Origin of the sequence: Escherichia sp. E14V7 (assembly GCF_004212225.1) — a bacterium.
Classification (GTDB): domain Bacteria; phylum Pseudomonadota; class Gammaproteobacteria; order Enterobacterales; family Enterobacteriaceae; genus Escherichia.
This window is the reverse complement of sequence record NZ_RHJJ01000004.1, coordinates 115,344-173,014: the sequence shown is the minus strand read 5'-3', so window position 1 is coordinate 173,014 and position 57,671 is coordinate 115,344. Positions and strand designations below refer to the sequence as shown.

General features: G+C 49.1%; 59 protein-coding genes (2 of these 59 cut by a window edge). 27 read left to right on the top strand and 32 right to left on the bottom strand.

Features of this window, described 5'->3' with window-relative positions:
- The 4 genes from D9741_RS05210 to D9741_RS05195 all read right to left on the bottom strand — a co-directional run.
- Nucleotides 1-368 carry the beginning of a molecular chaperone HscC gene (locus D9741_RS05210; RefSeq protein ID WP_130218831.1) on the bottom strand. Its footprint begins 1,333 nt before the window's first position, so only the first 368 of its 1,701 coding nucleotides appear in the window; its start codon is at nt 366-368; the stop codon falls past the left edge of the window.
- A gap of 241 nt (nt 369-609) precedes the next feature.
- A complete protein-coding gene (topB, locus tag D9741_RS05205) occupies nt 610-2,556 on the bottom strand; it encodes a DNA topoisomerase III (protein ID WP_130218829.1) in 1,947 nt (648 codons plus the stop codon).
- Nucleotides 2,557-2,560: 4 nt separating this feature from the next.
- Nucleotides 2,561-3,604, bottom strand: a complete 1,044-nt coding sequence (selD, locus tag D9741_RS05200; protein ID WP_130218827.1) for a selenide, water dikinase SelD — start codon at nt 3,602-3,604, stop codon at nt 2,561-2,563.
- A gap of 116 nt (nt 3,605-3,720) precedes the next feature.
- Complete coding sequence (locus tag D9741_RS05195) at nt 3,721-4,272, bottom strand: NAD(P)H nitroreductase (RefSeq protein ID WP_130218825.1); 552 nt, start codon at nt 4,270-4,272, stop codon at nt 3,721-3,723.
- Nucleotides 4,273-4,433: 161 nt separating this feature from the next.
- Between D9741_RS05195 and sppA the strand changes: the two genes are divergently transcribed.
- From sppA to pncA, 4 genes are all read left to right on the top strand, one after another.
- A complete protein-coding gene (gene sppA, locus D9741_RS05190) occupies nt 4,434-6,290 on the top strand; it encodes a signal peptide peptidase SppA (protein ID WP_130218823.1) in 1,857 nt (618 codons plus the stop codon).
- Nucleotides 6,291-6,405: 115 nt separating this feature from the next.
- Nucleotides 6,406-7,116 (top strand): SIMPL domain-containing protein, encoded by a 711-nt coding sequence (locus D9741_RS05185; protein WP_130218821.1) that lies wholly within the window; start codon nt 6,406-6,408, stop codon nt 7,114-7,116.
- Nucleotides 7,117-7,247: 131 nt separating this feature from the next.
- Nucleotides 7,248-8,264 (top strand): asparaginase, encoded by a 1,017-nt coding sequence (ansA, locus tag D9741_RS05180; RefSeq protein WP_130218819.1) that lies wholly within the window; start codon nt 7,248-7,250, stop codon nt 8,262-8,264.
- Nucleotides 8,265-8,274: 10 nt separating this feature from the next.
- On the top strand, nt 8,275-8,916 hold the full coding sequence (gene pncA / locus D9741_RS05175; RefSeq protein ID WP_130218817.1) for a bifunctional nicotinamidase/pyrazinamidase: 642 nt from the start codon (nt 8,275-8,277) through the stop codon (nt 8,914-8,916).
- 101 nt (nt 8,917-9,017) lie between these two features.
- On the opposite strand, the gene D9741_RS05170 is transcribed toward pncA, so the two are convergent.
- The 10 genes from D9741_RS05170 to msrB all read right to left on the bottom strand — a co-directional run bounded on the left by D9741_RS05170 (nt 9,018) and on the right by msrB (nt 18,818).
- On the bottom strand, nt 9,018-10,376 hold the full coding sequence (locus tag D9741_RS05170) for an MFS transporter (RefSeq protein ID WP_130218815.1): 1,359 nt from the start codon (nt 10,374-10,376) through the stop codon (nt 9,018-9,020).
- 119 nt (nt 10,377-10,495) lie between these two features.
- Entirely contained in the window at nt 10,496-11,254 is a 759-nt protein-coding gene (locus tag D9741_RS05165; RefSeq protein ID WP_130218813.1) for a DeoR/GlpR family DNA-binding transcription regulator, read from the bottom strand.
- Between the two features lie 135 nt (nt 11,255-11,389).
- The gene (gene ydjG, locus D9741_RS05160; RefSeq protein ID WP_130218811.1) at nt 11,390-12,370 is read right to left on the bottom strand and encodes an NADH-dependent methylglyoxal reductase; all 981 of its coding nucleotides are present in this window, start codon (nt 12,368-12,370) and stop codon (nt 11,390-11,392) included.
- 9 nt (nt 12,371-12,379) lie between these two features.
- Nucleotides 12,380-13,327, bottom strand: a complete 948-nt coding sequence (locus D9741_RS05155; protein WP_130218809.1) for a sugar kinase — start codon at nt 13,325-13,327, stop codon at nt 12,380-12,382.
- 4 nt (nt 13,328-13,331) lie between these two features.
- A complete protein-coding gene (locus tag D9741_RS05150) occupies nt 13,332-14,168 on the bottom strand; it encodes a ketose-bisphosphate aldolase (RefSeq protein WP_130218807.1) in 837 nt (278 codons plus the stop codon).
- Nucleotides 14,169-14,188: 20 nt separating this feature from the next.
- Nucleotides 14,189-15,232, bottom strand: coding sequence for an NAD(P)-dependent alcohol dehydrogenase (locus tag D9741_RS05145; protein ID WP_130218805.1), 1,044 nt, complete (start codon nt 15,230-15,232; stop codon nt 14,189-14,191).
- Nucleotides 15,233-15,247: 15 nt separating this feature from the next.
- Entirely contained in the window at nt 15,248-16,627 is a 1,380-nt protein-coding gene (locus D9741_RS05140) for an MFS transporter (protein ID WP_130218803.1), read from the bottom strand.
- A gap of 26 nt (nt 16,628-16,653) precedes the next feature.
- Entirely contained in the window at nt 16,654-17,730 is a 1,077-nt protein-coding gene (locus D9741_RS05135) for a zinc-binding dehydrogenase (protein ID WP_130218801.1), read from the bottom strand.
- Between the two features lie 360 nt (nt 17,731-18,090).
- Complete coding sequence (locus tag D9741_RS05130; protein WP_130208380.1) at nt 18,091-18,363, bottom strand: YeaC family protein; 273 nt, start codon at nt 18,361-18,363, stop codon at nt 18,091-18,093.
- 41 nt (nt 18,364-18,404) lie between these two features.
- A complete protein-coding gene (msrB, locus tag D9741_RS05125) occupies nt 18,405-18,818 on the bottom strand; it encodes a peptide-methionine (R)-S-oxide reductase MsrB (RefSeq protein WP_130218799.1) in 414 nt (137 codons plus the stop codon).
- A gap of 341 nt (nt 18,819-19,159) precedes the next feature.
- Between msrB and gapA the strand changes: the two genes are divergently transcribed.
- Both gapA and D9741_RS05115 read left to right on the top strand, forming a co-directional pair.
- Nucleotides 19,160-20,155, top strand: a complete 996-nt coding sequence (gapA, locus tag D9741_RS05120) for a glyceraldehyde-3-phosphate dehydrogenase (protein WP_000153502.1) — start codon at nt 19,160-19,162, stop codon at nt 20,153-20,155.
- 83 nt (nt 20,156-20,238) lie between these two features.
- The gene (locus D9741_RS05115) at nt 20,239-21,123 is read left to right on the top strand and encodes a D-hexose-6-phosphate mutarotase (RefSeq protein WP_130218797.1); all 885 of its coding nucleotides are present in this window, start codon (nt 20,239-20,241) and stop codon (nt 21,121-21,123) included.
- A 48-nt stretch (nt 21,124-21,171) separates the two neighbouring features.
- Here the strand turns inward: D9741_RS05115 and D9741_RS05110 are convergent, their stop codons facing one another.
- Both D9741_RS05110 and mipA read right to left on the bottom strand, forming a co-directional pair.
- Nucleotides 21,172-22,026: an aldo/keto reductase gene (locus tag D9741_RS05110; RefSeq protein ID WP_130218795.1), complete on the bottom strand. Its 855-nt coding sequence runs from the start codon at nt 22,024-22,026 to the stop codon at nt 21,172-21,174.
- An 89-nt stretch (nt 22,027-22,115) separates the two neighbouring features.
- Nucleotides 22,116-22,862, bottom strand: coding sequence for a scaffolding protein MipA (gene mipA / locus D9741_RS05105; protein ID WP_130208388.1), 747 nt, complete (start codon nt 22,860-22,862; stop codon nt 22,116-22,118).
- A 435-nt stretch (nt 22,863-23,297) separates the two neighbouring features.
- Between mipA and yeaG the strand changes: the two genes are divergently transcribed.
- The 5 genes from yeaG to yeaK all read left to right on the top strand — a co-directional run bounded on the left by yeaG (nt 23,298) and on the right by yeaK (nt 30,465).
- Nucleotides 23,298-25,232, top strand: coding sequence for a protein kinase YeaG (gene yeaG, locus D9741_RS05100; RefSeq protein WP_064529211.1), 1,935 nt, complete (start codon nt 23,298-23,300; stop codon nt 25,230-25,232).
- A gap of 111 nt (nt 25,233-25,343) precedes the next feature.
- The gene (locus D9741_RS05095) at nt 25,344-26,627 is read left to right on the top strand and encodes a YeaH/YhbH family protein (protein ID WP_064529212.1); all 1,284 of its coding nucleotides are present in this window, start codon (nt 25,344-25,346) and stop codon (nt 26,625-26,627) included.
- Nucleotides 26,628-26,904: 277 nt separating this feature from the next.
- A complete protein-coding gene (locus D9741_RS05090; protein ID WP_130218793.1) occupies nt 26,905-28,248 on the top strand; it encodes a GGDEF domain-containing protein in 1,344 nt (447 codons plus the stop codon).
- A gap of 180 nt (nt 28,249-28,428) precedes the next feature.
- A complete protein-coding gene (dgcJ, locus tag D9741_RS05085) occupies nt 28,429-29,919 on the top strand; it encodes a diguanylate cyclase DgcJ (protein WP_130219014.1) in 1,491 nt (496 codons plus the stop codon).
- A gap of 42 nt (nt 29,920-29,961) precedes the next feature.
- Entirely contained in the window at nt 29,962-30,465 is a 504-nt protein-coding gene (gene yeaK, locus D9741_RS05080) for a mischarged aminoacyl-tRNA deacylase (protein WP_130218791.1), read from the top strand.
- On the opposite strand, the gene yoaI is transcribed toward yeaK, so the two are convergent.
- Nucleotides 30,466-30,570 carry a small membrane protein YoaI gene (yoaI, locus tag D9741_RS05075; protein ID WP_130218789.1) on the bottom strand — a complete coding sequence of 35 codons (105 nt, stop codon included), beginning with the start codon at nt 30,568-30,570 and terminating at the stop codon, nt 30,466-30,468.
- A 169-nt stretch (nt 30,571-30,739) separates the two neighbouring features.
- On the opposite strand from yoaI, the gene D9741_RS05070 reads away from it, so the two are divergent.
- Nucleotides 30,740-31,186 carry a DUF441 domain-containing protein gene (locus tag D9741_RS05070; protein ID WP_130208396.1) on the top strand — a complete coding sequence of 149 codons (447 nt, stop codon included), beginning with the start codon at nt 30,740-30,742 and terminating at the stop codon, nt 31,184-31,186.
- A gap of 81 nt (nt 31,187-31,267) precedes the next feature.
- Nucleotides 31,268-31,615: a DUF488 domain-containing protein gene (locus tag D9741_RS05065; RefSeq protein WP_130218787.1), complete on the top strand. Its 348-nt coding sequence runs from the start codon at nt 31,268-31,270 to the stop codon at nt 31,613-31,615.
- Between the two features lie 21 nt (nt 31,616-31,636).
- On the opposite strand, the gene D9741_RS05060 is transcribed toward D9741_RS05065, so the two are convergent.
- On the bottom strand, nt 31,637-31,891 hold the full coding sequence (locus D9741_RS05060) for a DUF333 domain-containing protein (protein WP_130218784.1): 255 nt from the start codon (nt 31,889-31,891) through the stop codon (nt 31,637-31,639).
- A gap of 183 nt (nt 31,892-32,074) precedes the next feature.
- Between D9741_RS05060 and D9741_RS05055 the strand changes: the two genes are divergently transcribed.
- The 3 genes from D9741_RS05055 to yoaJ are packed head-to-tail and all read left to right on the top strand — an operon-like array spanning nt 32,075 to nt 33,308.
- Nucleotides 32,075-33,100 carry a sensor domain-containing diguanylate cyclase gene (locus tag D9741_RS05055; RefSeq protein WP_130208400.1) on the top strand — a complete coding sequence of 342 codons (1,026 nt, stop codon included), beginning with the start codon at nt 32,075-32,077 and terminating at the stop codon, nt 33,098-33,100.
- A gap of 32 nt (nt 33,101-33,132) precedes the next feature.
- The gene (locus tag D9741_RS05050) at nt 33,133-33,231 is read left to right on the top strand and encodes a YoaK family small membrane protein (RefSeq protein WP_001219350.1); all 99 of its coding nucleotides are present in this window, start codon (nt 33,133-33,135) and stop codon (nt 33,229-33,231) included.
- Nucleotides 33,232-33,233: 2 nt separating this feature from the next.
- Nucleotides 33,234-33,308: a protein YoaJ gene (yoaJ, locus tag D9741_RS05045; RefSeq protein ID WP_001386836.1), complete on the top strand. Its 75-nt coding sequence runs from the start codon at nt 33,234-33,236 to the stop codon at nt 33,306-33,308.
- A 59-nt stretch (nt 33,309-33,367) separates the two neighbouring features.
- Here yoaJ and D9741_RS05040 read toward each other — a convergent pair whose 3' ends face one another.
- From D9741_RS05040 to dmlR, 5 genes are all read right to left on the bottom strand, one after another.
- Nucleotides 33,368-33,616, bottom strand: a complete 249-nt coding sequence (locus D9741_RS05040) for a GlsB/YeaQ/YmgE family stress response membrane protein (protein WP_064529219.1) — start codon at nt 33,614-33,616, stop codon at nt 33,368-33,370.
- Between the two features lie 148 nt (nt 33,617-33,764).
- Nucleotides 33,765-33,947, bottom strand: a complete 183-nt coding sequence (locus tag D9741_RS05035; RefSeq protein ID WP_064529220.1) for a DUF1869 domain-containing protein — start codon at nt 33,945-33,947, stop codon at nt 33,765-33,767.
- A 3-nt stretch (nt 33,948-33,950) separates the two neighbouring features.
- Nucleotides 33,951-34,301, bottom strand: a complete 351-nt coding sequence (gene yeaR / locus D9741_RS05030) for a DUF1971 domain-containing protein YeaR (RefSeq protein WP_240725503.1) — start codon at nt 34,299-34,301, stop codon at nt 33,951-33,953.
- A gap of 181 nt (nt 34,302-34,482) precedes the next feature.
- Complete coding sequence (gene leuE, locus D9741_RS05025) at nt 34,483-35,121, bottom strand: leucine efflux protein LeuE (RefSeq protein WP_130208404.1); 639 nt, start codon at nt 35,119-35,121, stop codon at nt 34,483-34,485.
- Between the two features lie 126 nt (nt 35,122-35,247).
- Nucleotides 35,248-36,171: a DNA-binding transcriptional regulator DmlR gene (gene dmlR / locus D9741_RS05020; protein WP_130218782.1), complete on the bottom strand. Its 924-nt coding sequence runs from the start codon at nt 36,169-36,171 to the stop codon at nt 35,248-35,250.
- Nucleotides 36,172-36,273: 102 nt separating this feature from the next.
- Here dmlR and dmlA point away from each other — a divergent pair, with 102 nt between their 5' ends.
- From dmlA to yeaX, 4 genes are all read left to right on the top strand, one after another.
- Nucleotides 36,274-37,359 (top strand): multifunctional D-malate/3-isopropylmalate/tartarate dehydrogenase, encoded by a 1,086-nt coding sequence (gene dmlA / locus D9741_RS05015; protein ID WP_130218780.1) that lies wholly within the window; start codon nt 36,274-36,276, stop codon nt 37,357-37,359.
- Between the two features lie 250 nt (nt 37,360-37,609).
- Nucleotides 37,610-39,220 carry a BCCT family transporter YeaV gene (gene yeaV / locus D9741_RS05010; RefSeq protein ID WP_130218778.1) on the top strand — a complete coding sequence of 537 codons (1,611 nt, stop codon included), beginning with the start codon at nt 37,610-37,612 and terminating at the stop codon, nt 39,218-39,220.
- Nucleotides 39,221-39,251: 31 nt separating this feature from the next.
- The gene (gene yeaW, locus D9741_RS05005; protein ID WP_000067822.1) at nt 39,252-40,376 is read left to right on the top strand and encodes a carnitine monooxygenase, oxygenase subunit YeaW; all 1,125 of its coding nucleotides are present in this window, start codon (nt 39,252-39,254) and stop codon (nt 40,374-40,376) included.
- A 55-nt stretch (nt 40,377-40,431) separates the two neighbouring features.
- The gene (gene yeaX / locus D9741_RS05000; protein WP_130218775.1) at nt 40,432-41,397 is read left to right on the top strand and encodes a carnitine monooxygenase reductase subunit YeaX; all 966 of its coding nucleotides are present in this window, start codon (nt 40,432-40,434) and stop codon (nt 41,395-41,397) included.
- Between the two features lie 41 nt (nt 41,398-41,438).
- Here the strand turns inward: yeaX and rnd are convergent, their stop codons facing one another.
- From rnd to D9741_RS04975, 5 genes are all read right to left on the bottom strand, one after another.
- Nucleotides 41,439-42,554 (bottom strand): ribonuclease D, encoded by a 1,116-nt coding sequence (gene rnd / locus D9741_RS04995; protein ID WP_130218773.1) that lies wholly within the window; start codon nt 42,552-42,554, stop codon nt 41,439-41,441.
- 81 nt (nt 42,555-42,635) lie between these two features.
- Nucleotides 42,636-44,321 (bottom strand): long-chain-fatty-acid--CoA ligase FadD, encoded by a 1,686-nt coding sequence (gene fadD, locus D9741_RS04990; protein WP_130218771.1) that lies wholly within the window; start codon nt 44,319-44,321, stop codon nt 42,636-42,638.
- 204 nt (nt 44,322-44,525) lie between these two features.
- Nucleotides 44,526-45,107: a Slp family lipoprotein YeaY gene (gene yeaY, locus D9741_RS04985; protein ID WP_130218769.1), complete on the bottom strand. Its 582-nt coding sequence runs from the start codon at nt 45,105-45,107 to the stop codon at nt 44,526-44,528.
- Between the two features lie 38 nt (nt 45,108-45,145).
- The gene (tsaB, locus tag D9741_RS04980; RefSeq protein WP_130218767.1) at nt 45,146-45,841 is read right to left on the bottom strand and encodes a tRNA (adenosine(37)-N6)-threonylcarbamoyltransferase complex dimerization subunit type 1 TsaB; all 696 of its coding nucleotides are present in this window, start codon (nt 45,839-45,841) and stop codon (nt 45,146-45,148) included.
- Nucleotides 45,842-45,898: 57 nt separating this feature from the next.
- On the bottom strand, nt 45,899-47,809 hold the full coding sequence (locus D9741_RS04975; protein WP_130218765.1) for an ATP-dependent DNA helicase: 1,911 nt from the start codon (nt 47,807-47,809) through the stop codon (nt 45,899-45,901).
- 131 nt (nt 47,810-47,940) lie between these two features.
- Between D9741_RS04975 and D9741_RS04970 the strand changes: the two genes are divergently transcribed.
- Together D9741_RS04970 and D9741_RS04965 are read left to right on the top strand one after the other, a co-directional pair.
- Nucleotides 47,941-48,285: a RidA family protein gene (locus tag D9741_RS04970; protein ID WP_130219012.1), complete on the top strand. Its 345-nt coding sequence runs from the start codon at nt 47,941-47,943 to the stop codon at nt 48,283-48,285.
- Nucleotides 48,286-48,718: 433 nt separating this feature from the next.
- Nucleotides 48,719-49,018 carry a DUF1889 family protein gene (locus tag D9741_RS04965; RefSeq protein WP_130208426.1) on the top strand — a complete coding sequence of 100 codons (300 nt, stop codon included), beginning with the start codon at nt 48,719-48,721 and terminating at the stop codon, nt 49,016-49,018.
- A gap of 124 nt (nt 49,019-49,142) precedes the next feature.
- Here the strand turns inward: D9741_RS04965 and D9741_RS04960 are convergent, their stop codons facing one another.
- Both D9741_RS04960 and D9741_RS04955 read right to left on the bottom strand, forming a co-directional pair.
- Nucleotides 49,143-49,295: a hypothetical protein gene (locus D9741_RS04960; protein ID WP_240725491.1), complete on the bottom strand. Its 153-nt coding sequence runs from the start codon at nt 49,293-49,295 to the stop codon at nt 49,143-49,145.
- 6 nt (nt 49,296-49,301) lie between these two features.
- Nucleotides 49,302-49,481 carry a YoaH family protein gene (locus D9741_RS04955; protein ID WP_130218763.1) on the bottom strand — a complete coding sequence of 60 codons (180 nt, stop codon included), beginning with the start codon at nt 49,479-49,481 and terminating at the stop codon, nt 49,302-49,304.
- Between the two features lie 73 nt (nt 49,482-49,554).
- Here D9741_RS04955 and pabB point away from each other — a divergent pair, with 73 nt between their 5' ends.
- The 4 genes from pabB to D9741_RS04935 all read left to right on the top strand — a co-directional run bounded on the left by pabB (nt 49,555) and on the right by D9741_RS04935 (nt 54,775).
- Nucleotides 49,555-50,916 carry an aminodeoxychorismate synthase component 1 gene (pabB, locus tag D9741_RS04950; protein WP_130218761.1) on the top strand — a complete coding sequence of 454 codons (1,362 nt, stop codon included), beginning with the start codon at nt 49,555-49,557 and terminating at the stop codon, nt 50,914-50,916.
- A 3-nt stretch (nt 50,917-50,919) separates the two neighbouring features.
- Nucleotides 50,920-51,498 (top strand): CoA pyrophosphatase, encoded by a 579-nt coding sequence (locus D9741_RS04945; protein ID WP_130218759.1) that lies wholly within the window; start codon nt 50,920-50,922, stop codon nt 51,496-51,498.
- A gap of 183 nt (nt 51,499-51,681) precedes the next feature.
- A complete protein-coding gene (gene sdaA, locus D9741_RS04940) occupies nt 51,682-53,046 on the top strand; it encodes an L-serine ammonia-lyase (protein ID WP_130208430.1) in 1,365 nt (454 codons plus the stop codon).
- A 130-nt stretch (nt 53,047-53,176) separates the two neighbouring features.
- Entirely contained in the window at nt 53,177-54,775 is a 1,599-nt protein-coding gene (locus D9741_RS04935; protein ID WP_130218757.1) for a cyclic diguanylate phosphodiesterase, read from the top strand.
- Between the two features lie 2 nt (nt 54,776-54,777).
- On the opposite strand, the gene yoaE is transcribed toward D9741_RS04935, so the two are convergent.
- Nucleotides 54,778-56,334 (bottom strand): CNNM family cation transport protein YoaE, encoded by a 1,557-nt coding sequence (gene yoaE / locus D9741_RS04930; RefSeq protein WP_130218755.1) that lies wholly within the window; start codon nt 56,332-56,334, stop codon nt 54,778-54,780.
- Complete coding sequence (locus D9741_RS23755; RefSeq protein WP_276319693.1) at nt 56,322-56,480, bottom strand: hypothetical protein; 159 nt, start codon at nt 56,478-56,480, stop codon at nt 56,322-56,324. Before D9741_RS23755 ends, yoaE begins: the two co-directional genes overlap by 13 nt.
- Before the next feature lie 315 nt (nt 56,481-56,795).
- Between D9741_RS23755 and manX the strand changes: the two genes are divergently transcribed.
- A protein-coding gene (gene manX / locus D9741_RS04925; RefSeq protein WP_130218753.1) for a PTS mannose transporter subunit IIAB crosses the window boundary here: on the top strand, nt 56,796-57,671 show its 5' portion. 96 nt of this gene lie beyond the right edge of the window; the window shows 876 of its 972 coding nt (coding positions 1-876); its start codon is at nt 56,796-56,798; its stop codon lies off the right edge, out of view.

Below are 57,671 nucleotides of genomic sequence, written 5' to 3'. Positions count from 1 at the left end.
ACATCACCAAAATAAGCAGGTACGCTAATTACTGCTTCTGTTATCTCTTCACCTAAATAGCTTTCAGCATCTTCTTTTAGCTGACGTAATATCAGCGATGAGAGTTCTTCTGCCCGAAATTCACGTCCGCCCAATTTAAACGTCTTTGATGTGCCCATCATGCGTTTAAAATTGGCTGCGCAGTTTTGTGGTTTGATGAGTTGCAGGTCACGAGCGGCCTCCCCTGTCAAAACTATACCATCTTCATCAACACAAACTACGCTGGGCGTTAAAAACTTGCCTAACGCATTGGGGATCAGTTCACTTTGTCCATTTCGCCAGACTGCTGCCAGACTGTTAGTCGTCCCGAGATCGATACCGATAATCATAATTATCCTCTTCAAATAAATGAACTGTTTCTTTTATAGAGCAGTTATATATATTCGTTTTGTGAATAATGTTCACAACCCCTGCGTTTTAAAATAATTTATAATGATGCAGCCAATAACATTAATCACGTGAATATAAAGACATTCCGTTAATAATTTTAGCTGTGGATATTTATATCATAATAAATAAAGCCAATGGCAGAATATCTACCACTGGCTTTGTTTAAGAGTGGAAACCGAATTAATTAGCAGAATCCGTATTATCTTTTTTAGGCTTTGCCGCTTTTTTCACACGTTTATTGGGTGCTTTTTTAACTGACTCCCCACCTGGTGCCACAATTCCCCTGAACTGCCTGACCGGAGTGCTGCGAGCCTGATCAATCAGTTGGTAAAGCGTCCCCACCAGCGGTTGCATAAAGTCCTGGTAGCGACACTGCTTTTCGCTGATTTGCGTCAGCACCGATTCCCAGTGCGCGGTCATGTCCGGTCGCGTCGCCATCTCTGGCAGCGAATGGAATAACGCTTTTCCAGCGTCGGTGGAGTGGATGTAGCGCCCTTTTTTGGTCAGGAAACCACGCTTGAACAACAGTTCAATAATCCCGGCTCGGGTCGCTTCTGTTCCCAGACCATCGGTCGCACGGAGGATCTTTTTCAGATCTTTATCCTGAACAAAGCGCGCGATCCCGGTCATCGCCGAAAGCAGTGTTGCATCGGTAAAATGGCGTGGCGGCTGGGTTTGCCGCTCTACCACTTCGCCCTTCTCGCACAGCAACTCATCACCTTTCGCCACCACAGGCAGTGGCGTACCGTCGTTTTCTTCATCACGCTCTTTGCTGCCTAACAGCGTGCGCCAGCCTGCTTCAGCAAGAAAACGGGCTTTAGCGACAAATTTGCCTTTGGCAATGTCCAGTTCGATAACACACTTGCGGAACACCGCATCCGGGCAGAACTGCATCAGGTATTGACGAGCAATCAGGTTATAGACCTTCGATTCGTTCTCCGTCAGGTTGATGGCAGAACTACGCGCGGTCGGGATAATGGCGTGGTGAGCATCGACCTTTTTGTCATCCCAGCAGCGGTTGCGTAAATTCGGGTCAACCACCGGCTGCGGCAATAGTCCCGGCGCATGAACGCTGATGGCATTCATCACCGCGTGGCGTCCGGCAAAATGTTCTTCTGGCAAATAACGACAATCGGAACGCGGATAAGTGATTAGCTTGTGTGTTTCGTACAGCTTCTGGCAGATATCAAGCACGTTCTGCGCGCTCAGACCAAAGCGTTTTGCCGCTTCAATCTGCAACGCCGAAAGCGAAAACGGCAGCGGCGCGGATTCTGATTCCCGTTTATCGTTATAGCTGGTGACGATCGCCGGTTGACCACTGATGCGGTTAACCACATGCTCCGCCAGCGGGCGATGCAATAAGCGCCCTTCTTCATCCTGGTACGGTTCACACGCTTCGCTCGGTTGCCAGATAGCGGTAAACCGCTCATCGGCAGGTGTCACGATGTGCGCTTTGACTTCAAAGAAGTCTTTCGCCACGAAGTTTTCTATTTCTTCATCGCGCCGCACCACCAGCCCAAGAACGGGAGTCTGTACGCGCCCAACGGAAAGCACACCCTGATAGCCAGCATTGCGACCGAGAATGGTATACGCGCGGGTCATATTGATACCGTACAGCCAGTCGGCACGCGCTCGCGCCAGTGCAGAAACGCATAACGGTACAAACTCGCTATTGGAGCGAAGACGATCGATCGCCCGCTCAACCGCTTGCGGGTTCAGGTCGTTGATCAAGCAACGCTGAACTTGCTGGCGCTTTTCCGGTGCCAGTTGCAGGTAGTCCAGCACTTCATCCACCAGCAATTGCCCTTCACGATCCGGGTCACCGGCATGAACAATTTCGCTGGCTTCATGCAGAAAGCGTTTAATGACGTTAAGTTGTTTGGTTACGGAGGGGCGCGGTTGCAGTTGCCACTTTTCCGGGACAATCGGCAAATCCGCCAGATTCCAGCGCGCATAGCGGCTGTCGTAGACGTCTGGCTGCGCCTGCTCAAGCAGGTGACCGATACACCAGGTCACCACCTGACCATTGCCGCACTCGATAAAGCCATCGCCTTTACGGTGCGGTTTGGGCAGGACATCAGCAATAGCGCGTGCCAGACTCGGTTTTTCGGCTATAAACAACCGCATTGAATTAACGGATCTCAACCATGGCACGACCGCCGCGCGCTGGCACCAGTTCGCCAATCGCCGTCAGTTCAATGCCAAACTCGGCGGCTGTAGCTCTGACCTCATTTTCTGCTTCCGGCATGACCGCCAGCAGCAGACCGCCAGAAGTTTGCGGATCGCACAGCAGATCGCGCACTTCACGCGGCATTTCACCCATCAGATGACCGTAGCTGGCAAAGTTACGTTCGGTGCCGCCAGGTACTGCGCCCAACTTAATGTACTCTTCAACACCGGGGAGTTTCGGGATCGCTTCATAGTCGACGCGTGCCTGCACACCAGCCCCCTGACACATTTCGCTCAAGTGGCCCAGCAGACCAAAGCCCGTAACGTCGGTCATCGCTTTTACGCCTTCGATGTTGGCAAAGGACGCGCCTGCGATATTCATCCGGCACATCACTTCTGTCGCCAGTCCCTGATGTTCTGGTTTCAGCAGTGATTTTTTCTCAGCCGTGGTAAGAACGCCAATTCCCAGCGGTTTCGTCAGGAACAGTTTGCATCCGGCTTGTGCGGTACTGTTTTTCTTCACCCGCTCGGTCGGTACGATCCCCGTCACCGCCAGACCAAAAATCGGCTCCGGCGCATCGATGGAGTGACCGCCAGCCAGCGCAATACCCGCCTGACGACATGCATAACGACCACCTTCGGTCACTTCGCGGGCAATTTCCGGGGAAAGTTTGTTAATCGGCCAGCCAAGGATCGCAATGGCCATAATCGGTTTGCCGCCCATCGCGAAGATATCGCTGATAGCATTAGTCGCCGCAATGCGGCCAAAATCGAAAGGATTATCAACGATCGGCATAAAGAAATCGGTGGTGCTGATGACACTGGTGCCATTACCAAGATCGTATACTGCCGCATCGTCGCGGGTTTCGTTTCCCACGAGCAAATTCGGATCAACAAACTTCGCCTGCTCGCTGTGCAGAATGGTTTCCAACACTTTTGGGGAAATTTTACAGCCGCAACCTGCTCCGTGGCTGTATTGGGTCAAACGAATCGAGTTCTCGCTCATGGACATCTCCTGTCAATGCAATCCGGGTATGGTAACCTTCATTCCGTGAAGTGATAAGTGAGAGTGTCTGAATTCCTGCGCCTTTGCTCATAATCCAGACAGTTTTGCGAAAATTATCAAAAATAAGTCACAAACGGCGTCGGATCCGGAACGTTAATCGACGTTGACGCTTTCAATTGCGGCGTGCCGAGATAGAGAAAGCCGACAATTTTATCCTGCTCCCGACAGCCGAACGCCTCGCGCACCACCGGACTTTCGGTTAACCCACCACTACGCCAGATGCCGCCAAAGCCCTGGGCAACCGCCGCCATTTGCATCGCCATAACCGCGCAACCCGCAGACATCTCCTGCTCCCAACGCGGGACTTTATGATTTTCTTCACATTTCGCCACCACGGTGATGATGAGCGGCGCACGGAACGGGGCATTACGGGCTTTGTCGATAGCTTTATCATCACTACCCGCAGCAATTGCACCCTGTTGCAGCACGGTACTGAAACGTTCGCGGCCTTCCCCTTCAATCACAAAAAAATGCCACGGTTGCATGGACTTATGGTCCGGTGCACGCATTCCGGCACGCAGGATATTTTGCAGTTGTTCGCCAGTCGGCGCAGGTTCAGCCAGACGTGAGGCGCTTCGGCGGTTGATCAATAGTTCGAGTGCATCCATTTGATTAACTCCTGTCATGATGTTTATTCACAAAATTAACACGAGAGTGGATTTTGTTACAGCACAGTCCGCGATTCCTGCTGACAAGTGCCGGTTGGGTCATTACGATAACCACATCTATTGCACCTGCAACAGGTGTGACCTTTAGTCTGGGAGAATACATGCGAACCCTTTGGCGATTTATTGCCGGATTTTTTAAATGGACGTGGCGTCTGCTCAATTTTGTCCGTGAAATGGTACTTAACCTGTTCTTTATTTTCCTCGTGCTGGTTGGCGTGGGGATCTGGATGCAGGTCAGTAGTAGCGATACCAAAGAAACCGCCGGTCGTGGCGCATTACTGCTCGATATTTCAGGCGTGATCGTCGATAAGCCCGACAGTTCGCAGCGGTTTAGTAAGTTAAGCCGCCAGCTGCTTGGCGCCAGTTCCGATCGTCTGCAGGAAAATTCGCTGTTTGATATCGTGAACACGATTCGCCAGGCTAAAGATGACCGGAATATCACCGGTATCGTGATGGATTTGAAAGATTTTGCGGGCGGCGACCAACCGTCTATGCAGTACATCGGCAAAGCCCTGAAAGAGTTTCGTGACAGCGGTAAACCGGTTTATGCCATTGGCGAGAACTACAGCCAGGGGCAATATTATCTCGCAAGTTTCGCCAACAAAATTTGGCTGTCCCCGCAAGGCGCGGTTGATCTGCACGGTTTTGCCACCAACGGTCTGTACTACAAATCGTTGCTGGATAAGCTGAAAGTTTCCACCCATGTGTTCCGTGTGGGTACGTATAAATCTGCCGTTGAACCGTTTATTCGTGATGATATGTCCCCGGCGGCTCGCGAAGCCGATAGCCGTTGGATTGGCGAACTGTGGCAAAACTATCTCAACACCGTTGCCGCTAACCGCCAGATCCCTGCCCAGCAGGTATTCCCTGGGGCGCAAGGGCTACTTGCTGGCTTAACCAAAACGGGTGGCGATACTGCGAAATACGCGCTGGACAACAAACTGGTCGACGCGCTGGCAACGAATGCCGAAATTGAAAAAGCCCTGACCAAAGAGTTTGGCTGGAGCAAGGCTGATAAAAATTATCGCGCCATCAGTTATTACGATTACGCACTGAAAACTCCGGCAGATACCGGCGACAGCATCGGTGTCGTCTTCGCTAATGGCGCGATTATGGATGGCGAAGAAACTCAGGGGAATGTTGGCGGCGATACGACTGCGGCACAAATCCGTGACGCTCGCCTTGATCCGAAAGTGAAAGCGATCGTTCTGCGCGTAAACAGCCCTGGCGGTAGCGTAACGGCTTCTGAAGTGATTCGCTCTGAACTGGCAGCCGCCAGAGCCGCTGGCAAACCGGTTGTTGTGTCAATGGGCGGTATGGCGGCATCCGGTGGTTACTGGATCTCCACGCCGGCCAATTACATTGTGGCTAACCCGAGCACCCTGACCGGTTCTATCGGTATCTTCGGCGTGATCACCACTGTAGAAAACAGCCTGGATTCGATTGGTGTACATACCGATGGCGTGTCTACATCACCACTGGCAGATGTTTCCATCACTAAATCACTGCCGCCAGAAGTGCAGCAGATGATGCAATTGAGCATTGAGAACGGCTATAAACGCTTTATCACGCTGGTTGCTGATTCGCGTAATTCGACGCCAGAGCAGATTGATAAAATCGCCCAGGGCCATGTCTGGACCGGTCAGGATGCAAAAGCGAATGGGCTGGTCGATAGTCTCGGTGATTTCGATGATGCAGTTGCCAAAGCGGCTGAACTGGCAAAACTGAAACAATGGCATCTGGAATATTACGTCGATGAACCGACCTTCTTCGACAAGGTGATGGACAACATGTCAGGTTCAGTCCGGGCAATGCTGCCAGATACACTCCAGGCCATGCTGCCTGCGCCGCTGGCCTCGGTCGCTTCAACCGTTAAAAGCGAAAGCGACAAGCTGGCAGCCTTTAACGATCCGCAAAATCGTTACGCGTTTTGCCTGACCTGCGCCAACGTGCGTTAATTCCTGCAAATATGTGGCCGATATGCTGTCGGCCACACTCCTGAACCGGACTGTCTTTCACTCCCTGTCTCCACTACATTCCCTTGCTCATTTAGCATCTGATATGGAGTCATCAGTGAATAAGGCACCCTCTTTAATTGCCGCTATTGTCCTCGGACTGGGGATCAGCGCCTGTGGTTATTTTGTTGGCGATGGTGTTAAACATCTAAAAACCAACAACCGTTATGTGAACGTGCGGGGGCTTTCAGAAAAAGAAGTTCGCGCAGATACGGCTGAGTTAACAATTGCTATCAACTTTAAGGGTAATGTTCCTGGCGAACTGTTCCCGAAACTTGAAGATGCGCAGAAAAAGATTGTTGCCGAATTCCACGCTCAGGGGATTAACGACAAAGAGATCAACGTGGGTCAATGGACAAGTAAGCGAACGGATGCCTTTTACCTCAAAGATGATCCGACGATGCCACGCTATAACGCTGACGGGTCTGTTACGATAAAAACGCATAACGTTGCTGCCGTCGAAAAAATCGTCGCTAAATTAAACGACCTGCAAATCGCCACAGATGGCGCGATCGCTGATAGCAAAATCGCCTACCGCTTTAATGGTATTGGCGCAGTTCGCGCGGAGATGATTGCTGCCGCAACGAAAGACGCACGTAACGCAGCATTACAGTTTGCGACGGATTCAGGTAGTCAGGTGGGGTCCATTAGCGATGCGTCACAAGGCGTGTTCCAGATTTTCGCCAGTGGCAGTGACGAAGATGATCCCTCGGCGATTAACAAAACGGTGCGTGTAGTCACGACCGTAACCTATGCGTTGCAGGATTAACCATTTTTCTCCGGCGGAACGCTAATCCCTCTGTTCCGCCGGGCTTTTCTCATATCCACAGAGTATCCAGGTGCGCTTGCCGCCCCTCACGTATATACTTTTGCTCTTTCGGTATCATTCATATCAATATCATGCAAAAGAAATCAATTTACGTTGCCTACACGGGCGGGACCATCGGGATGCAGCGTTCCGAGCAGGGATATATTCCGGTGTCGGGCCATCTACAACGCCAGCTGGCGCTGATGCCAGAGTTCCATCGCCCGGAGATGCCGGATTTCACCATTCATGAATACACGCCGCTGATGGATTCTTCTGATATGACGCCAGAGGACTGGCAGCATATTGCTGAAGATATTAAAGCGCACTATGACGACTATGATGGTTTTGTCATTCTGCACGGCACTGACACGATGGCGTATACCGCCTCTGCGCTGTCGTTCATGCTGGAGAACCTCGGAAAACCGGTTATTGTGACAGGGTCACAAATCCCATTGGCCGAGTTACGCTCTGACGGACAAATCAATTTGCTGAATGCGTTGTACGTTGCGGCGAACTATCCCATCAACGAAGTCACACTCTTTTTTAATAATCGCCTGTATCGCGGCAACCGCACCACCAAAGCCCATGCCGATGGTTTTGATGCCTTCGCGTCACCAAACCTTCCACCGTTACTGGAAGCGGGTATTCATATTCGCCGTTTAAATACACCGCCCGCCCCACACGGTACTGGTGAGCTGATCGTTCATCCGATTACACCACAGCCGATCGGCGTAGTGACGATTTATCCAGGGATTTCTGCTGACGTCGTACGTAACTTCCTGCGTCAACCGGTTAAGGCGTTGATTCTGCGCTCTTATGGCGTGGGTAATGCGCCGCAAAACAAAGCATTCCTGCAAGAATTACAAGAAGCCAGCGATCGCGGAATTGTGGTGGTTAACCTGACACAATGCATGTCCGGTAAAGTGAATATGGGCGGTTATGCCACCGGTAACGCCCTCGCCCATGCCGGTGTTATTGGCGGTGCGGATATGACCGTAGAAGCCACGCTAACCAAACTGCACTACCTGCTCAGCCAGGGACTGGATACCGAAACCATTCGCAAGGCCATGAGCCAAAACCTACGCGGCGAACTGACGCCGGATGATTAAGGAGACTGTAATGCCCCAACGCGCTCTGTTACTGGTCGATTTACAAAATGATTTCTGCGCTGGCGGTGCGCTGGCTGTTGCCGAAGGCGATAGCACGGTTGATGTTGCTAATGCCCTGATAAGCTGGTGCAAAGCGCGCGGTGAAGCGGTCGTCGCTAGTCAGGACTGGCATCCGGCCAATCACGGCAGCTTCGCCAGCCAGCAAGGTGTAGAGCCTTATACACAGGGTCAGCTCGATGGCCTACCGCAAACCTTCTGGCCCGATCACTGTGTGCAACACAGCGAAGGTGCGGCGTTGCACCCTCTGCTGGCGCAAAAGTCGATTGATGCCGTGTTTCACAAAGGCGAAAATTCTTTAGTCGACAGTTACAGTGCCTTTTTTGATAACGGGCGGCGGCAGAAAACCGAGCTCGATGGTTGGTTGCGCGACCATGAAATCAATGAATTGATCGTTATGGGGCTGGCTACGGACTATTGCGTGAAGTTTACCGTCCTGGACGCATTACAGTTAGGTTATAAGGTGAACGTGATTACCGATGGCTGTCGTGGCGTGAATATCCAGCCGCAGGACAGTGCGCACGCGTTTATGGAGATGTCAGTTGCCGGAGCAACATTGTACACGCTGGCAGACTGGGAAGAGACGCAGGGATAAAATTAGTCAGATCCATCTCTGGCCTACAATTCCTTAATTACATCGTAGGCCAGATAAACACGCCAGCGTTGCATCTGGCAATTGACACAATCAGCGAAGATTCAATTCGCACCAGAAATTCGTTCCAGCGACACCTTCCGCGTTTCGATGCCAAAAATGGAGAGGACCAGCGCACATAACACCAACATGACACCAAGCACCATAAAGACCGTTATCGAACCATAATGTGTTAATAACGCCGCGACGCCATAAGGAGTGAAGACCGCGACGATTCGTCCTACTGCATTAACAAATCCCGAGCCGCGCAGGCGTAAATGGGTTGGCCAAAGTTCCGGGATATACACCGCAGACGCGAAACAAACATACATATAAAGAAAGAAGATCATTACCAGACCATAGCCTAAAATAGCCCATTCTGTAGTTTGTATCGAATATATATATCCCAACACAGCAATAATTATAAGCAAAGACGAGCCAAATAATCGGCGAGGAAAGTGATCAATAACTAACGCAGCAATGAATATTCCCACCGGAGCACCAATCATAATAACAGCGGTCATTAATATCGATTTATCAACATCAATACCAGAGTTAACAAATATGGTCGGTATCCATACGGTGATAGTATAAAGCGAAATATTCATTGCAATTAAAACCGTAATCGCGACTAACGTGCGCCGCAACATCTCGCCTTTAAATAGCAACCAAAAAGTACCACTGATTTCATGACTCCGACTTTCGCTTTGCCTCAAAGCAAGTGGTGGTAGATGAATACCCTTCTCTTTTTCGATTTGCTGCTCTACTTCACGAAGTTGCCTTTCTGCTCCCGTTAATTGTCCAATACCCGCCAGCCAACGAGGCGACTCAATAAAATATTTACCAGAAAGTAACCATGCTAATAATATCCCAACACCGCCCAGCAGAAACATTATGCGCCAACTGAAGAAAGCGATAACGACAACGCCAATCGCCGCAGACAACATGGGCGACCAGTTGCCGACAAATGAGAGTCGCGCGGACCATTTTCCACGAACCAGAGCGGGAATAAACTCAGTAAATGAAGCATAGCCAACCATAATCAACGCCCCCATTCCTGTCCCCATCAGGAAGCGAAAGAAGATGAGCCAGTACATATCAGGGACGAAAGAAGCGCCTGTCGCCGCAATACCGACAATCAGAAGGTTTATGCGGAATGCCCGGCGCCGTCCACAGTAATCACCAATGAATCCACCGGCAAGCGAACCGATGAAATAACCAAACATCAATGCCGACGTAAAAGCAGCATTGAGGAAATTATTTGACCATCCATTGCTTACCAGCTTTGCTAAGACGACATTACCGGAGTAACTCAAAAAGCCCGTTAATAACAGACTAAAACTTATAATGCCAAATATACGATAATGAAACCGGGCCAAAGGCAAGCGGTCCAGTCTTGCGCCAATTTGATCATATTGTTCCATTTGGTGCCTCGAATTTTGCTAAAAAAGGTAGCAATTGCGGCAAATTTACTTGCCGCATTTTTATCATCATTTTATTTCACAGGCGCTGGAACAAATAACATTGACAACGTGTGTTTAAGCTACCACACCAGCTGGATATTATTGTCTTTGCAAAATTCTTCCCATTCTGCACCCGGTGATTTATCAGTTATTATGTAATTAATATGACTAAAGTCAGCTAACTGGACAAAAGCCTTGCGATCAAACTTGGAGTGATCGACTAATAACGCGACTTCTGCCGCCTGGCGGATCATTGTCTTTTTGATTTCAGCTTCAGCTTCGTTCGAGTCCAGCGCGCCACTGTTAATATCAAGACCTTTACAACTCATCACCATAATATCGACGTGATAACGACTGATGATCTCTTTAGTAATTCGCCCTTGCAGAGAAAGCGTGTTTTTGTTCAGTTCCCCACCGGTTGAAACAACTTTAATTTCTGACTGAGCCAGAACATGAATGGCTTCCGCCGAGTTGGTCAGCAACGTCAGGTCACTACGGTCCTGTAACAATTTGAGCAATTCCATAACGGTACTACTGGAATCGGCTGCCATCGTCGTTTTATTGTCGATAAAGGGTAGTGCCTTGCGAGCAATAAGTTGCTTCTCTTCATAAAACGACGAAGCGCGCTTATAAAAATGAATATTTTCCGTCAGCATCGCTGTATTTAAAACAGCGCCACCATAAGTTCTGGTCAAAAAACCTTCATCTTCCAGCTTCTCAAGATCGCGGCGAATGGTTTCTTCGGTTACCTGAAAAATCGAGCTCAAATTCGAAACCGTTACTTTTTTATCGTTGGCAACCATCTGTTTAATTGCCTGAATCCTGTCTTTTGCCGCCACGATTACACCCCTGTCTCTTTTACATCACATTAGCGCGATTATCGCATAAGCGATGTTTACTTTCAAAATAACCTGTTTGAATCACAGATTTTCATCACAGTTTTCAAAGAAACAGAGGTGGTTCGTGTGGAGTAGTTAACGCCCCAGGGCCTCTGCCATTCCCCTCATCAATATTGCATCAGCATCCGATAAGTTGATATTCAGTGCCGCCACGTTTTCGCGTACCTGTTCCGGCGCGGTTGCTCCACTAAGAATGGAGATTAAATCACTCTGTTTTAATATCCACGCCAGCGCCAGAGTAGGAATTGTGCACTGATAACGCGCACAAAGTGGCCGCCACTGTTCAAGCATATCAATCACTTTGAGCATATTTTCACGCTGGAACCAAACTTTATTTGCCCGTGCTCCGCCCGGAATATAATCGCGAGTGATGGTACCTGTCAGCAGTCCTTGCTCTAACGGTGAATAGACCTGAACCACAATGCCGTTATCCTGACATAGCGGCAGCAGTTCGTTTTCCATTGCCCGATCGAGGATGCTATATTTCGCCTGAATAATATCCAGCTCACCATATCGCAGATATTCGCGTATATGGTCAGCTTCGACATTAGCAGCGCCTATCGAACGAATCTTCCCCTCAGCCTTCAGTTCATTAAGTACTGCTACGGTTTCTGCAATCGGCGTAAAACAAGGCGGCACCGACTGCCAGTGCGTCATGTAAATATCGATGTAGTCAATGCCGAGACGTTGCAAGCTGGCATCAACTTCTTCGCGGATAGATTCAGGAGAGAGGTTTTTGTACAACTGACGATCGCCGACTTTGTTGAATAAACTGCCTTCTCGTTCCCAGACAATACCGCATTTCGTTTCGACGACAATTTGTTCGCGAGGCAATTGTTTTAACGCCTGCCCGACAATAACTTCACTATTCCCAAAGTTATATCCTGGCGCAGTATCAATCAGGTTAATACCGCAACGATGAGCTTCAATAATTGTATCAATACAAATTTGCCGATCGAGATCGCCATTCCATGCAGGGCCTCCGCCAATGGCCCATGTCCCCAACCCCATCCGAGAAAGCGTTATATCCGTTGTGCCTAAAGATATCATTTTCATTTGCCTTCATTACCCTTCATATTCTTCCAGCAATTGTTCGACCAGCTTTCTGTTTTTCACACCGGTGGTGGCACCAACACTCAGTACCGATATAGCTGCCGTTGCATTGGCAAAGCGCGCGCATTCACGCAGTTCTTTACCTTCCAGCAGTGCCGCAATAAAACCTGAAGCAAAGTTATCGCCCGCGCCAATGGTGTCGATGGCCGTAATTCCCGCTACTGCTGGTACCGTCATCGTCATTTCACCACGCTTGATATAACAGCCGTTTTTACCCGTCTTAATTACTACCGTTTTTACACCGCACTCAAGAAAGCAGTCAGCAATTTCATCCAACGTATCTTTCCCTGTGAGTAATTTTGCCTCGGAAAAATTTGGAAACAGATAATCGACATAACTCAATGCTTCGCAAATATCATCCAGCGTTTCATTCAACCGCGGTTTGATCATATCGGCACAAATGATCATCTGCCGGGCTTTCGCTTGCGTAAAAATTTCTGTTAGCGCTTTACCATCCAATAGAGGACTGTTGAAAATACTGGCCAGTGATAATAATTTCGCCTGAGGAAACCGCGCAAAATCAACATCGTCAATATTCAATTTCCACAGACTGCCGTTACGGTTCGTGACAAATGTCCGCTCGCCATCCTCCGTCACCAGTCCAACGTTAATAGAGGTATCTATGCTGACATCCTGTTTCAGGCTTTGAATATCAATATTCTCTTTGCGACAATGGTCGAGAATAAATTGCCCTGCGGCATCTTTACCAATGCGGCTCATTAATGCGGTACGATGCCCCAGACGAGAAATAATTGTTGCTTCATTTATTGCATCGCCCCCGGTGGTCATTGCGATTCTTTCAAGAGGATAAGAATCTACATCAAAGATATTTTTACTGACCGGTTGTAATGGAATATCAACAATAGCGGCACCTATACAAATAACATCGAGATTATCCATATCATCATTCCGCTTTGCCATCAGAACCAAACAGTTTAATTTTTTCCAATGCCCGTTCTTTTACGGCTTTACGCACTTCACGCTCTAAATGCAGGAAAGGATGATCCTGGTTTTCTTTCACTGCCACCATTGCGGCCTGACACAGTTCCGTATGAATGTTGATTTTCGCGATACCCAACGAAATTGCAGTTTTAATGTCGGCATCACTGATCCCCGATGCGCCATGTAAAACCAGCGGAACAGAAACGGCATCGCGCACGCGTTTGACGACCTCAAAGTTCAATTGTGGCTCTGACGTATAAACCCCATGCTGGTTGCCAATGGCGACAGCCAATGAGTCACAGCCCGTGCGTTCAACAAATTCTGCGGCCTGGTCAGGATCGGTATAGTGATAGCCCGCCAGCGCTTCCTCATAAACGGTTTCATTACCGACATGCCCTAATTCCGCCTCTACCGGAATACCCAGCGGATGGAAGAAATCAACAGCCTCTTTGGTTAAACGAATATTTTCTTCGAAATCAAACGCGGATGCATCGCGCATTAAGGAGTTCATTCCATGAGTCCAGGCGTTATGGATAATTTCCATACTCCGCCCATGATCCCAGTGGGTAATTACCGGTACCGTTGCTTTTTGTGCCATCGATACCATCATATGCGAGAAATCTTCGAATGAGGTATTTCCGACAAATCCCGTACCAAAAGAAATAATAACCGGTGATTTTGCTTCTTCGGCTGCGTCGATAACGCCCATCAACATTTCTGCATTCCATACGTTAAAATGGGCAATTGCATAATGTTTATTGGTGGCATCGTTTTCCCAAAATCTGATATCTGCTAGCATATTCCGTTCTCCCGTAGTAATTAATCGCTAAGTTTAATAACGCCTTTAATAATGTCGCGTTTGTTGTTAACCGACTCTTCAAATGCCTGTTGTACATTCTGGTAATCGTAAATATGCGTTACCATCGATTTCACATCGAATCGCCCTGATGAAATAGCTTCAATCGTGACCGGATAACGGTTGGCATAGCGGAAAACCGTCTGGATGGTGACTTCCCGATTGATTTTGAGAAAGTTGATGGCCGAATCGCCGGGTACTGTGCCGACAATCATAATTTTTCCACCGCGCATCACCAGATAGGGAGCTTGTTTTACCGTTACCGCAGAACCCGCTGTTTCAAAAACAATATCTGCGCCCATGTCTTCGGTAAATTGCTGACAGCACGCAATAGTGTCTTGTTTAGCGCCATTGATGACCATTGCCGCACCAAGCTGTTCCGCCATTGCCAGACGTTTTTCCAGCACATCGACCACGGCAATTTCCGTTGCCCCGAGGCACTTGCACGCTTGCAAAGTCATTAAACCAATACATCCCGCGCCCAGAATGACAATCTTTTTGCCAGGTTTAACATCTGCCAGCATGGCGGCGTGCATCCCGACCGCCGCAGGCTCCACCAGCGCCCCTTCCATCGTGTCCATGTTGTCGGGCAGTTTGTAAGTAAAGCTCGCCGGATGACACAGATAGTGCGTTAATGCACCACGGTAGTTCGGTTGCGTCGCCATAAAATCGACATCCGGGCAAATGTTGTATTTGCCTTCCAGGCAGTAACGGCAGTGGCCACAAGGAACGCCAGGTTCGATATTTACCCGATCCCCTGGTTTAAATTTACGCACGCGGCTTCCCACAGCCACAATCGTCCCCGCACATTCATGGCCCAGGCCAATTTCCTGATTTGGGTCTTTAGGTGGAATAAACGGCCCTGATTCAAAACCATGTACATCTGAACCGCAAATACCGACATATTCCACTTTAATCAGCACTTCATCTTCTTTGGGTACGGGTATATCTGCAGCAATAATTTTCATGGTACCAGGTACTTGTAATATTGCTTTTGAATTTTTCATTTCTCCCCCTAAAAATTATTTATTAGTCACAGCTTCAATACTTAGACTTTCAACCGAGACACCTTTGGTTTCAATTCCAATGGTGGCGATAGCAATTGCAACAATAATTGAAACAGCGCCAAGCAGGATAAATACCCCAGTAACACCATAGCTGCTTAGTAACACTGCGACGGCATAAGGTGCGGCAATACCACTGATCCGCCCTACTGCATTCGCCAGGCCCGAGCCACGCAATTTGGCTTCTGTCGGCCAGATTTCAGGTACATACACTGCCGAGGCATAGCAAACGTACATATAGACGAAAGTAATCAGGAAGAAACCAATCAACGTTATGAGCAACATACTGGTTTGCAGTGAATAGATATATCCGAGCACCGCAATCAGAATTAACAGCCCAACACCCATTGTTTTACGCGGAATTTTATCCATCACCAGCATGGCAATAAAAATGCCAAACGGCGCGCCAAACATACTCATAGTATTTAAGACAATGGAGTCTTTTAAATTAATTCCCTGGGTCATGAATATCGTTGGCAACCAGTTAATTAACGTGTACTGCACAACGTTCATGGCAATAAGTACACAAGAGCCTAAAATAACGCGTCTCAGTAATACTCCCGTCAGTAAGGCAGAATAAGGCACCGCTTGTGGCGCTTTACCGTCATCAGCAATAACCACTGGCGGTAAGGGTTTACCCGTCTGGCGAATGACCCCTTCTTCAATGTTCCGCATGACTTGTTCTGCTTCCTGATACCGTCCGCGAGATTCCAGCCAGCGCGGTGATTCAGGAAAGTAACGCCAGGCCAGCGCGGTAGCGATAAGCGACAATATTGCGGGAATGAGCAGTTGTACTCGCCAGTTCCACTCGGCACTAATTAGCGGTGTAAGTCCCATCGCAATCAATGAACAGAGCGGATATGACCAGTTGCCAATAAATGAAACCCGACTGGACCACGTTCCACGATTTCTACCGGGCATATATTCGGTGAAGCCGGCAAACAGAGTAACCAGTAATGCCCCCAGCCCGACCCCCATCACAAAGCGGCAGGCAATCAAGAAATCCATATTCGGCGAGAAAGCGCCAATAACCATAGAGACAATATGAATGGCCTCATAGAGGATGAACGCGTTTCTGCGTCCGGTTTTGTCTCCGATAATGCCGCCCACCAGCGCACCAAGAAACATTCCGGTGGTCGTAATTGCCGAGAAGGTGGCGGTGGTGGAATTATCTGTCCAGCCCAACGCTTTTAACTGCGCGAGAATCAAGCCTCCTACGGCATTACTCCAGCAGACAAGCAAGCCAAAAGCGACGACGGCAAACATTGATGAATGCCAGCGACAATCCGGTAAACGATCCAGCCGGGCGCCGCAATGCGGTTTTGTTATCTGTTCCATGCGATAACGTTCCTTCAGGAGAGTAGTTATTCATCAAAGTCGTACGTCATAATCACTTTGATTGCGGTTTTATCGACCATCGCATCAAACCCTTCGCGCCATTGCGAAAGGCCGATACGATGCGTGATCATCGGTTTGACGTTGATAGCGCCGCTGGCTATTAGCCGGATAGCGTTACGCCAGGAGGTGGAGTCATAGGCCATATGCCCAATGATGCTTTTGTTCCATGCGGTAATATCGTTGATGGAGAAATCAAGAGGTTTGAAGCCCATTCCAACGCGTACCACTTCCCCATTCGGGCGCAGCATTTCGATGGCTTGTTTCAGTGCGATATTGGCACCGGAGCATTCAATCACCAGACCGAGATTGTCTTTGCCACAAATTTGCTGGCAGCGCGCCACCACATCTTCGGTAGAACCATTTACTACTGCCGTCGCCCCCAGTTCTTTTGCAATCGGGAAGCGGACCGCCACATCTTCTTGCAGACCAACGACGACGATATTTACCGCCCCCATAATCCGCGCCATTTGTACAGAGAACAGCCCGAGCGGGCCAGTGCCGATGACGACCACATCCTGACCAGGAAGGAATTTCGATTGCTGCGCGATGGATTTGTAGGCATTACAGATAGGGTCAAGTACGGCTGCGTCCTCATAATCGACGCCATCGGGAATTTCCCACAGCGCATGGCGATGAATTTTGAGGATTTCGCCAGGAACCAGACAATATTTGGAAAAGCCACCGCCCCAGGTATTGTTATCCAGACCAAGATTCACTTTTTCTGTACAACACAGAAAATCTCCTTGTTCACAGGCAGGGCAAACGCCGCAAACATGACCACTGTTATCAGAGACGACGCGCTGCCCCACTTTCCAGTCTTTGACTTTTTCGCCAACCTGCGCAATTCGGCCTGCAAATTCATGGCCACGAATCGAGTTAAACTCATCTGAACCGCTATCAACGTTGTAGTGTTTCATGTCTGCACCACAGATAGCTGCGGCTTTAATTTCAATCACCACATCTTCCGGGCCACAAACGGGCCGTGGGACATCAATCATCTTGTAGCCGCCAAAGGCCTTGCCAAACCGAGCCAGTGCTTTCATTGCGTCATCCTCTGTGTTTTGTTTTGCTTAGATGACCATCATACTTACCCACATGATTTTTGAGGTCAACATTAAATCTTTAAAACACAGATAATGATCTGCGATTTACAACTTAGATCACAAATACGCAGAAAACCTGAGAATGGGTTACAGATTGATGGAAGGCGGTACGCAAAAGAGGGAAATTCAGCAGTGATCCCTACTTAACGAAAGAAAGGATTCAGGGATGAAAAATTCAGGGGGTTAATACAGACGTGAAGCTCCGGAAAGGTTTAAAGCTACAAATGAAATCAACGAGGGGTTGGACAATTAATTTCAGGCAATCCCCTTTATTAATTACCTGTAAAGGGGATAACTCCATCACTTAAACATAGCAATTGGCTTCGCCGTAATACCAAAATCTTCTTTCAGCTGCTGCTTGCTCTTCATCACCATCTGACCGTTGGTGTCGATGGTCATATGCTGCGCGTCGGTATTGTTTCGGGCTTGCCACAGCATAACCAGTTGCAGGCAGTTCTCTTTTTGTTGTTCAGTCAGCGCAACGCCATCTGGCCATTTCCCCAGTTCAACAGCGGTCGATAAACGCTGGTAAACCTCAGGCGTCATGCTGTTGATCATTTCATCAAGATTCATGATTTTTCCGCTCCTGTGGAATAAGTTGCTGAATCGTTTTTTCAACCGTTGATTTCTTCGCCATTTTCACCATCAGTGAAACGTAAAGAGGCTGAGTTAACACAATAACGTTCGCCTGTGGGCTGCGGCCCATCAGGAAAGACATGTCCAAGATGGGCATCACAGTTACCGCAACGAATCTCGATGCGTTGCATTCCATGTGACAAGTCTTTGATATAACGAATTGAATCTTCACTCACCGGTTCGTAGAAGCTCGGCCAGCCACAACCTGAATCATATTTAGACTGGGAGTGAAACAGAGGGGCATCGCAGATCAAACAGTGGTAAACGCCGTCACGCTTATTGTGCAGTAAACGGCCAGTAAATGGCGGCTCCGTCCCGTGATTCTGTGTCACGTAAAACTGCATCTCGGACAATTTGTTTTTCAGTTCGTCTGCCGAAGGTTTGTTAGCCATTTGCTCACATCTCACTTTAATCACGCTCACATTACGCGACCAATTCTAACAAAACATTAACACCAACTGGCAAAAATTTGGCCTAAACTTGATCTCAGCGAAATGGCAGCGCCTGAATCGTGATGAAAATCACATTTTTATCATAATTGCCCTTTAAAATTCTCGGCGCCGCCCTCATGTGGTTTCAGGCACAAAGGAAGAGTGAGGCAAGTCAGTCGCGTAATGCTTAGGCAGAGGATTGATTTGTCGCAATGATTGACACGATTCCGCTTGACGCTGCGTAAGGTTTTTGTAATTTTACAGGCAACCTTTTATTCACTAACAAATAGCTGGTGGAATATATGACTATCAAAGTAGGTATCAACGGTTTTGGCCGTATCGGTCGCATTGTTTTCCGTGCTGCTCAGAAACGTTCTGACATCGAGATCGTTGCAATCAACGACCTGTTAGACGCTGATTACATGGCATACATGCTGAAATATGACTCCACTCACGGCCGTTTCGACGGTACCGTTGAAGTGAAAGACGGTCATCTGATCGTTAACGGTAAAAAAATCCGTGTTACCGCTGAACGTGATCCGGCTAACCTGAAATGGGACGAAGTTGGTGTTGACGTTGTCGCTGAAGCAACTGGTCTGTTCCTGACTGACGAAACTGCTCGTAAACACATCACCGCTGGTGCGAAAAAAGTGGTTATGACTGGTCCGTCTAAAGACAACACTCCGATGTTCGTTAAAGGCGCTAACTTCGACAAATATGCTGGCCAGGACATCGTTTCCAACGCTTCCTGCACCACCAACTGCCTGGCTCCGCTGGCTAAAGTTATCAACGATAACTTCGGTATCATCGAAGGTCTGATGACCACCGTTCACGCTACCACCGCTACTCAGAAAACCGTTGACGGCCCGTCTCACAAAGACTGGCGCGGCGGCCGTGGCGCTTCTCAGAACATCATCCCGTCCTCTACCGGTGCTGCTAAAGCTGTAGGTAAAGTACTGCCAGAACTGAATGGCAAACTGACTGGTATGGCGTTCCGCGTTCCGACTCCGAACGTATCCGTAGTTGACCTGACCGTTCGTCTGGAAAAAGCTGCAACTTACGAGCAGATCAAAGCTGCCGTTAAAGCTGCTGCTGAAGGCGAAATGAAAGGCGTTCTGGGCTACACCGAAGATGACGTAGTATCTACCGATTTCAACGGCGAAGTTTGCACTTCCGTGTTCGATGCTAAAGCTGGTATCGCTCTGAACGACAACTTCGTGAAACTGGTATCCTGGTACGACAACGAAACCGGTTACTCCAACAAAGTTCTGGACCTGATCGCTCACATCTCCAAATAAGTTGAGATGATACTGTGATCTATAAAGAGCGACTTCGGTCGCTCTTTTTTTTACCTGATGAAATGAAGTTAAAGGACTGCGTCATGATTAAGAAAATTTTTGCCCTTCCGGTCATCGAACAAATTACCCCTGTCCTCTCCCGTCGTAAACTGGATGAACTGGACCTTATTGTGGTCGATCATCCCCAGGTAAAAGCCTCTTTTGCATTACAGGGCGCTCATCTTCTCTCGTGGAAACCTGCGGGTGAGGAAGAAGTTCTGTGGTTGAGCAACAATACCCCGTTTAAAAATGGTGTCGCCATTCGCGGTGGCGTACCGGTTTGCTGGCCGTGGTTTGGTCCGGCTGCACAACAAGGTCTGCCTGCGCACGGTTTTGCCCGTAACCTGCCGTGGACGCTGAAATCACATCGTGAAGATACCGATGGCGTGGCGCTGACTTTCGAACTGACACAAAGCGAAGAGACGAAAAAATTCTGGCCGCACGACTTTACGCTATTAGCGCATTTCCGCGTGGGTAAAACCTGTGAAATCGATCTTGAATCACATGGCGAATTTGAAACCACCTCTGCCCTACATACCTACTTTAACGTGGGTGATATTGCTAAGGTAAGCGTCAGCGGACTGGGCGATCGCTTCATTGATAAAGTAAATGACGCGAAAGAAGATGTACTGACCGACGGTATTCAGATCTTCCCTGACCGTACCGATCGCGTGTATCTGAATGCGCAGGATTGCAGTGTGATTAATGACGAGGCGTTGAATCGTATTGTCACCGTAGGCCACCAGCATCATCTGAACGTCGTTGGCTGGAACCCAGGACCGGCGCTTTCAGTCAGCATGGGCGATATGCCGGATGATGGCTACAAAACCTTTGTTTGTGTAGAAACAGCTTACGCCTCAGAAACTCAAAAAGTCACCAAAGAGAAACCTTCACATCTGGCGCAATCCATTCGCGTTGCCAAACGTTAATTTGCGTGAGTCACTGTGCCGGATGCATGCATCCGGCCTTGCAGCAAATCACACCATATCCAGTGCAGTTTTTCCTTTTGGTGCCGGGTACGCTTTTTCCAGCATCGTCAGTTCTTCCCCTGAAAGCGTCAATTCCAACACTGCCGCATTTTGTTGGACATGTGCGACAGTTGCCGCTTTCGGAATCGCCATCACGCCCTGATGGCTGATCACCCACGCCAGCAAAACTTGCGCGGCGGTGGCATTGTGAGCATGAGCTATTTCGTTGACCACTGCGTTTTTTAGCAAGCCATTACGTAAGCGCCCGGCCTGCGCCAACGGACTGTATGCCATCACTGGCATATGTTGTTGCTGACACCAGGGTAGCAGATCATATTCAATACCGCGCGAACCGAGATGATAAAGCACCTGATTGGTAGCGCACTGATTTCCCCCTGGCACCTGCCAGAGTTCCTGCATGTCGGCATAATCAAGATTAGAAACGCCCCAGCGACGAATTTTGCCCTGGGCGATCAGTTTTTCCATTGCCGCAACAGTCTCTTCAAAAGCGAAACTGCCAGACCAGTGCAATAAGTAGAGATCGAGATAATCGGTATTGAGACGACGTAAACTGGCTTCGCAAGCGTTAATGGCTTTTTGCCCGCCGGCATTCCACGGATAGACTTTGGAAACGAGGAAAACCTTATCACGCAGGCCGGATAATGCTTCACCAACCACCTTTTCGGCACCGCCATCGGCATACATTTCGGCGGTATCAATGAGAGTTAAACCAAGATCAATGCCCGCACGCAGTGCATCAACTTCGGTTTTACGCTGACTGACCTCTTCGCCCATATACCATGTTCCCTGCCCTATGGCTGGCAGTGAGACATCGCCACTAAATTGAATCGTTTTCTGTTGCATCGCTTCCTCCCAGTTTTTGCACCACCGTAATGCAAAACAGGGCATTACGCCCTGTTTTTATGCACAAAATGCCCTGGAAAGATGCATTATCAGAATTTGTAGGTGATCCCGGTAGAAATCAGGCCAGTCCAGGATTTATCCACCATCGGGCTGTCGGTAACTTCGTCAGACAGGCGGGTATAGCGCGCGGTGCCATAAACGTTCCAGTCGCCGAGGAAGTTGTAGCTGGCGCTCAGCTCCAGATACGGGCTCCAGCTGTCATTCGGGTTATAGCCACGCAGGCCGCTGCGAGCGGACTCTTTACGCGATACGCCATAATAGTATTCGTTATGGTTTTCGCTGTTCCACTGAACACCGATACCCGGGGTCAGAGTCAGACCACCATTGGTGTAACGGTATAACCAGGCAGTATCCCAGACAATGCCGTTGCTGTTATCCAGGGTGTCACCAGCCAGGGTGGTACGCAGGTAACCATACTGGGTAAAGTGAGCGTAAGACAGACCTGCCATCATGGTGCTCTTACGGTCATCCAGGTGACGCATTTGGTGATCGCCACTGTCTTTGGCTTTGAAGTAGAGCGGCGACCAGTAAGCGGTAATCGAAAGTTTATCCGTTGCATCATTCCACAGGTAGTAACCACCACCTAAGCCACGGAACCAGAAGTTATCGCCTTCGTAGTTGATTACCGGTACTGGGTAAACATCGGTATCGTAATCTTTATAAGGGTGTTCAACGACACCTACGCCTGCGCCCAGGGAAAAATTACCTTCAGCGTGTGCTACGCCTGCAGACGTTGCGATAAGCACTCCAAGTGCCAGAAGTTTGAGTTTGGTCACAATTAATCATTCCTTAAACAAATGTTTAGCGGGCGACAAAGTTTACCCGTCAATACAACGAAACCCAAACTTTTTGCGTTTTCATTTCAAAAGGTAACTGTTTAATTTTCCTGACGCTGATGACGCCGTGCTTACAGCTGAATGAATTCTGCGTTTCTGGCGGCATTATTCTTTACATTAGTTATGCAATTTTTATGGATGAGTTGTTGATATGCCATTGAAATTCAGAAAGCCGTGCAGGCAAGTTTCTCAATTGCCATCTACGCTTAATTTTGAAGGTGTATCACCGGGCACGTTGTTCTCATGGTCGGCAGGATGGCATGAGAGTTGCTGTGTTTTAGCAAGAGACGTCGTTCAGTTTACCTCTTCCGGGAGCCTCTACTATTCATATGAACGGCTCTTAACCTGTGCTAAAAAACGAAAGGACGGCATACCATGAATATATTCGATCACTATCGCCAGCGATATGAAGCTGCCAAGGACGAAGAGTTCACACTGCAGGAGTTTCTTACCATTTGTCGGCAAGATCGCAGTGCTTATGCCAACGCGGCAGAGCGGCTATTGATGGCTATTGGTGAGCCTGTCATGGTCGATACAGCCCAGGAGCCCAGACTTTCTCGACTCTTTTCTAACCGGGTCATCGCACGTTATCCGGCATTTGAAGAGTTTTACGGCATGGAAGACGCGATTGAACAGATTGTCTCTTATCTGAAACACGCGGCTCAGGGGCTGGAAGAGAAGAAACAAATCCTGTATCTGCTGGGGCCTGTGGGTGGGGGTAAGTCGTCACTTGCTGAACGACTGAAATCATTAATGCAACGCGTGCCTATTTATGTATTGAGCGCCAACGGTGAGCGAAGCCCGGTTAACGATCATCCGTTCTGTCTGTTCAATCCACAGGAAGATGCGCAGATCCTTGAAAAAGAGTACGGCATTCCACGCCGCTACCTTGGCACCATTATGTCGCCGTGGGCGGCAAAACGTCTGCATGAATTTGGTGGCGACATCACTAAATTCCGCGTGGTCAAAGTGTGGCCGTCTATTCTGCAACAGATTGCCATTGCCAAAACGGAACCGGGCGATGAGAACAACCAGGATATTTCCGCGCTGGTGGGGAAAGTGGATATTCGTAAACTCGAACACCACGCCCAGAACGATCCGGATGCCTACGGCTATTCCGGTGCGCTGTGCCGCGCCAACCAGGGGATCATGGAATTTGTTGAGATGTTCAAAGCACCGATTAAAGTGCTGCATCCCCTGTTAACCGCTACTCAGGAAGGTAACTACAACGGGACGGAAGGTATCTCCGCCCTGCCGTTCAACGGGATTATTCTCGCCCACTCGAACGAATCTGAATGGGTGACTTTCCGTAATAATAAAAACAACGAAGCCTTCCTCGACCGTGTCTATATCGTGAAGGTGCCGTATTGCTTGCGTATTTCCGAAGAGATCAAAATCTACGAGAAATTACTTAATCATAGTGAATTGACCCACGCGCCATGCGCGCCAGGCACGCTGGAAACATTGTCACGTTTTTCCATTCTTTCGCGCCTGAAAGAGCCAGAAAACTCCAGCATTTATTCGAAGATGCGCGTTTATGATGGCGAAAGCCTGAAAGATACCGATCCGAAAGCCAAGTCATATCAGGAATATCGTGATTACGCCGGTGTCGATGAAGGGATGAACGGTCTGTCGACGCGTTTTGCGTTTAAGATCCTCTCCCGCGTGTTCAACTTCGATCATGTAGAAGTGGCAGCAAACCCGGTCCATCTGTTCTACGTCCTGGAACAGCAGATCGAGCGCGAGCAGTTCCCGCAAGAGCAGGCAGAACGCTATCTGGAGTTTCTGAAAGGTTATCTGATCCCGAAATATGCCGAGTTTATCGGCAAAGAGATCCAGACGGCCTACCTTGAATCCTATTCTGAATATGGGCAGAACATTTTCGACCGTTATGTCACCTATGCGGATTTCTGGATTCAGGACCAGGAGTATCGCGACCCGGATACTGGGCAGCTGTTTGATCGCGAGTCGCTGAACGCCGAGCTGGAGAAAATAGAAAAACCGGCGGGGATCAGCAATCCGAAAGATTTCCGTAACGAGATCGTCAACTTTGTACTGCGTGCCAGAGCGAATAACAGCGGACGCAATCCGAACTGGACCAGTTACGAAAAACTGCGCACGGTCATTGAGAAGAAAATGTTCTCCAATACCGAAGAGTTGTTGCCGGTCATTTCGTTTAACGCCAAAACCTCAACCGACGAGCAGAAGAAACACGACGATTTTGTCGACCGTATGATGGAAAAAGGCTACACCCGTAAACAGGTGCGTTTACTGTGCGAATGGTATTTGCGCGTACGTAAATCGTCTTAACAACAACGGCCCGGTGCGCATGCGCCGGGCCTACAACGACAGCGAACCGTGGGCCAGACAGGCGGCAACACAGGCGTAGCATACAGTTGGCAAATGCAGTACGGGGGGCATATGACCTGGTTTATTGACCGGCGTCTGAACGGCAAAAATAAAAGCATGGTGAATCGCCAGCGTTTTTTACGCCGTTATAAAGCGCAAATTAAACAGTCGATCTCCGAGGCCATTAATAAGCGTTCGGTGACCGATGTCGACAGCGGCGAGTCTGTTTCCATTCCAACGGAAGATATCAGCGAACCAATGTTTCATCAGGGGCGTGGCGGCTTGCGCCATCGCGTTCATCCGGGCAACGACCATTTCGTACAGAACGACCGTATTGAGCGGCCTCAAGGCGGCGGCGGTGGTTCTGGTAGCGGTCAGGGCCAGGCCAGCCAGGACGGTGAAGGTCAGGATGAATTCGTCTTTCAGATTTCGAAAGATGAGTATCTCGATCTGCTGTTTGAAGATTTGGCTTTACCAAATCTGAAACAAAACCAGCAACGCCAGTTGACCGAATTTAAAACGCATCGCGCGGGTTATACCGCTAACGGCGTTCCGGCCAATATTAGCGTGGTACGCTCATTGCAAAATTCGCTGGCACGACGTACCGCGATGACCGCGGGCAAGCGGCGGGAACTGCACGCGCTGGAAGAAGATTTAGCGATAATCAGCAATACTGAACCTGCGCAACTGCTGGAAGAGGAACGCTTGCGCAAAGAAATTGCCGAACTGCGAGCTAAAATTGAACGTGTTCCTTTCATCGACACTTTCGATTTACGCTACAAAAATTACGAGAAACGGCCCGATCCCTCCAGCCAGGCAGTAATGTTCTGCCTGATGGACGTTTCTGGCTCGATGGATCAATCCACCAAAGATATGGCCAAACGTTTTTATATACTTCTGTATCTGTTCCTGAGCAGAACATACAAGAACGTGGAAGTCGTTTACATTCGCCATCATACCCAGGCGAAAGAAGTTGATGAACATGAGTTTTTCTACTCACAGGAAACGGGCGGCACCATTGTTTCCAGCGCGCTGAAACTGATGGATGATGTGGTAAAAGAGCGTTATAACCCGGCGCAGTGGAATATCTATGCTGCACAAGCATCCGACGGCGATAACTGGGCTGATGATTCTCCGCTGTGCCATGAGATTCTGGCGAAGAAATTACTGCCAGTTGTTCGTTATTACAGCTATATCGAAATTACCCGTCGCGCTCATCAGACATTGTGGCGAGAATATGAGCACCTGCAATCTACTTTCGAAAACTTTGCGATGCAGCATATCCGCGATCAGGATGATATTTATCCGGTATTCCGTGAACTGTTTCATAAGCAAAACGCAACTGCTAAAGACTAGTACCATCAGCCAGGTCATTATTACCTGGCTGATTTTTAGCTTACTGTAAATTATTTAATTTATTATATACGTTAGCTTACAATTGCTTTAAATATAACAGCGCAACCTTTACACAATTTAGTTCCAGAAAACAATCATTCGGAAAAATGATTTGATTAACACGTATTTTCCCGGGGTTATTCTTTAATTATTTTTTAGCAATAACGAAAATTGATCATGATCAAAACCACATATCTCGACCATCAATAAAATCAGCACTCACACTGCTCTCCTTTTTATGATTTCTATGTGTACACAAAAGCTAAAAGCACAAAGCTTTTTTATTTTCAGTTTGCTACTGACATTGATTTTATTTTGTATCACCACCTTATATAACGAAAACACCAATGTAAAACTCATCCCGCAGATGAATTACCTGATGGTTGTTGTGGCTTTGTTTTTCCTTAACGCCGTCATTTTTCTATTCATGCTAATGAAATATTTCACTAACCGTGAAATTTTTCCAACACTCATTTTAAGCCTTGCATTTTTAAGTGGTATTTTCTATTTAACTGAAACCATTGTCATTATTCATAAACCTATCAGTGACAGCACACTTATTCAGGCTAAATCAAATGATGTTTCCATATTATATCTGTTTCGCCAGCTAAGTTTCATTTGCTTAACAGCGTTAGCTCTCTTCTGTTATGACCGAAACAGTATTCTAACGAACAACAAGAAAAAAACCTGCATCCTGTTGTTGGCGCTGATACCTTTCATGTTGTTTCCCTTACTGGCACACAACCTGAGCAGTTATAATCCTGACTATTCCTTATACGTCGTAGATTACTGTCCGGATAGCCATTCTGCGAGCTGGGGAATTAACTACACAAAAATTTTGGTTTGTCTGTGGGCATGTTTACTGTTCTTTATTATCATGCGCACACGATTAACCAGCGAACTTTGGCCGTCAATAGCGTTATTATGTCTGGCATCGCTCTGCTGTAACTTACTTCTGCTGACTCTGGATGAATATAACTACACCATCTGGTACATCAGTCGTGGTATTGAAGTTTCCAGCAAACTGTTTGTTGTTGCTTTTCTGATTTATAACATTTTTCAGGAACTGCAACTCTCCAGCAAACTGGCGGTTCATGATGTGTTGACCAATATTTATAATCGCCGTTACTTTTTCAACAGCGTAGAGTCATTATTGTCGCAACCTGTTGTGAAGGATTTTTGTATCATGCTGGTAGATATTAACCAGTTCAAACGCATCAATGACCAATGGGGACATCATGTGGGCGATAAAGTGCTGGTTTCAATTGTCGATATTATCCAGCAAAGTATCCGCCCCGATGACATTTTAGCCCGTCTTGAGGGGGAAGTATTTGGCCTGCTATTTACCGAACTCAATGCTGCCCAGGCAAAAATTATTGCTGAACGTGTGCGTAAAAATGTCGAACTCCTGACCGGCTTTAGTAACAGGTATGCTGTTCCTGAACCAATGACTATCAGCATTGGCAGTGTTTTTTCCACCGGAGATACGCACAATCTTTCACTTGTCATGACAGAAGCAGATAAAGCCTTACGTGAGGCGAAAAGCGAGGGAGGCAACAAAGTGATTATTCATCGTCTTTGAGTGCAAAAATATTCACAGCCATGCTTTTTGCGTGGCTTTTGCATACAATTAATATCTAATACCACTAAATTTCTCCTCCCCAACGGCACAGAGATGAGTATAATTAGCGCCCCTGTGCCAGGCCGCAATCGAACTTTAACTGGTTTTCTCATTTCACTAACCGAAGGAGTGCCATTTATCATGAAATTGCACCATAGAATGCTCCGGCATTTTATCGCCGCAAGTGTCATTGTGCTGACATCTTCCTTCCTTATTTTTGAACTTGTCGCCAGCGACAGAGCGATGAGCGCCTACTTGCGCTATATCGTCCAGAAAGCGGATTCCTCCTTTCTCTATGATAAGTATCAAAATCAGAGTATTGCCGCACATGTCATGCGCGCACTTGCTGCTGAGCAATCAGAGGTGTCGCCAGAACAGCGACGTGCTATCTGCGAGGCTTTTGAAACGGCCAATAATACTCATGGATTAAATCTGACGGCCCATACTTATTCTGGCTTGCGCGGGACATTACAGAGCGCATCCGATGACTGTGACACAATTGTGGAAGCAGCGGCGCTATTACCCGCATTTGATCAAGCGGTGGAAGGCAATCGCCATCAAGATGAATATGGTTCCGGTCTTGGGATGGCTGAAGAGAAATTTCACTATTATCTCGATCTCAATGACCGCTATGTCTATTTTTATGAGCCGGTCAATGTTGAATACTTCGCCATGAATAACTGGTCGTTTTTGCAATCAGGAAGCATTGGCATTAACCGTAAAGATATTGAAAAGGTGTTTACCGGTCGCACCGTGTTATCGAGCATTTACCAGGATCAGCGTACCAAACAGAATGTGATGAGCTTGCTGACGCCGGTTTATCTCGCGGGTGAACTTAAAGGGATTGTGCTGCTGGATATCAATAAAAACAATCTGCGGAATATCTTTTACACTCATGACCGCCCTCTCCTCTGGCGTTTTCTCAATGTAACGCTTACCGATGTAGACTCGGGCCGAGACATTATTATCAACCAGAGTGAAGACAATCTGTTTCAGTATGTCAGTTATGTCCATGACTTGCCTGGTGGAATTCGCGTCACATTATCCATTGATATTCTTTACTTTATTACTTCTTCATGGAAAAGCGTTGTCTTCTGGCTGCTGACGGCATTGATATTACTGAATATGGTACGCATGCACTTCCGCTTGTACCAAAACGTGACTCGCGAAAATATTAGCGATGCGATGACCGGATTGTATAACCGCAAAATATTGACTCCTGAGTTGCAGCAACGCTTGCAACGCCTGGTTCAGGCAGGTTCTGCAGTCATGTTCATTGCTATTGACATGGACAAGTTAAAACAAATTAACGACACACTGGGTCATCAGGAAGGTGATTTAGCGATTACTTTATTAGCACAGGCGATTAAACAGTCGATTCGTAAAAGTGATTACGCTATCCGTCTTGGCGGTGATGAATTTTGCATCATCCTGGTCGATTCGACGCCACAAATTGCTGCGCAATTGCCTGAACGTATTGAAAAACGCCTGCAACACATCGCGCCGCAGAAAGAGATCGGCTTCTCTTCCGGTATTTACGCGATGAAAGAAACCGATACGATCCATGATGCTTATAAAGCTTCCGATGAACGTCTGTATGTCAATAAACAGAACAAAAACAGCAGTTCATGATAATCTTCTGTGGTTGTTTAGTTATAAATCCAGGAGCGTGAAATGACTGAAGTGGCTAAAGGAAGCGTGACGCATCAGCGCTTAATCGCTTTATTATCACAAGAAGGCGCTAACTTCCGCATCGTCACCCACGAAGCTGTGGGCAAATGTGAAGCGGTGTCAGAAATTCGCGGCACCGCTTTGGGCCAGGGCGCCAAGGCGCTGGTGTGTAAAGTCAAAGGTAATGGCGTTAATCAACATGTATTAGCGATACTCCCTGCCGATCAACAGGCCGATCTGAGCCAACTCGCCAGTCACATTGGCGGGTTACGCGCCTCGCTTGCCAGCCCGGCAGAGGTCGATGAACTCACTGGCTGCGTTTTTGGCGCCATCCCGCCTTTCAGCTTCCACCCCAAACTCAAACTGGTCGCCGACCCACTACTCTTCGAGCGATTCGATGAAATTGCCTTCAATGCGGGCATGCTGGATAAATCAGTTATTCTTAACACCGCAGATTATTTACGCATTGCGCAACCAGAGCTGGTCCATTTCCGCCGTACTGTATAACTAGCTGGTCCGTTCAAGTAGCAAAACGGACAGTACCAGCACAACCGCAATGGCAAAAAACGATGACGTGATAATCAGTGTCTCAATGAACATTTGATCGTTCATGGTTTTACCCCTGGAGATAACTGTTTTCACGTTATTGTTAGCGTACGCAAATGGCAGTTTGATGACAATTCTCCCTATTTTTTATGCAAAAAGTGTAATTAATGTCTGATTCCTGCCCTCAGCAAGCGTAAAGTACGGGGGATAATTATTTTTTGGCAAGGAAACCACGATGTTTGATGTCACTTTGTTAATCCTCCTCGGATTAGCTGCGCTGGGCTTTGTCAGCCACAACACCACTGTCGCAGTTTCAATTCTGGTGTTGATCATTGTCCGCGTCACACCGTTGAGCACCTTTTTCCCCTGGATTGAAAAACAAGGGTTGAGTATCGGGATAATTATTCTCACCATCGGTGTTATGGCCCCAATCGCCAGCGGGACGCTGCCACCGTCGACACTTGTTCACTCGTTTCTGAACTGGAAATCATTAGTCGCGATTGCCGTAGGCGTGATTGTTTCCTGGCTTGGCGGACGCGGCGTCACGTTAATGGGTAGTCAGCCACAACTGGTCGCCGGATTACTGATGGGTACGGTTTTGGGCGTAGCGCTTTTTCGCGGTGTGCCCGTCGGCCCGCTTATTGCTGCTGGCCTGGTTTCGCTGATTATTGGTAAGCAGTAATTTTTGCCGTAGCCGCCATAAGCATAAAAACAAAGTGCTATAGTGGCGTGGCAATGTTGCGTGAAAGGGAGAACAAACACGATGAATATTCAGTGTAAACGCGTCTATGATGCGGCTGAACAAGGCGATGGTTATCGCGTACTGGTCGATCGTCTCTGGCCGCGTGGTATCAAGAAAACAGATTTAGCACTTGATGAATGGGACAAAACCATCACGCCTTCAACAGAACTACGCAAAGCCTTTCACGGCGAAGTGATCGATTTTGAAACCTTTCGCGAACATTATCTTGCAGAACTGGCGCAGCATGAGCAAGAAGGGAAACGACTGGCGGATATTGCCCGCCAGCAGACACTAACCCTACTCTATTCGGCAAAAAATACCACGCAAAACCATGCTCTGGTGCTGGCCGATTGGCTACGCAGTTTGTAATTCTCGCCCGGCATCCGGTTGTTATTTTCTATCAGCCGGATGATCCCTGCGCCATAATGCCCATTCATCAATCGTTTCGCCGCCCGGTAATTTGCAATTGTTGCTGACCCCTTGCGCTGTTTGCACCGGAATGAGCGCACCTCCCTTTTGCTGGCAGTAGACCGATGCAGGATTAGCCATTCCAACATGTGGCGGTTTAGGTGCATCGGGTTGAGAAGCGGTTGAACACCCCGCCAGGACTAACAGGCAAGGCAGAGCAAAACGGATAACTTTCATATAGTGATCTCTCTCGTTTATCTACACTTTAGAGTATCGCGGTATCGTTATGTTTTGCAGCACTATTTCTTTTACATTCATTCAAAATATATTACGTCTGGTTTCATCTTTGTTGATGATGTTTTATCATGCCTGCAAAGATTAAATATTCAGCATTTGCCTACCACCACCTGGAGTTCTTTCGTGTCAGATCAGATCATTGCCCGCGTCTCGCAGTCACTCGCCTCAGAACAGTCTCTGGAAAGTCTGGTCCGGCAACTTCTGGAGATGCTAGAAATGGTTACCGACATGGAGTCGACGTATCTGACAAAAGTGGATATTGACGCGCGCCTGCAACACATTTTGTATGCCCGTAATAGCCAGAAAATGCACATCCCGGAGAATTTTACCGTTTCCTGGGATCACTCATTGTGCAAACGCGCAATTGATGAGAACTGTTTTTTCAGCGATGAAGTCCCTGACCGTTGGGGCGACTGCATTGCGGCACGCAATCTTGGGATCACGACATTTCTGAGCACACCGATTCACTTACCGGATGGCTCATTCTACGGCACGCTTTGCGCCGCCAGCAGCGAGAAACGCCCGTGGAGCGAACGCGCGGAGCAAGTTTTGCAGTTATTCGCCGGGCTTATTACACAATACATCCAAAAAGAGGCGCTGGTTGAGCAATTGCGTGAAGCTAATGCGGCGTTGATTGCGCAATCTTATACTGACTCTTTGACGGGACTGCCGAATCGAAGGGCAATTTTTGATAATCTGACGACACTGTTTTCTCTCGCGCGGCATCTGAAGCGTAAAGCAATTATTGCCTTTATCGATCTGGATAACTTCAAATTAATCAATGACCGTTTTGGTCATAATAGCGGCGATCTGTTTCTTATTCAGGTTGGCCAGCGCCTTAACACACTACATCAGAATAGCGAGATTATTGGTCGTCTCGGCGGTGATGAATTTTTGGTTGCTTCGCTGGCCGATGAAAATGCCGATATCCCGTCATTGCGTGAGCGTATTCAGCAGCAAATACGCGGTGAATATCACTTAGGTGATGTTGACTTGTTTTATCCTGGCGCCAGCCTTGGCATTATTGAAGTGGATCCTGAAACAACCGATGCCGACAGCGCCCTGCATGCCGCCGATATTGCAATGTACCAGGAGAAAAAACACAAAGAGAAAAAGCCTTTTGTCGCGCATTCAGCTCTGGATTCCTGAGGCGTATTCACATCCTTTTGATTGGTGATAACATGCGAATCGGTATTATTTTCCCTGTCGTAATCTTTATTACGGCAGTCGTATTTTTAGCGTGGTTTTTTATTGGCGGCTATGCTGCCCCGGGAGCATAAAGATGAAAAAAACAACGATTATTATGATGGGTGTTGCGATTATTGTCGTCCTCGGTACCGAGCTAGGGTGGTGGTAACACTGCACCTGTAAAAATAGCAAAGGCTGCGAAAAAGCAGCCTTTGTTTTATTTCAGCGTTAGCTTTTGACTTTTCTGTAGATAAACAGCACGACAAGCGCACCGATCACCGCAACCACGAAGCTGCCAAAGTTGAAGCCATCGACTTTACCAAAACCAAACAGTGTACTGATCCATCCGCCGACCACGGCGCCGACAATCCCCAACAGGATAGTCATGAAGAATCCACCACCATCTTTACCTGGCATAATCCACTTAGCCAGAATACCAGCAATAAGCCCAAAAATAATCCATGACAGAATGCCCATTTTATCCTTCCTTATCTGTTTTGTATTAGCGAGTTGGTCGCTAATAAAAAGCATAGCACAACATCAAAGAAGTAAAAATTGTGATGGGCATCACGCATATTTTTTTTGCGATGACGCATAAAATGGCGAATTTTTCTATCAGGTAAAATTACCAGCCACAAACATCATGTTCGTTTTCTGTGTCATAAGAGCGCACCGTGTTAACAAGATCTTTTAGCACTTCCGCCGCAACTTCTGGCACCAGCAATGTCATCGGTGTCTCTGTTTCATAATCAACAGAGACACCATTACTGTTATTGGTGACGGTTACGGTATACGTTGCTTTGCCCATAATTCATCTCCCGGTATGAATGACTTTCCGTTGTTTTGCGCCTTCCATCAGGACTTCAGGGGCAACGAAGAAGTCGATGTTGAAATAAGTATCGTCAGTCATGGCTTCAATGTTGTGCCATTTTTCCGGCGGGAACACCGCAAATTGCCCCGCTTCGATAAGGATCACCTGATCAGGTTCTGTGCTGTGTTCATCAGCATAGCCGAGATATTTGACCGCCCCATGCATAACGGACAATCGAGGGTAAACCCCGGGACGAGTTCCTTTATCAAGATGACGTTCGAATATTCCGGCAGGTGCGGTTTGTTTATTCCAGAAAGGTGTTGAGCGTGTATGAATGTAATTCTGTGGGATTTGTAGCATCCTTCTCCCTCCTTCGGTAAATGCGCTGAAAACCGTTTACTCCAGCCGTTTCAGGGTACGCCTGATAATTTGCATTTTAAATACCATTTATTGGTTACTTTTTAGCACCGTGTCAACGTCCAGTCGCGGTGGCGTTCAGGAGGGAAGCCCGCGGTATCGCGGGCGGAAAGTATTAAGATTGCAGCGTCGCCAGTCGAGCGGCAAAACCGACAAACATCAAACCAATCAGAGAGTTGCCTAGTTTTGCCAGTTTCTTTTTAGTGCGAATGTACTGCGTGACAAAGGCGCCGGAAATAATCAGAAAGCTCAAATAACAGAAGCTGACTATCTCAAGTGTCATCGCCAGAATAAAGAACGAAATACCCGTATGTGGCGCATTAACGTCGATAAATTGCACGAAAAATGACACGTAGAATAAAATAGCTTTCGGGTTGGTCAGGCTCAATATTAAGGCGCGCTTGAAAATAGCGCCATATTGCGGTTCATCCGATTTGGCCTCGCTATTGTTGCCCTTCAGGGTGGCGTAAAGAATTTTACCCCCAAGATAGAGCAAATAAAACGCGCCAAGATAACGTACGATGTTGAATAATATCGGTGTGGTCTTAATCAACGTTGCCACACCTGCCCACGCCAGAAACATTAATACCGCATCACCAATAAATACGCCGCAGGCTGCAAGATAACCACCTTTCACTCCACTGCTGACGCTATTTTTAAGCACAAACAAAGTATTCGGCCCAGGCACCAGCACGATAAAAATGGCCCCAACCAGATAGGTCCAGTAATTCAGAACCCCATATTCAGCGAACACGTTAACCTCTTTAATTTTCTTTGGGAAATGCGCGATTAAAGGTGAATATGCTAACCAATCTGTAGTGGCTTAGAAAGGAGAAAATCAGGTTTTAACCTGATAATAACCCGATAATTGAATCATTAATCAGGCGTGATCCAGTGAAAAATTCGGGTAGTGCTCGGCAAAATACTGGCGTAAAAACTCTACCGTTATCCGCACCTTCGCTGATGTTGCCAGCCTGGATACATACACCGCCCAGACATTCGCGGGCTGATAATACTCCGGTAGTACCTGCACCAAATGGCCACTGGCAATATTTTCGCTGACATCCCACCAGGAGCGCAGCGCAATACCCTGACCATCGAGACACCATTGATGCACTATTTCACCATGATTAGACGCTAGCGGGCCAGTGACTTTAATGGCGTGGTTTCCTTCTTTATTGCGCAATTGCCAGACGCCAAAAGGATGATCGCGCTCTTTTATAACCAGACAAGGTAACGCTGAAAGGTCCGCGAAATGTTTCGGCGCACCATGTTGTGCAATAAATTCCGGCGACGCGCAGAGGATACGGTAATTGGTCGCCAGTTTGCGGGCGATTAAGTTAGGTGCAATGTCATCACCAATACGAATATCGAGATCGACGCCTTCATTGACCAGGTCGACCAGTCTGTCTTCCACGTCAAAGCGTAATTCCAGTTGCGGATAAGCCTTTGCCAGCGCCGATAATGCCGGAGCAACAACTCGCCGTCCAAACCCAAAACTACTGATAACACGCAACATCCCTTGTGGCACGAGGCGCACGTCGGAGAGTTCATCCATCATCTGCCCGACATCCTGCAATATGCGCTGCGCCCACTCATAAATCCGCTCACCTTCTTCGGTGATCGTCACGCGACGAGTGGTGCGGTGTAATAACACCACGTTCAGCGTTTGTTCCAGTAAGGCGATACGCTTGCTAACGAAAGCCGGAGAAACACCCATTTCTTCTGCTACAGCAGCAAAACCAGCCCGGCGAGCCACCAGCATAAAGACGCGCAAATCGTTCAGCAGCGGTAAATTATTCATGATTCGTGTTTTATGTTTCACCAGTTGCGGGGATTAATTCCTTTTCAGTCAATTATAGGATGAGGGTATTGTCAATTTTGATGGTCAGGAAGTGAGAACCCAATGATGAAAACGTTTCGGATCGCTGCAATACCCGGGGATGGAATCGGCAAAGAAGTCCTTCCTGAAGGGATTCGTGTGTTACAGGCTGCCGCTGAACGCTGGGGCTTTGCCTTAAGCTTTGAGCAGATGGAGTGGGCAAGTTGCGAATATTACAGCCATCACGGCAAAATGATGCCGGACGACTGGCATGAACAACTCAGCTGTTTCGACGCTATCTACTTTGGTGCCGTCGGCTGGCCGGATACCGTTCCGGACCATATTTCGTTATGGGGATCGCTGCTGAAATTTCGCCGTGAATTTGACCAATACGTTAACCTGCGTCCGGTCCGCCTCTTTCCTGGCGTACCTTGCCCACTGGCGGGGAAACAGCCTGGCGATATCGATTTTTACGTAGTGCGCGAGAACACGGAAGGCGAATACTCGTCTCTGGGTGGACGGCTAAACGAAGGAACGGAGCATGAGGTTGTCATCCAGGAATCGGTATTTACCCGCCGTGGCGTCGACCGTATTTTGCGTTATGCCTTTGAACTTGCACAAAGCCGCCCACGTAAAACGCTAACTTCTGCCACCAAATCTAACGGTTTAGCCATCAGCATGCCGTACTGGGACGAACGCGTGGAAGCAATGGCAGAAAATTACCCGGCGATCCGCTGGGACAAGCAGCATATTGATATTCTCTGCGCGCGCTTTGTGATGCAACCAGAACGTTTTGACGTGGTGGTGGCATCCAATTTGTTTGGCGATATCCTTTCCGATCTTGGCCCGGCCTGCACCGGCACCATCGGCATTGCCCCATCCGCCAACCTGAATCCGGAACGTACTTTTCCGTCGCTCTTCGAGCCTGTCCACGGTTCCGCGCCGGATATCTACGGGAAAAATATTGCTAACCCTATCGCCACGATTTGGGCCGGTGCAATGATGCTCGATTTCCTCGGCAATGGCGATGAGCGTTTCCAGCAAGCGCATAACGGTATTCTGGCAGCGATTGAAGAAGTGATTGCTCACGGGCCGAAAACACCCGATATGAAAGGCAATGCCACCACACCACAGGTTGCCGACGCGATTTGCAAAATTATTTTGCGTTAAGGTCAAACCAGTTTATTTGAACCGCGTCACTGACGCGGTTTTTTTATTCATTCTCTTCAGTAAATAACCTGCGTCATTTCACCTTTTATTGTTTCCGTTTCGTGTTTTATGGCTTTCCGTATTCTTAATTGTTTAATTTATGTAACATGTAAATAATCAATTTGTTAAACACAACATGCAATTCATTACCCTGCACATAATTACAACTGGCAAAAGCCAGAGACGGGCTTTTATGCCCAGGAGATGACTCATGATGAGCAATGTTAAGAAAAAAGATGTGCCGCTGATAAGCATCAGTCTGGTGGCCATTCTTTTCATCGCAGCTGCATTAAGCCTTTTCCCACAACAATCGGCCGACGCGGCCAACGCAATATTCACATTTGTCACGCGTACGTTAGGTTCCGCCGTACAGGTATTGGTTTTGCTGGCAATGGGACTGGTGATTTATTTAGCCACCAGTAAATACGGCAATATTCGTCTTGGCGAAGGAAAACCGGAATACAGCACGCTCTCCTGGCTGTTTATGTTTATTTGTGCCGGTTTAGGTTCTTCTACGCTTTATTGGGGGGTTGCTGAGTGGGCCTATTATTATCAAACGCCTGGTTTAAATATCGCGCCGCGTTCACAACAGGCACTCGAATTTAGCGTTCCCTACTCCTTCTTCCATTGGGGCATCAGCGCGTGGGCAACCTATACGCTGGCCTCATTAATCATGGCTTACCACTTCCATGTGCGGAAAAATAAGGGGCTGAGTCTTTCCGGCATTATTGCCGCCATTACCGGCGTTCGCCCGCAAGGTCCGTGGGGAAAACTGGTCGATTTGATGTTCCTGATCGCCACTGTCGGTGCACTGACCATTTCCCTGGTCGTCACCGCCGCAACCTTTACCCGTGGGCTTTCCGCGCTGACCGGTTTACCGGATAACTTCACCGTACAGGCTTTTGTTATCCTGCTTTCCGGCGGCATTTTTTGCCTTAGCTCGTGGATTGGTATCAACAACGGTTTGCAACGTCTGAGCAAAATGGTCGGCTGGGGCGCCTTCCTGCTGCCATTGCTGGTTCTGATTGTCGGCCCAACCGAATTTATTACCAACAGCATCATCAATGCCATCGGCCTGACCACGCAAAACTTCCTGCAAATGAGCTTATTTACCGATCCGCTTGGCGATGGTTCATTTACCCGCAACTGGACCGTTTTCTACTGGCTGTGGTGGATCTCATACACGCCCGGCGTAGCAATGTTTGTCACCCGCGTTTCGCGCGGCCGTAAGATTAAAGAAGTTATCTGGGGACTGATCCTCGGCAGCACCGTCGGTTGCTGGTTCTTCTTCGGTGTAATGGAAAGCTATGCCATTCATCAGTTTATCAATGGCGTAATCAACGTCCCACAGGTGCTGGAAACACTGGGCGGTGAAACTGCCGTTCAACAAGTTCTGATGTCGTTGCCTGCAGGTAAATTGTTCCTCGCCGCATACCTGGGCGTGATGATTATTTTCCTTGCCTCGCATATGGATGCGGTGGCCTACACCATGGCGGCGACCAGTACGCGAAATCTCCAGGAAGGTGACGATCCTGACCGTGGGCTGCGTCTTTTCTGGTGCGTGGTGATCACACTGATCCCGCTTTCAATTCTGTTCACCGGCGCGTCGCTGGAAACGATGAAAACCACCGTCGTGCTCACAGCCCTTCCCTTCCTCGTCATTTTACTGGTGAAAGTCGGCGGATTTCTTCGCTGGCTGAAACAGGATTACGCCGACATTCCGGCTCATCAAGTTGAACATTATCTCCCGCAGACACCGGTTGAAGCCCCGGAAAAAACACCAGTGCTCCCTGCGGGAACCGTATTCAAAGGCGACAACTGAGCGCCATCATCCTAACGATAAAGGTATCCCTATGAGCAATCTGAGCCCTGACTTTGTACTACCCGAAAATTTTTGCGCTAACCCGCAAGAGGCGTGGACCATTCCTGCCCGTTTTTATACCGATCAGAACGCCTTTGAACACGAAAAAGAGAACGTCTTTGCTAAAAGCTGGATTTGTGTCGCCCACAGTAGCGAACTGGCGAATGCGAATGATTACGTGACGCGTGAGATCATTGGCGAAAGCATCGTGCTGGTACGCGGTCGTGATAAGGTTTTGCGCGCGTTCTATAACGTTTGCCCGCACCGTGGTCATCAGTTATTGAGCGGTGAAGGAAAAGCAAAAAATGTGATTACCTGCCCGTATCACGCATGGGCATTCAAACTCGATGGCAACCTGGCCCATGCGCGTAACTGTGAAAACGTCGCCAATTTCGATAGCGACAAAGCACAACTGGTCCCGGTGCGTCTGGAAGAGTATGCCGGATTCGTCTTCATCAACATGGACCCCAACGCCACCAGCGTAGAAGATCAGTTACCCGGTCTGGGAGCGAAAGTGCTGGAAGCCTGCCCGGAAGTCCACGACCTGAAACTGGCGGCCCGCTTTACCACCCGCACGCCTGCCAACTGGAAGAACATTGTCGATAACTATCTCGAGTGCTATCACTGTGGTCCGGCGCACCCAGGCTTCTCCGACTCCGTGCAGGTTGATCGTTACTGGCACACCATGCACGGTAACTGGACGCTGCAATACGGTTTCGCCAAACCGTCCGAACAGTCGTTTAAATTTGAAGAAGGTACGGATGCGGCATTCCACGGTTTCTGGCTGTGGCCGTGCACGATGCTGAACGTCACGCCGATCAAAGGGATGATGACAGTCATTTATGAATTCCCGGTGGATTCTGAAACTACCCTGCAAAACTACGATATTTACTTCACCAATGAAGAGTTGACCGACGAGCAAAAATCGCTGATTGAGTGGTATCGCGATGTGTTCCGTCCGGAAGATTTACGTCTGGTTGAAAGCGTACAGAAAGGGCTGAAATCGCGCGGCTATCGTGGTCAGGGGCGCATCATGGCCGACAGTAGCGGTAGCGGAATTTCCGAACACGGTATCGCCCATTTCCATAATCTGCTGGCGCAGGTGTTTAAGGACTAATGACATCGGCGGCGGTATTTTCCGCCGCCGGGCTGATTTTTGATGGAGTACAGCAATGTCAAACTATCAAATGTTTGAAGTACAGGTGAGTCAGGTGGAACTGCTTACCGAAGAGGTGAAACGCTTCACGCTGGTGGCAACCGATGGCAAACCGCTGCCTGCGTTCAACGGTGGAAGTCACGTCATTGTGCAGATGAGCGATGGTGATAACCAGTACAGCAATGCGTATTCACTGCTGAGTTCGCCGCTCGATACAACTCATTATCAGATTGCCGTTCGACTGGAAGAAAACTCGCGCGGTGGTTCGCGCTTTTTGCATCAGCAGGTGAAAGCAGGCGATCGGTTGACCATTTCGACGCCTAATAATCTGTTTGCGCTAATTCCCTCGGCCAGAAAGCATCTGTTTATCGCGGGCGGTATTGGTATCACCCCTTTCCTGTCGCACATGGCAGAGTTGCAACACAGCGACGTCGACTGGCAGCTACATTACTGCTCGCGAAATCCAGAAAGCTGCGCATTTCGTGATGAGCTAGTCCAACATCCGCAGGCTGAGAAAATCCATTTGCATCACTCATCGACCGGAACGCGACTTGAATTAGCGCGATTATTGGCGGATATCGAACCTGGCACACACGTTTATACCTGTGGCCCCGAGGCGCTAAATGAAGCGGTAAGAAGTGAAGCTGCACGTCTGGACATCGCCGCCGATACGCTGCACTGTGAGCAGTTTGCTATTGAAGACAAAACCGGCGATGCGTTTACACTGGTGCTCGCCCGTTCCGGTAAAGAGTTTGTGGTGCCGGAAGAGATGACCATTTTGCAGGTTATTGAAAATAATAAAGCGGCAAAAGTGGAATGTTTATGTCGTGAAGGGGTATGCGGGACCTGCGAAACGGCGATTCTGGAAGGTGAAGCTGACCATCGGGATCAGTATTTTAGCGATGAAGAACGCGCCAGCCAACAAAGTATGTTGATCTGTTGTTCACGTGCGAAGGGTAAACGCCTGGTTTTAGATTTGTAGTTTGTCTGAAGCCGGACGCCCCTGTCCGGCTCAGGAAGGTTTTACTGCGGATATTCCTGCAATAAATTGTGCAATGCTTCTGCCATCAGCTCACCGCGCCAGCCGGAAATCAGCTCGGGCAAATTGTTCTGCGGTTTCAGTTTCCAGTGCCAGTTCAGCAGTTGGTTGATTTGCCGACGCGATGCCAGCAACTCGGCGCTGATCTTGTGCGTTTCGCTCACGTCAGTGATCAGCGACTTAATCGCTTTAAACGCCTTGCGATAACCGGGCATGTCCATCAGGTTTGACATTGGCTGCGGTAACGCCTCTTCCGGTAATGCCTGCGCTTTCTCCACCAGCGCAAGCAGCGTTTTTCCGTGGAAGCGGATTTCGCTACCGGATAAACCCAGACTGTCCAGCTCGCCCAGACTCCCCGGCATATAACGCGCAACCGACCACAAATGCTCTTCACGCACGACAAAGTTCACCGCCAGATCGCGCTCCCGCGCCTTGCGCAGGCGCCAGTCGGCTAACAGTTGCAGACAGGCCAGTTGGCGTGTACGTAATTGCCAGGCATTGGTGATATCACGCCATGCATCTTCCGGCGCAACGACTTCCTGACGACGCATTTGCATCAGGCGGCATTCATCCAGCGCCGCAGGTAACCAGCCAGAGGCTTCCGTTTCTACCATTAGCTTTGCTGTGATCGGTAACAAATACCAGACGTCCGCTGCTGCGTATTCACACTGACGTTCGGTTAGCGGTCTTGCCAACCAGTCGGTGCGCGATTCGCTCTTGTCGAGCGTAACGCCGGTGTACTCTTCCACCATGGAAGCAAATCCCCACGACATCGGGCGTCCGCAGAAAGCAGCGAGGATTTGCGTGTCAATCAGGGGTTGTGGTAATTCGCCAAAGACATTGAGGAACACTTCCAGATCCTCACTGCCCGCATGGAGAAATTTGGTAATGGACGGATCGCGCAGGATCGCTTTCAGCGGTGACCAGTCGGTGATCCCGAGCGGATCGATTAGCGCCAGATGCTCGCCATCGAAAAGTTGAATCAACCCCAGCTGCGGGTAATAAGTGCGCGTACGAACAAATTCAGTATCCAGGGCTATCGCCGGAAAGGCACGGACGGCTTCACACAAAGAAGCCAGCGCATCGTCCGTGGTAATCATTTGGTAATTCAAATTGTATTCTCTTTAGTGGGCGTCAAAAAAAACGCCGGATTAACCGGCGTCTGACGACTGACTTAACGCTCAGGCTTTATTGTCCACTTTGCCGCGCGCTTCGTCACGTAATTCTCGTCGCAAAATTTTTCCGACGTTAGATTTCGGTAACTCATCACGAAACTCCACCAGCTTCGGTACTTTGTAGCCCGTGAGCTGACGACGACAAAAGGTCACCAGTGACTCTTCGGTAAGCGATGGATCTTTTTTCACTACGAAGATTTTCACCGCTTCACCACTGGAGCCGGAAGGTACGCCAACAGCCGCGACTTCCTGTACGCCAGGATGCTGCATGACGACATCTTCAATCTCGTTGGGATAGACGTTAAAACCGGAAACCAGAATCATGTCTTTTTTACGATCGACAATGCGCAGGAACCCTTCTTCATCCATCACCGCGATGTCGCCGGTGTGTAACCAGCCATTTTTGATGATCTCATCGGTAGCATCCGGACGCTGCCAGTAACCCAGCATCACCTGCGGTCCTTTGACACAAAGCTCACCCGGTTGACCCGGTGGTACTTCATTATCATCATCATCCACCAGTTTGGCTTCCGTCGACGGCACCGGCAAACCGATGCTACCACTATGATAATCAATATCATATGGGTTAACGCTGACCAGCGGCGCACACTCGGTAAGGCCATAGCCTTCCAGCAGATACTGTCCTGTCAGTTTCACCCAACGCTCTGCCACCACTTGCTGCACTGGCATCCCACCGCCTGCGGAAAGGTGCAGACTGGAGAAATCCAGCTGCTGGAACTCTTTATTGTTCAGCAACGCATTGAACAAGGTGTTAACGCCAGTGATAGCGGTAAACGGATATTTTGCCAGCTCTTTCACCAGCCCCGGAATATCACGTGGGTTAGTAATAAGCAGGTTCTGCCCGCCCAGTTCAATAAACAGCAGACAGTTAATGGTCAGTGCAAAAATGTGATAGAGCGGCAGTGCCGTTACTACCAGTTCTTTACCTGGATGCAGCAACGGCCCATAGGTGGCGTTGACCTGTTCCAGGTTCGCCAGCATATTGCGGTGAGTCAGCATAGCGCCTTTCGCCACACCTGTGGTGCCGCCGGTGTATTGCAGGAAAGCTAAATCTTCCGGCACCAGTTCAGGTTTGACGTACTGCATCCGGTAGCCGTTATGCAGGGCGCTACGAAATGAAATGGCATCTGGCAGATGATATTTCGGCACCAGACGCTTGATGTATTTAACAACGAAGTTAACCAGTGTGCCTTTCGCTGTGGAAAGCTGATCGCCCATACGGGTCAGAATAACGTGCTGAACGGCGGTTTTATCAACCACTTTTTCCAGAGTGTGGGCAAAGTTAGACACAATGACAATCGCCGATGCGCCGCTGTCATTGAGCTGATGCTCAAGCTCGCGCGGGGTATACAACGGGTTGACGTTTACGACAATCATCCCGGCGCGCAAAATGCCGAACAGCGCCACTGGATATTGCAATAAGTTAGGCATCATCAGCGCAACGCGATCGCCCTTTTTAAGACCCAGCCCTTGTTGCAAATAAGCGGCAAACGCGCGACTGCGCTCTTCCAGCTTGCGGAAGGTCATGACCTCCCCCATATTCATAAACGCGGGCTGATCGGCGTAGCGCGTGACCGACTGCTCAAACATATCTACCAGAGATTGATAACGGTCAGGGTTGATCTCCGTCGGAACGTCCGCGGGATAACGGTTAAGCCAAACCTTCTTCAATTCTTCACCTCTAAAATGCGTGTTCGTCGTCATCGCAACCCCAAGTGATAAACATGTTGTTAACATAATATTAACTCATCTTACCAGCTTGATAATTACCCAACGAAAAGGTTGCGAAGCGCGTCACTATTTATTTTTATCTTTACTGTAAGAATGCAGAAACAGCGGACCAGCCGCTGTTTCTTTTTCTTTAAAAACAAGCAATTATTCAGTTACAACTGTTTGTACTCTCGCGGGACCTGGATTATACCAGCCCCATCCGCCGTAGCCATAGGGCCAGCCTCGCCCACCATAAAACCAGGGATCAATCGGCTGTGGTGGCATAATCACCTGCTGGGTTAAATGCCAACGTTTGTAGCCCGTTGCCTGCATTACCATAAATTTATAGGGCGTGTTGCCAATTTTTCCGTCAACCGTACCGGTGATTGGCCCGACAACTGTCACCAGCTGGCCTCGGAAATCGACCGGATCAAGAAAACCATTCACATCGGCATAAATGCGCCCACGCGACGGTTCTCCCAGCGTCGGTCTTGCTCCGCTGTCGAGTGGTACAGTGGCAATTTCCAGGCGGGTTTTCCCTTGCTGGTTTTGCACCGCAACCACTTTACCGCCAAATCGCGCTTCCTGACCAACGTACAGCTGCGGCGCATTCATCACCCGAACTAAATCTTGTTGCGGCGTTGGGCTACTGCCTTTAATGGCGTCCGGCACAGTGACACAACCGCTCAGTATTAGCGCAAACGTACCTGCCAGTATGCCTTTGATAACATTGTTTTGAACCGCCATGATGCGACTCCTTTTTTCTCAGGGCATACTCTTAAGATTCATTCTTTGCCCGGAAGTTTCTTCCACGCGACGTTGTTACGCAAATAAACCGGCTCGGCATGTTCCACCGCCACCGTTTTACCCTCGGCAAACATCTGACAGGCAATCGGCAGCATATCTTCTGCAGCGGGCAGTAACACTTCGCCATCGCGCAAAACCAGCCCGCTTTCTTTACCGAGATCCGGCCAGGCTTGCCAGCCTGTACCCACGGTCGCCCATTCACCGGAAAGCTGTTGCATCCGTTCATGAACGAGTTCTGGTTTGAGTACGGCTTCGGTTTCTTCACCGTGCCAGACACCGTTTTCATCACGCTGATATTCAGCCCAGTAAACTTCGCCCATTCGCGCGTCAATGGCTGCCAGTACGCGAGTTGCGCCGTTTTTGCGCCACGCCCCTTGCGCCATTGTCATTAGCGTGGAGACGCCAATCATCGGTAATTCCGCGCCAAGCGCCAGCCCTTGCGCGATGCCAATACCAATGCGCACGCCAGTAAAGCTACCGGGGCCGCGCCCGTAAGCCAGAGCGTTTATGTCAGTCAGGGAAGTTCCGCTGGTGGTCAGGATATCCTGCACCATCGGTAAGATTCGTTGAGTATGTTCACGAGGGCAAAGCTCAAAATGAGCGTTGACAGTACCGTCGTTCCACAGGGCGACAGAGCAGGCCTCTGTCGCGGTATCGATAGCCAGAATTCGCATGGGTCTTCGTGCTTAGATCAATAAAAAGGCGCGCATCATACCATACTCCATCACAAATTACCTGGAGGATGGTATCGCAAGGAAACGAACCGCACGGGCAATATCACGGGTACGCGGCGCGGGCGGCAGGCTGGCAAGAAAAGTGGCGCCATAAGGGCGCATCACCAGCCGATTGTCGCAAATCACCAGCACACCACGATCGTCGGCGTCGCGAATCAGTCGCCCTACTCCCTGTTTGAGAGTAATGACGGCATCTGGTAGTTGCACCTCATCGAACGGGTCGCCACCGCGCAAACGGCAATCTTCCATGCGCGCTTTTAACAGCGGGTCATCCGGCGAGGTAAACGGCAACTTGTCGATAATCACCAATGACAATGTATCGCCACGCACGTCCACCCCTTCCCAGAAACTGCTGGTCGCCACAAGAAGCGCGTTACCGGCGCTGACAAATTGCTGCAACAGTTGCCCTTTGCTGGTTTCCCCCTGCAACAATACGGGAAGCGTCATGGTAGCGCGGAACTGCTCAGCCAGATCGCGCATCATGGCGTGCGAGGTACAAAGCATAAAGCAACGACCGTTGTTAGCTTCGATGATCGGTCGCAGCATTGCCGCTAACTGGCGAGCAGAACCTGGCTGGTTGGTTTGCGGCAGGTTGCGCGGCACACAGAGTAACGCCTGGCGGCTGTAATCAAAGGGGCTTGGCAACAGCAACGACTCTGCCTGTTCGATGCCAAGCCGCGAGGTGAAATGATGCAGATCGTCATTCACCGACAACGTTGCCGAGGTAAAGATCCAGCTTCCGGGCTTTTGTTCCATTAATTCTTTGAATTTATCCGCCACGCTGAGCGGCGTGAGTGCCAGAGTAAAATGGCGCGAAGTGCATTCGTACCAGTAGCTGTAGCCTGGTTGGTTGATCTCTTTTAGCCGCTTCAGACGTGTACGATATAACGTGGCGCGTTCAAATGCCGCATCCAGCAAGGCGGAACGCCCCAGCGACAATTTCGCCACGTCGTAACAGAGTTCAAGGGTGTCATCGAGCAGTAAAAACGCCCGCTGAATTTGCGGATTGGCTAACAGTTCGCGCAGATTACCGCGATAACCTGGCTCGCCGAGTTGTAGACGAAAATCCTGCGCGCTCTGGGCAAGACGGTCGGCGCATTTTTGTAACTGTTGAGTGTCTTTTAATTCGGTGCGATAGGCGATGGTGATGTCTTTTGCCAGATCGAGCAGTTGTCGGCTGGAGAGCGACTGCCCAAAGTACTGGCTGGCAATGTCCGGCAGCTGGTGGGCTTCGTCGAAGATCATCACGTCTGCTTCCGGGATCAACTCGCCAAATCCACTTTCTTTAACCACCATATCCGCCAGAAACAGATGATGGTTCACCACAACCACATCAGCATCCATCGCTTTTTTACGCGCTTTGACCACAAAGCAATCTTTATACATCGGGCAGTCGCTGCCAAGACAGTTGTCGTTGGTGCTGGTGACTAGCGGCCACGCCTGTGAATCTTCCGCCACGCTAACGCAGGTGCTGATATCGCCATCGACTGTTTGATTAGACCAGGAGCGCAGGAGGATCACATCGCTTAAGGTTTGTACTGGCAAATCTCCGCCCGCCAGCGCCTGCTGTTCAAGTCGTTCGAGGCAGAGGTAGTTTGAGCGCCCTTTCAGCAACGCCACATTGCCAGTGTATTTCAGCGCCTTTGCCACCGTCGGCAAATCGCGGCTGTAGAGCTGATCCTGCAACGCTTTTGAGCCGGTTGAGATGATGACTTTCTTTTTCGCCCGCAGTGCAGGGGCAAGGTAGGCATAGGTTTTACCCGTACCGGTTCCCGCTTCCACCACCAGCGGCTGGCTTTTTTCAATCGCCTGGGTCACAGCGACTGCCATCTGTCGCTGCGGTTCACGCGGCTTAAAACCAGGTATCGCTTTCGCCAGTTGACCGTCTGGTGCAAAATCGTCCGTCACACTACCCCCTGTTGATTTGAACAGGGATTATGTCAGGCCAGGCTGGTTTTCGCTAGTTGAAGTGGTGACGGCAACCTCACATTGTGGCAGTCTTTGCAGCACAAAAATGGAAAGTTAATGAGGACATAATGATGACTATCGTTCGTATCGACGCTGAATCCCGCTGGTCTGATGTGGTGATCCACAACAACACGCTCTACTACACTGGCGTACCAGAAAACCTCGATGCCGATGCTTTTGAACAAACCGCCAACACGCTGGCGCAAATTGACGCCGTGCTGGAAAAACAGGGCAGCAATAAATCGAGCATTCTGGATGCCACCATTTTCCTTGCCGATAAAAACGACTTTGCGGCAATGAATAAAGCATGGGATGCCTGGGTTGTAGCGGGTCACGCGCCGGTGCGCTGCACGGTGCAAGCGGGGCTGATGAATCCGCAGTACAAGGTTGAAATTAAGATTATCGCTGCGGTTTAATTCCAGAAAAAGAATTCTATCAAAGTAAAAATCAGACGATAATTGTTCGAAAATACTGGTCGGTTATAAACAAATCGGCCAGTGTTTAAGAGGATACTTTAGATAAATAATGAAATCCGTCAGGTAACTTATTTTTATGATTTCAACTGCTTCTATACAAAAATGATATTAATCACCCAAACTAAACCATTCTGTTAACTCCCCGAGCCGTTTACTCTGACTTTTCTGCCCTTAACAATCTGGCAGGAGCGCGGCGATTCACCGTTAATTTTTTGCCATATCACTAGAAAACCCGCCATGACCTGCTACCTTTAAAATACCTGAATGTCAACAGGTTAACTACTGATATATCGTTATAATCCCTTTGATATTAGATGCAATTTAAGGTCATATATAGCCTTATCAAAAACGTGGTTAATTTAAGGACAAGAATATGCCTGCTGCAATAGATAAAGCCCTGGATTTCATTAGTGCCATGGATGTATCAGCATCAACACCAAGCTCGATGAATGAAAGTACGGCGAAAGGAATATTTAAATATTTGCATGACCTGGGAGTCCCCGCGAGTACCGCCGATATTACTGCGCGAGCTGAACAGGAAGGCTGGAATCCTGGATTCACGGAAAAAATGGTGGGATGGGCAAAAAAGATGGATTCTGGCGAACGCGTGGTGATTAAAAACCCTGAATACTTCTCGTCTTATATGCAGGAAGAACTTAAAGCCCTTGTGTGAGTTAAAACTCCAGCTTTAAAAATCAATCCGGACGCTTTCATTGACCTCAGAAAAGCGTCCTTTTTTCTCGTCATCATCAACACAGCCCAAATTAATCAACAGATATGGCCCCGTGATTTTTGTTTCAACGCGGTGGACCATTGTCATAACGCGCACCGTCCAGGCACATACCGTCAAAAATGGCACGATGTAAGTTCATGCCGGAAAAATCCCAGCCGATGAGGCTATCCGTATCAAGATACAGGACGTCATCCGTGACGAAATCGATACGGATCATTTTGTGTTACTCGTCTTCATCCTCAAAACGCGCCACTATTTGCTCGCCGGTATGGTTGGCGCGCAGCTCTTCTGCCACCAGCGCGATTGCCTGACCGCTGCTCATCCCCTGTGCCATCAGTTCCTGAATACGCTCAACGGCTTTTTGCTGCTGTTCATGGGTGAGTGAAGGTAAACCTGCAAACATTGTTAACTCCTGCTAAATTGTTGGCGCTAATTATTTCATGCTACCCGGCACATAGCCAGTAGAGTCAGGACTGATGAAGACGTTATCTCCCGCTGTGATTACTTTACCCTGGCGTCAGGACGCCGCTGAATTTTATTTTGCCCGCTTAAGCCACCTGCCGTGGGCGATGTTGTTGCACTCCGGCTACGCCGACCATCCGCATAGTCGCTTTGATATTGTGGTGGCTGACCCCGTTTGCACTTTAACCACTCACGATAATGAAACCCGGGTATGTGAAGGAGAAATCCGCACAACGACCACTGACGATCCGCTCAAAGTGCTCCAACAGGCACTGGACCGTGCAAACATTCACCCGTCGCATAGCAATAATTTGCCATTTCAGGGCGGCGCGCTTGGGCTGTTTGGCTACGATCTGGGTCGTCGGTTTGAGTCACTGCCAGAAATTGCGCAACGAGATGTCGACTTGCCTGACATGGCGGTTGGTATCTACGACTGGGCGCTGATCGTCGACCACCAGCGTCAGCGTATTTCACTACTCAGCCATCGTGATGTCAATGCGCGTCTGGCGTGGCTGGACAGCCAGCAAATAGCACCACCGCAAGATTTCAAGTTAACATCCGCCTGGCAATCCAATATGAACCGCGAGCAGTATGGCGAGAAATTTCGCCAGGTGCAGGAATATCTGCACAGCGGCGATTGCTATCAGGTGAATCTCGCCCAGCGTTTTCACGCGACCTATTCTGGCGATGAATGGCAGGCGTTCGTTCAGCTTAATCAGGCCAACCGCGCACCGTTCAGTGCCTTCCTGCGTCTGGAACAAGGTGTGATTTTAAGCCTTTCACCAGAACGGTTTATTCTTTGTGATGGTGGTGAGATCCAGACCCGCCCGATTAAAGGCACGCTTCCACGCTTGTCCGATCCTCAGGAAGATAGCAAACAAGCTGAAAAACTGGCGAACTCACCGAAAGATCGCGCCGAAAACCTGATGATTGTCGATTTAATGCGCAATGACATCGGCCGAGTTGCCATACCAGGCTCAGTAAAAGTGCCTGAACTGTTTGTGGTAGAGCCCTTCCCTGCCGTGCATCATCTGGTCAGCACCATAACGGCACAACTACCAGAACAGTTACACGCCAGCGATCTGCTGCGCGCAGCTTTTCCTGGTGGCTCAATAACCGGGGCTCCGAAAGTACGGGCTATGGAAATTATCGACGAACTGGAACCGCAGCGACGTAATGCCTGGTGCGGCAGCATTGGCTATTTGAGCTTTTGCGGCAACATGGATACCAGCATTACTATCCGCACTCTGACTGCCATTAACGGACAAATATACTGCTCTGCGGGCGGTGGAATTGTCGCCGATAGCCAGGAAGAAGCGGAATATCAGGAAACTTTTGATAAAGTTAATCGTATCCTGAAGCAACTGGAGAAGTAAGACGTGGAATACCGTGGCCTGACGCTTGAAGATTTTTTATCGCGATTTCAACTATTGCGTCCGCAAATTAACCGGGAAACCTTAAATCATCGTCAGGCTGCCGTGTTAATCCCCATCGTCCGCCGACCGCAACCGGGCTTGCTGCTGACTCAGCGTTCCATTCATCTGCGCAAACATGCTGGACAAGTCGCATTCCCTGGAGGTGCAGTCGATGACACGGACGCGTCAGTTATCGCCGCTGCGCTGCGTGAAGCCGAAGAAGAGGTCGCCATACCGCCTTCAGCCGTTGAGGTTATCGGCGTGTTACCCCCTGTCGATAGCGTAACGGGCTACCAGGTCACTCCCGTGGTCGGCATTATCCCGCCTGATTTACCGTACCGCGCCAGCGAAGATGAAGTCTCCGCAGTATTTGAAATGCCGCTCGCCCAGGCGTTACATTTGGGCCGTTATCATCCTTTGGATATCTACCGCCGTGGCGATTCGCATCGGGTATGGCTTTCCTGGTACGAACAGTATTTTGTATGGGGAATGACCGCAGGCATAATTCGTGAACTGGCGCTACAAATTGGTGTGAAACCCTGACTATACTTATCTTTACATCTACAAAACACTACTTGAGACAATCATCGCAATATTAGTTAAATCGCGGTTTTTGATTAGTTTAATTCATGTGAATAGTTAAGCCTGTCGCCGCGTTCCCTCTTACACTATGCGCTGTTATTCGTTCGTTACTGGAAGTCCAGTCACCTTGTCAGGAGTATTATCGTGATTAGTCTATTCGACATGTTTAAGGTGGGGATTGGTCCCTCATCTTCCCATACTGTAGGGCCTATGAAGGCGGGTAAACAGTTCGTCGATGATCTGGTCGAAAAAGGCTTACTGGATAGCGTTACCCGCGTTGCCGTGGACGTTTATGGTTCACTGTCGCTGACGGGTAAAGGCCACCACACCGATATCGCCATTATTATGGGTCTTGCAGGTAACGAACCTGCCACCGTGGATATCGACAGTATTCCCGGTTTTATTCGCGACGTAGAAGAGCGCGAACGTCTGCTGCTGGCACAGGGACGGCATGAAGTGGATTTCCCACGCGATAACGGGATGCGTTTTCATAACGGTAACCTGCCGCTGCATGAAAACGGCATGCAAATCCACGCCTATAACGGCGATACCGTTGTTTACAGCAAAACTTATTATTCCATCGGCGGCGGTTTTATCGTCGATGAAGAACATTTTGGTCACGATGCCGCCAACGAAGTCAGTGTGCCGTATCCGTTCAAATCCGCCACCGAGCTGCTTGCGTACTGTAATGAAACCGGTTATTCCCTTTCCGGTCTGGCAATGCAGAACGAACTGGCGTTGCACAGCAAGAAAGAGATCGACGAGTACTTCGCTCATGTCTGGCAAACCATGCAGGCATGTATCGATCGTGGGATGAACACCGAAGGCGTATTGCCTGGCCCGCTGCGTGTTCCGCGCCGTGCGTCTGCCCTGCGCCGTATGCTGGTTTCCAGCGATAAACTGTCTAACGATCCGATGAATGTCATCGACTGGGTAAACATGTTTGCGCTGGCAGTTAACGAAGAAAATGCAGCGGGGGGGCGTGTGGTAACTGCACCGACTAACGGTGCCTGTGGCATCGTTCCGGCGGTACTGGCTTACTATGACCACTTTATTGAATCGGTGAGCCCTGATATTTATACCCGCTACTTTATGGCGGCCGGAGCGATTGGCGCACTGTACAAAATGAACGCGTCTATTTCCGGTGCGGAAGTCGGTTGCCAGGGCGAAGTGGGCGTTGCCTGTTCAATGGCTGCGGCGGGTCTTGCAGAACTGTTGGGCGGTAGCCCTGAACAGGTTTGCGTGGCGGCGGAAATTGGCATGGAACACAACCTTGGTCTGACTTGCGACCCGGTTGCGGGTCAGGTTCAGGTTCCGTGCATTGAACGTAACGCTATTGCATCAGTGAAGGCGATTAACGCCGCGCGAATGGCTCTGCGTCGTACTAGTGCGCCACGCGTCTCACTGGATAAAGTCATCGAAACGATGTACGAAACAGGAAAGGATATGAACGCTAAATATCGCGAAACCTCACGCGGTGGTCTGGCGATTAAAGTCCAGTGTGACTAATACTTTATCCTCGCCCATCTGCAACGGATGGGCGAATTTACCCTCGCTTTCTCGTCTGCTGTAATTTTCCCCACTACACTTCCACTGTTGCGTCAGGCGTTTGTCGCCATACGCTTACCGGGTGGCCCGCATGCAAAAAGCACAACGGATCATTAAAACCTATCGCCGTAATCGAATGATTGTTTGTACGATTTGCGCACTCTTTACGTTTGTGGCAACACTGAGCGTGCGATTTATTTCACAGCGGAACTTAAATCAGCAGCGGGTAGTGCTCTTTGCCAATCACGCCGTTGAGGAATTAGACAAAGTCCTGCTTCCACTTCAGGCGAGTAACAACGTACTGCTTCCCCTGATTGGACTCCCCTGCTCAGTCGCCCATCTCCCCTTACGAAAACAGGCGGCAAAACTGCAAACTGTACGGTCAATTGGTCTGGTGCAAGACGGCACGCTTTATTGTTCCAGCATTTTTGGTTATCGCAATGTTCCTGCTGAAGATATCCAGGCTGATTTACCCGCGCCGCAGCCCCTTTTACGCTTAACTACCGACCGCGTATTAATTAAAGACAGCCCGATATTGGTTCAGTGGACGCCTTTACCGGGCAATGGTCGAGATGGCGTGATGGAGATGATCAACATCGACCTGTTGATGGCAATGTTGCTGGAGCCGCAATTGCCGCAAATAAGAACGGCCAGCCTGACGGTAGCCGATCGCCATTTACTCTATGATGATGGTCTGGTTGATTCTTTACCTCCGCTTAATGGCAATGAACGTTACCAGGTTTCATCGCAGAATTTTCCTTTTATCATCAGTGTTAGTGGACCTGGTGCGACAGCGCTGGCGTTGCAATATCTTCCCAGCCAGTTTCCACTAGCGGTACTGTTGAGTTTACTGGTGGGGTACATCGCATGGTTGGCCACGGCCCATAGAATGAGCTTTTCACGCGAGATAAATCTCGGGCTGGCGCAGCGCGAATTTGAGTTATTTTGTCAGCCTCTACTCAACGCGCGCTCGCAGCAGTGTATTGGTGTAGAGATATTGCTGCGCTGGAATAATCCGCGTCAGGGATGGATCTCGCCGGATGTTTTTATCCCCATTGCGGAAGAACATCACCTGATAGTGCCACTTACCCGTTATGTGATGATGGAAACCATCCGTCAACTCCACGTTTTTCCAATGAGCAGCCAGTTCCACATCGGCATTAACGTCGCCCCCAGCCATTTTCGCCGTGGCGTATTGTTAAAAGATCTCAATCGTTACTGGTTTAGTGCTAACCCGATTCAGCCACTAATCCTCGAAATTACCGAGCGCGATGCCTTACTGGATGTTGATTATCGGATTGCCCGCGAACTGCATCGTAAAAACGTCAAGCTGGCGATTGATGACTTCGGCACCGGCAACAGTTCGTTTTCCTGGCTGGAAACGTTACGTCCTGACGTGCTGAAAATTGATAAGTCATTTACCGCAGCTATCGGTTCTGACGCGGTTAACTCAACGGTGACCGATATCATCATCGCGCTGGGGCAAAGACTGAATATTGAACTGGTGGCGGAAGGCGTAGAAACGCAAGAACAAGCGAAGTATTTGCGCCGTCATGGCGTGCATATTTTACAAGGGTATTTGTACGCGCAGCCCATGCCGCTGCGTGATTTCCCGAAATGGCTGGCGGGCAGCCAACCGCCGCCCACCAGGCATAACAGACACGTTACGCCCGTTATGCCATTGCGTTAGTGCTATTCGTCTTCATCGTGCGGCGGTTGCTCTTTAACAATGCGAACCAGATCAACACGATAATCATTGGCTTCTACGATGGTGATATGCAGCGGTCCAACATCGATCACGTCACCTGCGCGAGGAATGTGACCATTTGCCGAAATTACCAGACCTGCAACCGTCGCAATATCATCATCATCGGTAAGGTGCTCAACATCAAGCGCCTGCTGTAAGGCATGTAAGTCTGTACCACCTTTTACCAGCCAACCGTCGCCATCGATAACAATTTCCGGCGTTTCATCTGCATCCGGGAACTCACCAGCAATAGCTTCCAGTACATCCAGCGGCGTAACCAGACCTTGCACCACACCAAACTCGTTGGTGACGATAACAAAACTACCACGAGCACGACGCAACACGCCCAGCAGGTTGATCGGGTCGAGGGTTTCCGGAACGATTATCGCCGGAGAAGCAGAAGCAATTGCCGTCACGTCGACACCGACTTCCAGCGCCACCAGCAGTTCTTTGGCACGCACGATACCGATGATTTCATCCAGTTCACCACGACATACCGGAAACAGGCTGTGCGGTGAAGAGAGCAGTTGCTGGCGGATTTCATCAACGCCAAGGTTAGCATCTACCCAACTGATCTCGCCGCGTGGCGTCATAATGCCGCGCAGAGAACGTGACGCCAAAGTCAGTACGCCGTTAATCATGTAACGCTCTTCTTCGGCAAAGGCACCTTCTGGAACCGGAATTGGCACCGGGTTATCGGCATCGTGTTGAATATTTGCCTGGCGTTTCCCCCCCATCAAACGCAGAATGGCATCGGCGGTACGCGCACGCAGCGGTAAAGTCGACTGATGGCGAATAAAGTTACGGCGCGCAATCTGGTTAAACACTTCGATGATGATCGAGAAACCAATTGCTGCATACAGGTAGCCTTTTGGAATATGGAAACCAAAACCTTCAGCTACGAGGCTCAGACCAATCATCAACAGGAAGCTCAAACAGAGCACTACAACTGTTGGATGCTGGTTAACGAATCGCGTCAGCGGTTTCGATGCCAGCAACATAACTGCCATCGCAATCACTACCGCAGCCATCATTACCGGTAGATGGTTGACCATCCCTACGGCAGTAATCACTGCATCCAGCGAGAAGACAGCGTCAAGGATGACAATCTGTGTGACGACCACCCAGAAACTGGCATAACCTTTACCGTGACCAGAGTCATGATCGCGGTTTTCCAGCCGCTCATGCAACTCGGTTGTCGCTTTGAACAGCAAGAATATCCCCCCGAACAGCATAATCAGATCGCGCCCGGAGAAAGAAAAATCCATTACGGTAAATAGTGGTTTGGTCAGCGTGACCATCCATGAAATAAGCGATAACAGCCCCAGGCGCATAATCAACGCCAGTGACAGCCCCAACAAACGCGCTTTATCACGTTGTTTCGGCGGCAGTTTATCGGCAAGGATGGCGATAAAAACCAGGTTATCGATACCCAGCACGATTTCAAGGACGACAAGCGTGAGCAGCCCCGCCCAAATCGAGGGATCCATTAAGAATTCCATGACAAGCTCCTGCTTAAGGAATAGCTAATCGGCGCCAGAAATAATGCAGGCGAAACGAGAAAATACAAACAAAAGGTGCGGCAAAAAATGCCAGTAAGGCAGGCGCTATATGGCCTGATGCTGAAGTGACGTCGGTGACGATCCATACTGCGGGCTGCAGCCCTATACTCCTTGGTTGTTAAACGGGAGTTAAACATATCAGAGAGATCTCTGATTTGGCAAAGATTTACCTTCCTTTGCAAATGAATGTGACAACTTTTTTTACTCTTTCGGAATTTTGTCAATTCAAAGTTAATTTACGGATCTTCATCACATAAAATATTTTTTTCGATATCTAAAATAAATCGCGAAGCACAGGGGGTTTCCGGTTGTAGCCCTTATCTGAATCGATTCGATTGTGGACGACGATTCAAAAATACATCTGGCACGTTGAGATGTTAACAATAATAAGGAGGTAGCAAGTGACCATTGCTATTGTTATAGGCACACATGGTTGGGCTGCAGAGCAGTTGCTTAAAACGGCAGAGATGCTGTTAGGCGAGCAGGAAAACGTTGGCTGGATCGATTTTGTTCCTGGCGAAAATGCCGAAACGCTAATCGAAAAGTACAACGCTCAGTTGGCAAAACTCGACACCACTAAAGGCGTGCTGTTTCTCGTTGATACATGGGGAGGCAGTCCGTTCAATGCTGCCAGCCGCATTGTCGTCGACAAAGAGCATTATGAAGTGATCGCAGGCGTTAACATTCCAATGTTAGTGGAAACGTTAATGGCTCGTGATGATGACCCAAGCTTTGACGAACTGGTAGCACTGGCCGTAGAAACAGGCCGCGAAGGTGTGAAAGCTCTGAAAGCGAAACCCGTTGATAAAGCAGCGCCAGCCCCCGCCGCAGCGGCCCCGAAAGCGGCTCCTGCACCGGCAAAACCAATGGGACCAAACGACTATATGGTAATTGGCCTCGCGCGCATCGACGATCGTTTGATTCACGGTCAGGTTGCTACCCGCTGGACCAAAGAAACTAATGTCTCCCGTATCATCGTAGTTAGTGACGAAGTGGCTGCGGATACCGTTCGTAAGACACTGCTCACCCAGGTTGCACCTCCCGGCGTAACAGCGCATGTAGTTGATGTCGCCAAAATGATTCGCGTCTACAACAACCCGAAATATGCGGGCGAACGCGTGATGCTGTTATTTACCAACCCGACAGATGTTGAGCGTCTCGTTGAAGGCGGCGTGAAAATCACCTCAGTCAACGTCGGTGGTATGGCATTCCGTCAGGGCAAAACTCAGGTGAATAATGCGGTTTCGGTTGATGAAAAAGATATCGAAGCGTTCAAG

Bases quoted from the DNA above. Each gene is read 5' to 3' on its own strand.
- topB (WP_130218829.1), bottom strand. From the start codon at position 2,556: ATGCGGTTGTTTATAGCCGAAAAACCGAGTCTGGCACGCGCTATTGCT.
- selD (WP_130218827.1), bottom strand. From the start codon at position 3,604: ATGAGCGAGAACTCGATTCGTTTGACCCAATACAGCCACGGAGCAGGT.
- D9741_RS05195 (WP_130218825.1), bottom strand. From the start codon at position 4,272: ATGGATGCACTCGAACTATTGATCAACCGCCGAAGCGCCTCACGTCTG.
- sppA (WP_130218823.1), top strand. From the start codon at position 4,434: ATGCGAACCCTTTGGCGATTTATTGCCGGATTTTTTAAATGGACGTGG.
- ansA (WP_130218819.1), top strand. From the start codon at position 7,248: ATGCAAAAGAAATCAATTTACGTTGCCTACACGGGCGGGACCATCGGG.
- pncA (WP_130218817.1), top strand. From the start codon at position 8,275: ATGCCCCAACGCGCTCTGTTACTGGTCGATTTACAAAATGATTTCTGC.
- D9741_RS05170 (WP_130218815.1), bottom strand. From the start codon at position 10,376: ATGGAACAATATGATCAAATTGGCGCAAGACTGGACCGCTTGCCTTTG.
- ydjG (WP_130218811.1), bottom strand. From the start codon at position 12,370: ATGAAAATGATATCTTTAGGCACAACGGATATAACGCTTTCTCGGATG.
- D9741_RS05155 (WP_130218809.1), bottom strand. From the start codon at position 13,327: ATGGATAATCTCGATGTTATTTGTATAGGTGCCGCTATTGTTGATATT.
- D9741_RS05150 (WP_130218807.1), bottom strand. From the start codon at position 14,168: ATGCTAGCAGATATCAGATTTTGGGAAAACGATGCCACCAATAAACAT.
- D9741_RS05145 (WP_130218805.1), bottom strand. From the start codon at position 15,232: ATGAAAAATTCAAAAGCAATATTACAAGTACCTGGTACCATGAAAATT.
- D9741_RS05140 (WP_130218803.1), bottom strand. From the start codon at position 16,627: ATGGAACAGATAACAAAACCGCATTGCGGCGCCCGGCTGGATCGTTTA.
- D9741_RS05135 (WP_130218801.1), bottom strand. From the start codon at position 17,730: ATGAAAGCACTGGCTCGGTTTGGCAAGGCCTTTGGCGGCTACAAGATG.
- D9741_RS05130 (WP_130208380.1), bottom strand. From the start codon at position 18,363: ATGAATCTTGATGAAATGATCAACAGCATGACGCCTGAGGTTTACCAG.
- msrB (WP_130218799.1), bottom strand. From the start codon at position 18,818: ATGGCTAACAAACCTTCGGCAGACGAACTGAAAAACAAATTGTCCGAG.
- gapA (WP_000153502.1), top strand. From the start codon at position 19,160: ATGACTATCAAAGTAGGTATCAACGGTTTTGGCCGTATCGGTCGCATT.
- D9741_RS05115 (WP_130218797.1), top strand. From the start codon at position 20,239: ATGATTAAGAAAATTTTTGCCCTTCCGGTCATCGAACAAATTACCCCT.
- D9741_RS05110 (WP_130218795.1), bottom strand. From the start codon at position 22,026: ATGCAACAGAAAACGATTCAATTTAGTGGCGATGTCTCACTGCCAGCC.
- yeaG (WP_064529211.1), top strand. From the start codon at position 23,298: ATGAATATATTCGATCACTATCGCCAGCGATATGAAGCTGCCAAGGAC.
- D9741_RS05095 (WP_064529212.1), top strand. From the start codon at position 25,344: ATGACCTGGTTTATTGACCGGCGTCTGAACGGCAAAAATAAAAGCATG.
- D9741_RS05090 (WP_130218793.1), top strand. From the start codon at position 26,905: ATGATTTCTATGTGTACACAAAAGCTAAAAGCACAAAGCTTTTTTATT.
- dgcJ (WP_130219014.1), top strand. From the start codon at position 28,429: ATGAAATTGCACCATAGAATGCTCCGGCATTTTATCGCCGCAAGTGTC.
- yeaK (WP_130218791.1), top strand. From the start codon at position 29,962: ATGACTGAAGTGGCTAAAGGAAGCGTGACGCATCAGCGCTTAATCGCT.
- yoaI (WP_130218789.1), bottom strand. From the start codon at position 30,570: ATGAACGATCAAATGTTCATTGAGACACTGATTATCACGTCATCGTTT.
- D9741_RS05070 (WP_130208396.1), top strand. From the start codon at position 30,740: ATGTTTGATGTCACTTTGTTAATCCTCCTCGGATTAGCTGCGCTGGGC.
- D9741_RS05065 (WP_130218787.1), top strand. From the start codon at position 31,268: ATGAATATTCAGTGTAAACGCGTCTATGATGCGGCTGAACAAGGCGAT.
- D9741_RS05060 (WP_130218784.1), bottom strand. From the start codon at position 31,891: ATGAAAGTTATCCGTTTTGCTCTGCCTTGCCTGTTAGTCCTGGCGGGG.
- D9741_RS05050 (WP_001219350.1), top strand. From the start codon at position 33,133: ATGCGAATCGGTATTATTTTCCCTGTCGTAATCTTTATTACGGCAGTC.
- D9741_RS05040 (WP_064529219.1), bottom strand. From the start codon at position 33,616: ATGGGCATTCTGTCATGGATTATTTTTGGGCTTATTGCTGGTATTCTG.
- D9741_RS05035 (WP_064529220.1), bottom strand. From the start codon at position 33,947: ATGGGCAAAGCAACGTATACCGTAACCGTCACCAATAACAGTAATGGT.
- dmlR (WP_130218782.1), bottom strand. From the start codon at position 36,171: ATGAATAATTTACCGCTGCTGAACGATTTGCGCGTCTTTATGCTGGTG.
- dmlA (WP_130218780.1), top strand. From the start codon at position 36,274: ATGATGAAAACGTTTCGGATCGCTGCAATACCCGGGGATGGAATCGGC.
- yeaV (WP_130218778.1), top strand. From the start codon at position 37,610: ATGATGAGCAATGTTAAGAAAAAAGATGTGCCGCTGATAAGCATCAGT.
- yeaW (WP_000067822.1), top strand. From the start codon at position 39,252: ATGAGCAATCTGAGCCCTGACTTTGTACTACCCGAAAATTTTTGCGCT.
- yeaX (WP_130218775.1), top strand. From the start codon at position 40,432: ATGTCAAACTATCAAATGTTTGAAGTACAGGTGAGTCAGGTGGAACTG.
- rnd (WP_130218773.1), bottom strand. From the start codon at position 42,554: ATGATTACCACGGACGATGCGCTGGCTTCTTTGTGTGAAGCCGTCCGT.
- yeaY (WP_130218769.1), bottom strand. From the start codon at position 45,107: ATGGCGGTTCAAAACAATGTTATCAAAGGCATACTGGCAGGTACGTTT.
- tsaB (WP_130218767.1), bottom strand. From the start codon at position 45,841: ATGCGAATTCTGGCTATCGATACCGCGACAGAGGCCTGCTCTGTCGCC.
- D9741_RS04970 (WP_130219012.1), top strand. From the start codon at position 47,941: ATGACTATCGTTCGTATCGACGCTGAATCCCGCTGGTCTGATGTGGTG.
- D9741_RS04965 (WP_130208426.1), top strand. From the start codon at position 48,719: ATGCCTGCTGCAATAGATAAAGCCCTGGATTTCATTAGTGCCATGGAT.
- D9741_RS04960 (WP_240725491.1), bottom strand. From the start codon at position 49,295: ATGATCCGTATCGATTTCGTCACGGATGACGTCCTGTATCTTGATACG.
- D9741_RS04955 (WP_130218763.1), bottom strand. From the start codon at position 49,481: ATGTTTGCAGGTTTACCTTCACTCACCCATGAACAGCAGCAAAAAGCC.
- pabB (WP_130218761.1), top strand. From the start codon at position 49,555: ATGAAGACGTTATCTCCCGCTGTGATTACTTTACCCTGGCGTCAGGAC.
- D9741_RS04935 (WP_130218757.1), top strand. From the start codon at position 53,177: ATGCAAAAAGCACAACGGATCATTAAAACCTATCGCCGTAATCGAATG.
- yoaE (WP_130218755.1), bottom strand. From the start codon at position 56,334: ATGGAATTCTTAATGGATCCCTCGATTTGGGCGGGGCTGCTCACGCTT.
- D9741_RS23755 (WP_276319693.1), bottom strand. From the start codon at position 56,480: ATGGATCGTCACCGACGTCACTTCAGCATCAGGCCATATAGCGCCTGC.